The following is a 55,620-nucleotide window of genomic DNA, read 5'->3' as shown; positions in this document are numbered from 1 at the left end:
GACTTGCGCCGCGGTCCAACGCACGATCTGGCCGACGGTCGCGGTCAGCGCCTCGTCCAGCGCCTGCGTCGCCGCCGCGCCGGTGGAATGGGGCGCCGGCGCGCGGCTCGAGAAGACGCGTCCCTGCCCCACCGGCGCGCCACGCGAATCGAGCATTCTGGCGGCGATCTCGACCACCGCCTCGGAGGTCGTCACATCGATCTCGAAGCGGCGAATCTCGGTCGAGAGCACATGGTCCGCGATCATTCCGGCGCGCACGACGGAGCCGGCGCGGCGGCCGATGTCGAAGCCGGCGATGAGCCGCGCCTGCACGAGCCGCGGCAGCCGGTCCACCCATTGCGCCTCGGCGAGATTGGCGACCTCGTTCGGCCCGGTGCGCACGACGATGCGGTCGGAGTCGATGGGTTGCACGGCCTGCGGCTCGGCGACGGCGAGCGTGCCGCGCAAGGGCCGCGCCAGCGCGCGCCCTGCCTCGCCGGGGCCGCCGAGATCGAAGCTCTCGCGCTGCGGCGCGCCGCCGCAAGCCGCGAGCGCCAGAGCGGCGAGCAGAATGAGGGAGAGCGACGCTCTCGACGGCGTCATGGACCGATCCTTCCCGCTGATCGCGCGCGACGCCGCGGCGCTTTCCCTGGTATCTTTTTCGACGCGTTCCAACGCCGAACCGGCGTCCACTTCAGCTGGAACGCTGTAGTGATTCCAAGCTTACTCGAACGTCGCCGGCCATCAAAGCCGCGCGAGAACGGCTGAACGAAGCTTTCCTCATCCTGAGGAGCCGGCGAGGCCGGCGTCTCGAACGACGAGGAAAGCGTCACGCGCCGCCTTCTGGAGCTCGCCCTCGTGCTTCGAGACGGCTCCTGCGGAGCCTCCTCGGCATGAGGGCGAGGATCGCGGCGTCTCACCCGAGCGGCCCGGTCACTTGCCGCGATATTCGGGCAGAGACGGGCTCGCGCCGAAGATCACCTGTTGCGGATTCTTCTCCAGCGAGCGCACGGCGCGCTCCACCGTCTCCAGCGTCTTGCGGGCGTCGACGGCGAGCTGCTCATATTGCTTCAAGCCGCCCCCGGAAAAGCTCCGCAGATTGGCCGAGGCGCCGGCGATGTCGGTCGCGATGCTGTTCAGCTTCTTGGGATCGATCGCCGCGAGAAGCTTGTCGATGCGCGCCGGCAGCGGCTTCATCGAAGCGCTGATCTGCGACATGTCGTGAATGAAAGAATCGATCCCGCCCGAATTATCGGCCAGCGCCTTGGTGAATCTCTCGGTGTTCCGCAGCGTGTCCGAAATGGTCTGCGAATTATCGTCGAGCAATTTGCCCACTTTCTCCAGAACCTCGGTGGCGGTCGACGACAGCTTCTGCACATTCTCGAGAATATTCTGAAACTCGGAGCGCTCGCCCTCTATGACCGGATAGGTCTCGCCCTGCTTGGCGCGCAGCTCCTCAGCGCCCGGCGTGCCGCCGGTGAGCGAGACATAGCCGACGCCGGTGAAGCCGGTCTGCTCGAGGCGCGCGCGCGTGTTGGTTTTGACCGGCGTCTTGCGATCGATGCTGATGAGCACATCGACGCGGCTCGGGTCCTGATCGGAGATGGCGAGCTGCGTCACCTCGCCGACTTTCAGGCCGTTGAAGCGCACGTCATTGCCGCGCAGCAGCCCGCTGACCGAGCCGGAGAAATGCACCTCGAATGTCTTGTATTGCGCTGTCTGGCTCGCCCCGGAGAACCAGAAGACGAAGCCGAAGGCCGCGAACACCACGGCGAGGGCGAAAGCGCCGATGAGGGCGAAATTGGCGCGGGTTTCCATGGGCTCTACTCTCGTCCTCGCATATCGTTCGGTTTGCGCGCGCCGGCGAGGCGCGCGCCCCGCACGCCATGGAAATAGGCCTGCAGCCAGGGATGCTCGCAAGCGAGCATTTCCTCCATCGTCCCCGTGGCGATCACCTTGCCCTCGGCGAGGGCGGCGATGCGGTCGCAGATGGAATAGAGGCTGTCGAGATCATGCGTGACCATGAAGACGGTCAATCCGAGCGTGTGTTGCAGCGTCGTGATCAGCTCGTCGAATTCCGCCGCGCCGATAGGATCGAGGCCGGAGGTCGGCTCGTCGAGGAAGACGAGCTCCGGATCGAGAGCGAGCGCGCGGGCGAGCGCCGCGCGCTTGATCATGCCGCCCGATAATTCGGCCGGAAATTTGTCCGCCGCGCTCGCGGGCAGGCCGACCAGCTCGAGCTTCAGCATCGCCAGCTCGTCCATCAGCCGCGCCGAAATATGCCGGGCCTCGCGCATCGGCATTTGAATATTCTGCCGCACGGTGAGGCTGGAAAACAGCGCGCCATTCTGAAACAGCACGCCCCAGCGCCGCTCGACGCGCCGACGCTCGGCCGAAGAGAGCCTGTCGCGATCCTGCCCGAACAGCTCTATGAGGCCGGAGCGCTTCTCGACGAGGCCGAGAATCGTGCGCATCAACACCGATTTGCCTTGCCCGGAGCCGCCGACGAAGCCCAGGACCTCGCCGCGATAGACGTCGAGATCGAGGCCGCGCATCACCAGCGTCTGCCCGAAGGCGACGACGAGATCGCGCACGCGAATGACCGTCTCGCGCGTCGCGCTCGGCTGTGGCTTTTCGATCGTCTGCGAGGCGAGATCTGTCATTGCGCTAATATTTGATCGCGGCGAAGAAGATGGCGAAGAAGCCGTCGACGACGATGACCATGAAGATCGCCTTCACCACGGAAGCCGTGACATGCCGACCGAGCGATTCGGCCGAGCCCCGGGTCGCCATTCCCTCCATGGCGGCGACGAGGCCGATGATGAGCGCCATGAAAGGGGCCTTGATGAGGCCGACGAAGAATGTGTTGCGGCCGATCGCCGCCTGCAGCAGCGAGAGATAGCCAGCCGGGCTGATGCCCTCATAGACCCAGCAGACGAGAAGCCCGCCGAACAGCGCCGACATATCGGCGACGAAGGTGAGCAGCGGCAGCGACAGAACCAGCGCCAATATGCGCGGCGTCACCAGCACCTCGATCGGCGAGAGGCCCATGACGCGCAGCGCGTCGACCTCCTCGCGCATCTTCATCGAGCCGAGCTCCGCGGTGATGGCCGAGCCCGAGCGGCCGGCGATCATGATGGAGGTGAGCAGCACGCCGAGCTCGCGCAGCACGAGAATTCCGATGAGATCGACGGCATAAGAGCCGGCGCCGAAGCGGCGTAGCTGGAAAATGCCCTGCTGCGCCACGATCGCGCCGACGAGAAGATTGATCAGCGCGATGATCGGCAGGCTGCGAAAGCCGAAGCTCTCCATATGATAGACGAGCGAGGTGAGGCGGAAGCGTCCCGCCGCCAGGAGAGCCGCGCCCGCGGCGGCGACGAACTCGCCGAGAAAGCCGATTCCATTATAGGCGTCCCGCGCCGCTGAGACGACGGAGCCGCCGAGATCGGCGAGGATATCGATGACGAGCAAGCGACGGCAGCGCGACGGCGCCTCGAAGGGACGAAACTTCGCCTCCTGCAATAAAATCGCGTGTTCCGGCCGCGCGCCCTCCATGGAGACGGCGACGCCGGCGCGCGCGAGCTCGTCCATGGCCCGGCCGATGATCCAGGCGCCGGCGGTGTCCAGCCGGACGATTTGCGCGAGATCGACAATGGCGCGAGCGGAGCCGCGGGCGGCGGCGGCCATGCCGGCGGCGTCCTTCTCCAGGGCGGCCGAATCGGCGAGCACCCATTCGCCGCCGAGCGCGAAACGCGCGGTCTCGCCCTCTCGTCGCGACGAGAGGCGGGCCGTATGGTCGAGGTCAGTGGCCATGCCTATTTTCGGCCCTATGGGCCGGCGGCTCCCTTTCTCCGCGCCCCGCAGCGTCTTAACTTCCGCCGCAGCCAGAGTCGAGCGCGAGCCTGGCCGCGGCGCCCGCAGGCATACTGTTTCAACTGGAAAAATCGCTATGGGCGTCCAACTGACCATTTCCGTCGAGCGCTTTCCCATCGCGGGGCGATTCGTCATCTCGCGCGGCGCCAAGACCGAGGCCGTAGTGGTCGCAGCGCGGCTCGCCGACGGCGACGCCATCGGCCGCGGCGAATGCGTGCCCTACGCCCGCTACGGCGAGAGCGTGGAGAGCGTCGTCGATCAGCTGGAGAGCGTGCGCGATCTGCTGGAGGCCGGCGCCGATCGCAACGCGCTCGCCGCTCTGCTGCCGCCGGGCGCCGCCCGCAACGCCGCCGATTGCGCGCTCTGGGATCTGGAGGCCAAGCGCACCGGCGTTTCCGCCTATCGGCTCGCCGGCCTCGATCGCATGGAGCCGCTCGTCACCGCCTATACGATCTCGGTCGGAACGCCGGAGGAAATGCGCGCAGCAGCGGCCAAGGCCGCGCATAGGCCGCTGCTGAAGGTGAAGCTCGCCGGCGATGGCGACGCCGAGCGCATTGCGGCCGTGCGGGCCGGCGCCCCCGATTCGGCGCTGATCGTGGACGCCAACGAGGCCTGGCGCGAAGAAAATTTCGGCGCCAATAGTGAAGCTTGCGCCAAGGCGGGGGTAAAGCTGATCGAGCAGCCGCTGCCGGCGGACGCCGATGAGGCGCTCGCGCGCCTCCCCCGCCCCGTGCCGATCTGCGCCGATGAGAGCGTCCACGACCGCATCGGCCTCGCCGCTCTCGTCGGGCGCTATGACGCCGTGAACATAAAGCTGGACAAGACCGGCGGCCTCACCGAGGCGCTGGCGCTCGGCGCCGAGGCGAGGCGGCTCGGCTTCTCGATCATGGCCGGCTGCATGGTCGGCACCTCGCTGGCCATGGCCCCGGCGCTGATCGTCGCGCAAGGGGCGGAGTTCGTCGATCTCGACGGGCCGCTGCTGCTGGCGAAGGATCGCGAGCCGGGGCTACGGTACGAGGGCTCTCTGGTGTATCCTCCCGCATCCGAACTTTGGGGATGAATCGATGGACTTTTATATTTTCAGAGGCCCTGGGCGCGTTTTCGGCGTCACAAGCGACGCCGACGGTTCCAATCTGCCCGAGCGCTTCGCTCCTTGGAGCGCTTTTAAAACGATCCCGCTGACCCGTGGCGCGCCGACCCCCGGGCTGAACGTCGATGAATGTCTCGACGACATAGAGCGATACGGATTTCACATCACCGATGCGCATGTCCGCATCACCGAGACGGCGATCTAGCTCACGCCACCTTCGGCGCGAGTCGAGCAATGGAAACGCTCGCCCGCGCCCGCGCCCGCGCGAGATCATAGGCGATCTGCATCCGCATCCAGGCGTCGGCCGATCCGCCGAAAGCCTGCTCGAGCCGCAGCGCCATTTCCGGCGTGAGTCCGTGATGACCGTTGATCAGTCGATAGAGCTGCTGCCGCGTCACGCCGAGCCCCTTCGCCGCCTCGGCGACGCTCAGGCCCAGCGCCTCGATATTGTCTCGGATGAGCCCACCGGGATGGGCAGGATTTTTCATCATCGCCCGCGCCTTCATCAGTGATAGTCGATGAAATCGACATCTTCGGCTGCGCCGTCCCGGAAACGGAAGACGATCCGCCAGTTCGCCCGCACCGTCCCCGCCCAAAAACCTTTCAGCTCTCCTTTGAGAGTGTGGAGACGGAAGGTCGGCTGATCCATGTCCTCCGCCCGATCCGCGGCATCCAGAAAGGACAGAATGCGACGAATGCGCTCGATCAAATCGGGTGGCAATCTGCTCCCGTCGTCACTTTCGAACAACCGCCGCAATCCCTTGTGCCGAAAGCTCGCGATCATGACGATTTGTAACTTGTAACGCGACAGGTGTCAAACTCGAGCAGGCCGCACCTTCGACCCGATCCTCGAAACATGCTATTGGAAACCGCCTCCGCCCGAGGCGAGCCCCCCAATCCCCTTCAAAAAAAACCCAAGGCCCACCATGCCCACCAAGGCCTATGCGGTCCAATCGGCGACCGCGCCTTTCGCGCCTTTTTCCATCGAGCGCCGCGCGCCGGGACCGAAGGATGTCGCGATCGACATTCTCTTTTGCGGCGTCTGCCATTCCGATCTGCACACCGCGCGCAGCGAATGGCCGGGCACGCGCTACCCTTGCGTGCCGGGCCATGAGATCGTCGGCCGCGTGACCGCCGTCGGCGCGGAGGCAACACGGTTCAAAGTGGGAGACATCGCCGCCGTCGGCTGCATGGTCGACAGCTGCCGCCGCTGCTTCTCCTGCGACGACGGGCTCGAGCAATATTGCGAGCATGGCTTTGTCGCCACCTACAATGGCGCGCTCGACGGCTCCGGCGAGAACACTTACGGCGGCTATTCGTCGGCCATCGTCGTCGATGAGCATTTCGTGCTCGCCATTCGCCATGACGAGGCGCAGCTCGCCGCTGTGGCGCCGCTACTTTGCGCCGGAATCACCACCTGGTCGCCGCTGAAACATTGGGGCGCCGGGCCGGGCAAGAAAGTGGGCGTCGTCGGCATTGGCGGGCTCGGCCATATGGGCGTCAAGCTCGCCCATGCGCTGGGCGCGCATGTCGTCGCCTTCACCACCTCGCCGTCAAAGCGCGAGGCCGCTCTCGCGCTCGGCGCCGATGAGGTCGTCGTCTCCAAGGATGCGGAGGCCATGGCGGCGCGCGCGGGCAGCCTCGATTTCATCCTCGACACGGTCGCCGTCTCTCACGATCTCGACGCCTATGTGAATCTGCTGAAGCGCGACGGCGTGCTGACTCTGGTGGGCGTGCCGGAGACGCCGCATCCCTCGCCATCGGCGGGCGGGCTGATCTTCAAGCGGCGGCAGATCGCCGGCTCGCTGATCGGTGGCATAAAGGAAACGCAGGAAATGCTCGATTTCTGCGCCGAGAAGGGCATTGTCGCCGATATTGAGACGATCGCCATGCAGGAGATCGAGACCGCCTATGCGCGCATGGTGAAGAGCGATGTGAAATATCGCTTCGTCATCGACATGGCGTCGCTGAAAGCCGCGTGAGCGCAGGCTCGCATCGGCACGAGGGCTCGCCTGCTCAACGAAAATCGAGCAGCGAGCCCTTGTCGATCTTGAACAGATTGGCGTCCGGCGCGCTGCTGCGGTCGATATTGAACAGCGACACCAAGGTCTCATAGCCCTGCGGGTCGGAGACCTGCCACTGCTTCAAGTCGAAGGTCTTGGAATCGAAGATCAGCTTGATTTTCGACGTGCCGCCGAAGGTCGCCTTGTCCTCGATGGAGATGGAGGCGCCCGCGTCGTCGATCACGACATCGACGAGCTTCACGTCCTTTTGCAGATCGACTTTTTCGTTGAGCAGGAATTTGAGCGGCGTCTGATTGATGAAATAGAGATCCTGCGTGTTGAGCTTGCGATCGCGCACGGCGACCTGCACGCCGTCGGAGACGACCTCCATCGTGGCCGGCTGCGCATATTCGAAGCGCATGCGCCCGACCTTATGCACATAGAGCTTGCCCTCGGCCCTGCGGCCGTCGCCGCCGATCTGCACGAAATCGGCGATCATGACGGGAGAGGAATTGAGCGAAGCCTCGGCGCGCTTGATCGCCTCGTCACGGGTGAGCGGGACCGGCGGCTGGGTCGCGACCGCGACGGCCGCCGCCGCTCCGCCCACGGCGGCCGCTCCCACAGCCGCTTTGGCGGGGTCCGGAACCGCAGGCGCGGGGGCTGGCGGCTTGGCCGCGGGGGGAGCGGCTTTGGGGTCGGCCGGCTTGGCCTGCGCAGTTTTGGGGTCGGCGGGCTTCGGCTTCGCTTTGGCGTCGGCGGCGGCCGGCTTGCCCTTGGCCGCCGGCTTTCCCGCCTGAGCCTTGGCGGCCGGCGCCGGATGCGGCTTTTTCTTCGGCTCCACGGCCTGAGCGCCGGAAGCGGCGAGAAGGGCGAGAACCAGCGCGGCGGCGAGAGGCGATTTCACAGGAATTGGTGCTCCGGACGATTCGGCGCGGCCGAACGGGGCCGTCCACCGTCCTCACTAGGACGGCGATATGGCTAATGTTGGATCATATTCGACGAGAACGATTGCCTCGCCCTGACGTCTGGCGACATCCCGGCCGAGGGCGGTTCATGACCGAATTAGACGGTCAGTCGGCGAGATCGGAAGGAAGGATGGTTCTCTCGTCGACGATCGCCCGAGCGATCTGCGCCTTGGTGAGATTGCGTGCGCCCGTGAGATCCGCTCCCTTCAGAACGGTTCCGTCCAAAATCGCGTCCTTCATATTCGCGCCACGGAAAATTGCATTGGCGCAATCGGCCCGGCTCAGATCGGCGCCCTCCAAATTGGCGTTGCTGAGGTCCGTTCGGCGAATGAACGCGCCGGCGAGGTCGATTTTAAATTGGCCCTTTCCGTATCTGGCCGCCTGCGTCATGTCTCGCGTCCTCCCCGATCCCGCACCAGTCGGATGATCTCGCGGACATCCGCCGGGGGCTCGGCGTCTCCATAATCTACCCGGTTCTCCTTCAAATATATAGTCAGCAACTGAAGGACGGGGCCGGAGAGGTCGATGAAATCCCGGCAAATCTGCTCGAGAGTGAAAATCGCGCCGAGCCGAACCTCGAGCTTCTCGTCCTGCAATTGACCCACGGCTCTGTTGAAGAGTTCAGCGACATGATCGCGGCGCGTCAACTCGGTCTGACGCATTTGAGCTTCGGCCTGCCGGTTAGCGACCGTCACTCGGTTCCAGCCCAGATAGACGCCAATGGCTCCCCCGACGAGCAACCCCAGATTGCGGATGATCTCGGATAACGTCAGCCACCACTGCATCGAGATCTCCAGCCGGGGACGGCCGCTCACGCCGCGTCTATATCGAACGCCCCGCGGTCTATCCCGCCGCCCACCAGAATCTCGCGCTTGCCGGCGTGATTGGCCTGGCCCACCACGCCTTCGCGCTCCATCTGCTCCACCAGCGACGCGGCCTTATTGTAGCCGATCGACAGGCGACGCTGAATGTAGCTCGTCGAGCATTTGCGGTCGCGCAGCACGATCGCCACGGCGCGGTCGTAGAGATCGGCGCCCTCCTCCGCATCCATGGAGCCCGGCGCGGCGCTCTCCGCCGCCTCCTCAGAAGGCTCGTCCTCCGTGGTGATGGCGTCGAGATATTGCGGCTGGCCTTGCGTCTTCAGATGCGCGACGATCTTCTCGACCTCATTGTCCGAGACGAAAGGCCCGTGCACGCGCGAGATGCGGCCGCCGCCGGCCATATAGAGCATGTCGCCTTGTCCTAAGAGCTGCTCGGCCCCCTGCTCGCCCAAAATGGTGCGGCTGTCGATCTTCGACGTCACCTGGAAGGAGATGCGCGTCGGGAAATTGGCCTTGATCGTGCCGGTGATGACATCGACCGAAGGACGCTGCGTCGCCATGATGAGATGAATGCCGGCCGCGCGCGCCATTTGCGCGAGGCGTTGAATCGCGCCTTCGATATCCTTGCCGGCGACCAGCATCAGATCCGCCATCTCGTCGACGATGACGACGATGAAGGGCAGAGGATGCAGCTCCATCTCCTCGCGCTCGAAAATCGCTTCGCCGGTCTCGCGATCGAAGCCGGTCTGCACGGTGCGGGTGATGATCTCGCCCTTGGCCTGGGCCTCGACGACGCGCTGATTGAAGCCTTCGATATTGCGCACGCCGAGCTTGGACATTTTCTTGTAGCGGTCCTCCATCTCGCGCACCGCCCATTTCAGCGCCACCACCGCCTTTTTGGGGTCGGTGACGACGGGCGTCAGCAGATGGGGGATGTTGTCATAGACCGAAAGCTCGAGCATTTTCGGATCGACCATGATGAGGCGGCACTCTTCCGGCTTCATCCGGTAGAGCAGCGACAAAATCATGGTGTTGATGGCGACCGATTTGCCGGAGCCGGTGGTGCCGGCGACGAGCAGATGCGGCATTCGCGCGAGATCGACGATGACCGGCTCGCCGCCGATCGTCTTGCCGAGCGCTATGGCCAAGCGATGCTTGGTCTTCTCGAAATCCTCGCAGGCGAGCAGCTCGCGCAGGAAAACCGTCTCGCGGCGATGGTTGGGCAGCTCTATGCCGATGGCGTTGCGGCCGGAAACCACGGCGACGCGCGCCGAGACCGCCGACATGGAGCGCGCGATATCGTCGGCGAGGCCGATCACGCGAGACGATTTGATGCCGGGCGCCGGCTCCAGCTCATAGAGCGTGACCACCGGGCCGGGGCGCACATTGATGATCTCGCCCTTGACGCCGAAATCCTCGAGCACGCCCTCCAGCAAGCGCGCGTTCTGCTCCAGCGCGTCCTGCGAGATTTTGGCGGCCGCGGCCTGCTTCTTCGGCTCGCTCAGCAGCAGCAGCGGCGGCAGCTCGTAGCGCAGAGATTCGTTGCGGCTCTCGAAGAGAGAGGGTTGGCGCTCGCGCATCACGCGCTTGCCCTGCTTCAGCGGGCCGGCGGGCTCCATCACGCGGGCGGAGGCCGGCGGCGGCTCGTCATGGTCTTCTTCGCGCGGCGCGGCGGCCGGAGCGGCGGCGCGCGCGGGCGCCGGCGGCGGGACGAAAGAGAAAGCGTCGAAAACCGGCTCGCGCCGCGCCGAGAGCAGCGGCGGACCGGAATGCTCCTCGACCTCGGCCGGCTTGTTGCGGCGCGCGAGCAGAGCGGCGAAGCGAAGCGCGACCGCCGTCTTGATCGTCAGCCCCGCATGGATGAGCGCGCCGAGCGAGACGATGGCGACGCCGGGCTCGTCATCCTCTTCGTCATGGCCGCGGCGCTCGATGGGATCGTCATCCGAATGCGCGCCGGCGGACGCCTCGAAGCCGAAGCCGGCGGCGCCGGTGAGGGCGAGAATGGCGGTTCCGGCGCCGATGAGCGCGACCAGCGCCATGGCCGCCGCCGAATCGCCGAAAAAGCGGCGCGGCAGCGCCAGCACAGCGTCGCCGAGCACGCCGCCGAGCCCGGTGGGCAACGGCCAGCGGTCGGTGACGGGTAGAAGCGAGACGACGGCGGCGGCCGCGAGCGCGCCGATGATCCACAAGCCGAAGCGCAGCAGCGGCCGATGCAGCGCGCGCTGGGTGACGAGCCGCAGGCCCTGCGCGGCGATCGGCAATATCGCCGCGATCGCCGCGAGGCCGAGCAGCTGCATCAATATATCTGCGGCGACAGCGCCGCCGGGGCCGAGCAGATTGCGCACCCGCCCGGTGGTCGCATGATTGAAGGAGGGATCGCGCGCCGACCAGGAGACGAGCGCCAGAGCCGCCGCGAAAGACGCCGCTATCAGCGCCGCGCCGGCGAGCTCCGCCGCTCGCCGCGCCGTGAACTCGCGCACCGGCTCGGAGACGTGGCGGAATGCGTTGCTGCGCATCATGACGAATGAGCCCACTCGCGACGATCGAAAAAACAGCGAAGCGCCCTCAGGGGCTCATCGGCTGACATGACGGCCGAGGGTAGGCAGGCGGGGTTAAGGGGCGATTAACCCTGACGCCTCCCGCGCTGCGGCGCGCCATTCGCGCGACAGGCTCGCACAAGGCGCGAGGCTAGACTGCGTGAGTGGCGCGCCCCGATTCGCCGAGGAGCGCCCTCGCATTCTCGAGGAGACCGCGCGTGAAGGCCGTAATATTCGCAGGCGGTCTCGGCACGCGCCTCAGCGAGGAGACCGACAATCGCCCCAAGCCCATGATCGAGATCGGCGGCAAGCCGATCCTGTGGCACATAATGAAGATCTACTCGCAGCATGGGGTCAACGAGTTCATCGTCTGCCTCGGCTATAGAGGCTATTTCATCAAGGACTATTTTACGAACTACTTCCTGCATATGAGCGACGTCACCTTCGACCTCGCCGAGAACAAGACCATCGTCCACAATAAGATGGCCGAGCCCTGGCGGATCACGCTGGTTGACACCGGCATAGAGACGATGACTGGCGGGCGCCTGAAGCGCATCGCCGATTATCTGCCGGACAACGAGCCCTTCTGCCTCACCTATGGCGATGGCGTCGCCGATATCGATATAGCGGGCGAGATCGACTATCACCTCGCCCATGGCCGGCTCGCGACCATGACGGTGGTGCGTCCGCCCGGCCGCTTCGGCGCCGTCACAATGGATGGCGACGACATTCGCTCTTTCGATGAAAAGCCGCGCGGCGACGGCGGCTGGATCAACGGCGGCTTCTTCGTGATGTGGAAGAAGGCGCTCGATTATATCGACGGCGATTCGACCGCGCTCGAGCAGCAGCCGTTGACCCGCATCGCCGCCGACGGGCAGCTGCGCGCCTATCGCCACGACGGCTTCTGGCAATGCATGGACACGCTGCGCGACAAGCGTTTCCTCGAGCAATTGTGGAGCGGCGGCGAGGCGCCCTGGAAGGTCTGGGCGTGAACGCGTCCTTCTGGGCCGGCAAGCGCGTCCTCGTCACCGGACACACCGGCTTCAAGGGCGGCTGGCTCTCCTTATGGCTCACGCGCCTCGGCGCGAATGTGGCGGGCTATGCGCTGGCGCCGCCGACCGAGCCCAGCCTTTTCGCGCTCACGCGCCTCGACCAGAAGATGGAAAGCGTCATCGGCGATATTCGCGACGCCGAACGGCTGACGCGCGCAGTGCGAGAATTCGAGCCGCAGATCGTCTTCCATCTCGCTGCGCAGCCGCTCGTGCGCTACTCCTACGCCGATCCGATCGAGACCTTCGAGGTCAACGCGCTCGGCACGGCGCATCTGCTCGAGGCGCTGCGCTGGGCGCCCTCGGCGCGCGCCATCGTCATCGTCACCAGCGACAAATGCTATGAGAATCGCGAATGGACCTGGGCCTATCGCGAGAATGAGGCGATGGGCGGCTTCGACCCCTATAGCGCCAGCAAAGGCTGCGCGGAGCTCGTCGCCGCCTCCTTCCGCAATTCCTATTTCGCAACGGCCGATCACCCCACACGCGGCGCCGCATTGGCCACGGCCCGCGCCGGAAATGTCATCGGCGGCGGCGATTGGGCCGCGGATCGGCTCGTGCCCGATATTTTGCGCGCGTTGGAGCGCGGCGAGACGGCGCAAATACGTTTTCCGCGCGCAGTGCGTCCCTGGCAGCATGTGCTGGAGCCGCTCGCCGGCTATCTGACGCTGGCCGAGCGTCTGTGGAGCGATGGCGCGCCCTTCGCGGAAGCCTGGAATTTCGGCCCTGATCCCTCCGGCGAGCGCACGGTGGCGGAGATCGCCGACACGCTCTGCCGCGCCTATGGCGAGGGCGCCGGCTGGATGAAGAGCGGCGGCGACGAGCCGCATGAGGCGCATTTGCTGAAGCTCGATTCCGCCAAGGCGCGCAGCCGGCTCGGCTGGCGCCCGCAATGGTCGATCTTCGAGGCGCTGGAGGCGATCGTCGATTGGGAATCGCGCCGCCGCCGCGGCGAGGATGTGGCGACCACATCGCTCGCCCAGATCGACGCCTATGAGAGACGCATGGACGCCGCCGAGCGCGGCGCGAGCACGCCCGGAGCAACGCCATGACCCTGCCCGCAGCCGCCGCCTCGCACGCCGCCGCCGACATAGCGGATGAGAAAGAAGCGCTGCGCGAGCAGATTTTGGCGCTCGTCGGCCGCTATGCCGAGATCGCCCATGCGACGCCGGAGTTTCGTCCCGGCGCCTCCGCCGTTCCCGTCTCCGGCAAGGTCTATGGCGCAAGCGAGATGCAGACGCTCGTCGATTCGGCGCTGGATTTCTGGCTCACCACCGGGCGCTTCAATGCGGCTTTCGAGAAGGCGCTGGAAGAGTTCATCGGCGTCCGCCATGCGCTGAGCGTCAATTCCGGCTCCTCGGCCAATCTTCTGGCGCTCACCGCGCTGACCTCGCCGCTGCTCAAAGAGCGCGCGCTTCAGCCCGGCGACGAGGTCATCACCGTCGCCGCCGGCTTTCCGACGACGCTCAATCCCATTTTGCAGAATGGGATGACACCGGTCTTCGTCGATGTCGACATACCGACCTACAATATCCGCGCCGATCTCATAGAGGCGGCGATCTCGCCGCGCACGCGCGCCATAATGATCGCCCATACGCTCGGCAATCCGTTCGATCTCGCCGAGGTGACGCGCATCGCCGAAAAATATGGCCTGTGGCTGGTCGAGGATTGCTGCGACGCGCTCGGCTCGCTCTATGACGGGCGCCAGGTCGGCACATTCGGCGACATAGGCACGCTCAGCTTCTATCCCGCGCATCACATAACGATGGGCGAAGGCGGCGCGGTGTTCACCTCGCGCTCCGTGCTGCGACGCAGCGTCGAATCCTTTCGCGACTGGGGCCGCGACTGCTGGTGCGCACCGGGCAAGGACGACACTTGCAAGAAGCGCTACGAATGGCAATCGGGCGATCTGCCCTTCGGCTATGATCACAAATATGTCTATCAGCATCTCGGCTATAATCTGAAGATCACCGATATGCAGGCCGCCGTGGCGCTGGCGCAGATGGAGCGCCTGCCGGGCTTCATCGAAGCGCGCAAGCGCAATTTCGCGCTGCTGAAGGAAGCGCTTCGCCCCTATGAGGATGTTTTCCTGCTGCCCGAGGCGACGCCGCGCAGCGATCCCTCCTGGTTCGGCTTCGCGCTGACCTTGCGCGAGGATGCGCCTTTTGGGCGCGAGTCGCTGCTGCGTCATCTCGCCGAGCGCCGCATCGGATCGCGGCTGCTGTTCGGCGGCAATCTCTTGCGCCAGCCTTATATGAAGGACCGCCCGCATCGCGTCGCCGGCGCGCTTTCCGCCACCGATGTCATCATGCGCCGCACTTTCTGGGTCGGCGTCTATCCGGGCCTCAGCGAGGCGCATATCGCCTATATCGCCGAGTCGATCGACGAATTCGTCGCCGATTCCGGACGCTGGCGCGCCGCCTGACGCACGTCGCGTTGCGCATTTTCATCGAGCCGGCGCCAGCTTCGGCGGAATTGTCGCAGCGGCGACGCAATTCGATTGTAGTTTATAAATATCATAACACGCGTATTGATTGCGTACGGGTGGCGCCGATGTTATATCCTCGTTTCATGCAGTGGATGTTCGGCCGATCATTCGTGACTCGCCGCATTTCGGGAAGCCTCGCGCTCCTGCTCTGCGTCATCATCCTTCAATCCCTGCCCTATCTCGGCGCTTCGGCCTTCGCCGAACCCACTCTCTCCGTCGCTTCGCTCTGCCAATCGAGCGAGACGGGCGGCGGCTCGCCTCACGATCGACATTGCCGAACACTCCAATGTTGCGCGCTCGGCTGCTCGGCTCATAGCTCCGCATATCTCGAGGCAGCCTCCTCACACATCCTTTCCTACCCGCATTCGAGGCGCTCCTCCTCGCGCCGGCCCGGCGAAACGAGGATACGCCCGCGCGTAACGGGCCTCGGCTTTGTCGCGCGCGGTCCGCCGGCCGCGCTCTGATCTTCCCGCAAGACATTCTCGTCTCCCCTCGCGAGCCGCAGCCTGCCGAGACGTGACGCCGTCCGCGTCGCGTCCAGCGGACGCCGACGCGCGTTCCGAGATTTTTTCGCGCGCGAGATCTTTCGCGCGCAGCGCCGAACTTCGCCTTTTTTCAAGAAACGACGGGAGCTCCGAGGAGCTCGAAAAAGGGGTTGCAAATGCCGAAACCGGAGCCTCGCGCGGGCGTCGCCGCCCTGCTTTCTCGCATCGAGACGAAGGAGGGCGCAAAATGACCTCCTCGACGAAAGAGCTGGACGCGCTCTATCAGGATTACGCCCCCGCTCTGCGCCGCTTCGCGCGCCGGCGCGTCGGCGCGCAAGAGTCGGAAGACATTGTGCAGGACATTTATCTCCACGCGCTGGAGCGCGTCGATATCGCCAATCTCGAAAGTCCGCGCGCCTATCTCTTCCGCATCGCCGCCAATCTCTCGGTCGACGCCATACGCCGGGACCGCATTCGTTCGCGCTTTGTGGAAGAGACCGCGCACGCCGCGCCTCCTCCCGAGCAATCCCCATCCAGCGACGCCATCGCCACGCTGATGGAACATCAGAAGCTGCGCGCCGCGCTCGCGCGCCTGCAGCCGCTGCATCGAGAGATTTTTCTGCTGAAGCGCCTCGAGCATTTGACCAGCGCCGAGATTTCGGCGCGCGTCGGCGTATCGGTGCGAACGGTGGAGCGTCATCTCGCAAGGGCGATCGACGAGATGAGGCGCGATTTCGATCTTTGAACGAAAAAGCCGCCGCCGATCGTGATCCGATCAGCGGCGGCGAATTGTCATGATCGATCAGACGGCCACCATGCCGCCATCGACATAGAGATCGACGCCGGCGACATAGCTGCTCGCGCTGGAGGCCAGGAATAGAACGACCTCGGCCACCTCCTCCGATTTGCCGAAGCGGCCGAGCGGAACGCTGGTCTCCAATTGCCCTGCCAATTCATCGTGCTGCTGCTCGGAGAGGCCCATCGTGTCGAAGATCGGCGTCTCGATCGGGCCGGGGCTCACGACATTGACGCGAATCTTGCGGTCTTTCAGCTCGGCCGTCCAAGTGCGGGCGAAGGAGCGCACGGCCGCCTTCGTCGCCGAATAGACGCCGAAGCCGGGCGTGCCCACCGTATTGGCGATCGACGAGTTGAGCACGATCGTACCGCCCTCAGAAAACAACGGCAGCGCCTTCTGCACGGTGAACAGCAGGCCTTTGACGTTGATGTCGAACATGTGGTCGAAGAAGGCCTCGTTCACCGCTTCGATCGGCGCGAGACGGATGACTCCGGCATTGGCGAAGAGAATGTCGATGCGGCCGAAGCGCTCCTTCACCTCGGCGTAGAGCCGATCGAGATCTTCGAGCGACGAAACATCCCCCGGCACGCCGACGGCGCTCGCGCCGATGCGAGCGACCGCCGCATCGAGTTCCGCCTTCCGCCGGCCGGTGACGACCACCTGCGCGCCCTCCTTTGCGAAAAGCTCCGCCGTGGCGAAGCCTATGCCGCTATTGCCGCCGGTGACGACCGCGATTTTTCCTGAAAGACGACCCATGACTGCGCTCCTTTCGCGCTAAATTCATTAGTTCTGAAATACGGAACTACTGAATGAATGTCAATCGTGCTAGCGTGGCGCATGAGGAAGCTCCACCATCCGCGGCTGGACGAGATCACTGTCGAAGGGATTCTCTACGCCCTGGCCGACCCTGTGCGCGTGCAGATATTCACCCGGCTGGCAGCGTCGGAATGCGCGCAAAACTGCTCGCAATTCCTGAATGTTCTCGACCAGGCGCCGCTGGCCAAATCGACGCTCTCGCAGCATTTCCGCATATTGCGGGAGGCCGGGCTCATCCGCAGCGAGCGCCGCGGCGTGGAGCTGATCAATTCGACTCGCTGCGCAGAGCTGGCCGAGCGCTTCGGCCCCATGGTGCAGTCGATCATCTCCGCCTATGAGCGGCAGAAGATCGAGGCCGCGGCCGAATCGGCGCCCCGAACGGCGATTGACAAAGACGCCGCGCCCGTCTAGGGCTTTCCCGCTTCGTCGCGGCGGTTTCGCCGCGATTTTCTTTTTGCGTCGATGCTTCGGCGCGAAGAGCGGAGCAAAAACCGGTCAACTGCCAAAAAGCCGGCCGGCGCATCGTCGCCAGAGCCGGGACGAACACAGGAAAAAGAGATGTTCGCAGTCATCAAGACCGGCGGGAAGCAATATAGCGTCACCGCCGGAGACACGATAACCGTCATGGCCCTCGAGGGCGCGGCGGGCGACAAGATCACCTTCGACGAAGTTCTGTTCGTCGGCGCCGAGGGCTCCGCCAAGATCGGCGCGCCGCTGGTCGCGGGCGCGAGCGTCACCGGCGAGATCGCCGAGCAGGCCCGCAGCCCCAAGACGCTGGCCTTCAAGAAGCGCCGCCGCCAGAACTCCAAGCGCAAGCGCGGCCATCGCCAGGATCTGACGATCGTGCGCATCACCGGCATCGAGGCCGGCGCCTGAGAGTTTGGCGTAAGCCGCCCGGCGGCGTATAGAAGAACCCATGCGCGCCGCGCGTTCGGCGCGCGCACCAATTCAGCGGCCGCCCGGCGCGGCCCCCCGAGCGGCGGGCGCCGGCTCGGCGTGAAAATCGAGGAGCGAGAACAATGGCTCACAAGAAAGCGGGCGGCTCGTCGCGCAACGGTCGCGACTCCGACGGTCGCCGTCTCGGCGTGAAGAAGTTCGGCGGCGAGGCCGTGATCAGCGGCAACATCATCGTGCGCCAACGCGGCACCAAATGGCACCCCGGCCGCAATGTCGGCATGGGCAAGGATCACACGCTGTTCGCGCTCGTCGACGGCGTGGTCCTGTTCAAATCCAGCGGCGGCCGCGCTTCGGTAGCGGTCGTCGAGCCGGCGGCTGCGGCCGCCGAATAGGCGGAGGCTCTACGAGGACCTTCCGCCGGCGTTTCGATCCCCGGCGGATTTGGTCCTCGAGCTTTCGCGATTTAAAGGCGAAGCTCCAGGCGCAAAGTCCGGAAAAAGGCCTCAAAGGGTCGATAGGGGAAGCGGAACGCCGCTTCCCCTTCGTCATTTTTCGGCCTCTTTTCGCACTCGGCCGCCATGGAGCCTCGGATGTTTCCGGAAATTGCCCGCGACGATATTTTCAGATTGGAGACCCCGAGACTGTGGCTGCGCTGGCCGCGCGCCGCCGATCAGGGCTCGATCTGCCGTCTGGCCGGCGATCCCGAGGTCGCCTTGAAGACGGCGCGCATTCCGCACCCATATGAGTCCTATCACGCGGAAAGCTTCATTCTCTCTGCGCGCGCGGAGAACGCCAGCGGCGCCGGCCTCACCCTCGCCTTGACGCAGAAGCGCCAGGCGGACGAGGCGATCGGCGTGATCGGCGTGCATGGGGCGAATGGGCGCGGGACGGGCATGATCGGCTTCTGGCTGGGACGGCCCTATTGGGGACGAGGATTGATGAGCGAAGCGGCGGGCGCCTTCATCGATATGGTGTTCGGCATGACCGGGCTGGAGCGAATCGTCTCCAGCGCGCTGCCGAGCAACGCCGCCTCGCTGCGGGTGCATGAGAAGCTGGGCTTCACCCGCGCGGGACAGGGCAAATTCCCGGCGCCGGCGCGCGGCGGCGAGGTCGATGTGGAGCTATTCGACCTGCGGCGCGGCGCCGTTCCGACGAGCTTCGGCGCGCGGCGCCCGAAGCTGCAAGCGACATGAGTTCGAAACAGCCATGAAATTCCTGGATCAGGCGAAAATCTATGTGCGCTCGGGCGATGGCGGAGCCGGCTGCGTCTCCTTCCGTCGCGAGAAATTCATCGAGTTCGGCGGGCCGGACGGCGGCGACGGCGGCCGCGGCGGCGATGTGGTGGCGATCTGCGTCGATGGGCTCAACACGCTCATCGACTATCGCTATCAGCAGCATTTCAAGGCCAAGACCGGCGTCCACGGCATGGGCAAGAACCGCCATGGCGCCAAGGGCGCCGACGCCGTGCTGAAAGTGCCCGCCGGCACACAGATTCTCGAGGAGGACGGCGAGACGCTGATCGCCGATCTGACCGAAGTCGGACAGACCGCCATCATCGCGCGCGGCGGCAATGGCGGCTTCGGCAATCTGCATTTCACCACCTCGACGAACAGAGCCCCGCGCCGCGCCAATCCCGGCCTGGAGGGGATAGAGCGCACGCTCATCCTGCGGCTGAAGCTGATCGCCGACGCTGGGCTGATCGGCCTGCCCAATGCCGGCAAATCGACCTTTCTGGCCACGGTCAGCGCCGCCAAGCCCAAGATCGCCGATTATCCTTTCACCACTCTGCATCCGGGCCTCGGCGTGGTGCGGGTGGACGATCGCGAATTCGTGCTCGCCGACATTCCCGGACTCATCGAGGGCGCGCATGACGGCCATGGGCTCGGCGATCGTTTCCTCGGCCATGTGGAGCGCTGCCGCGCGCTGCTGCATCTCGTCGACGCAACCGGCGAGCACGCTGGCAAGGATTACAAGATCGTCCGCCGCGAGCTCGCCGCCTATGGCGCGGAGCTCGACGAGAAGCGCGAGATCGTCGCGCTGTCGAAGATCGACGCCGCCGAGCCCGAACATTTGAAGAAGCAGAAAGAGCGCCTCAAACGCGCAATGGCCTCCGCCGGCCCTGCGGGGGCCACAGAACGCCCTACCCTGCTGCTGCTGTCCTCCGCCACCAGCGAAGGCGTGACGGCGGCCCTGCGCGCACTGGCGGCCGCCAAGGAGACAGCCGCGCATGAGGAAGCGACGGCGGCCGAGCCCGCGCCGGAATGGCGGCCGTGAGGCGAAGAGAGATCGAAACAGAAATGTGACGATTTTTTCTTTTCAGCGCTGGACATGAGCGACGTCATTGGGTATTTGCCACCTCGTTCCGCTCATTCGGCGCCAGCCGAAGCGACGGACGGGCGCATAGCTCAGTTGGTAGAGCAGCTGACTCTTAATCAGCGGGTCCAAGGTTCGAGCCCTTGTGCGCCCACCAATAAATCAAAGCCGATATCGGCCTGGCGAAAGACTCGTAAGAGCGAGATCTTCGCATTATCAGCGCACAGCCGCCTCGGCCGCGCTTCACCCTGTCGACCAAGCCAGAACTCGCGCGCGCGACAATCTCAGGATTGCCGCGCTCTTGTCATTGTCTGGTCATGGCGCGGCGCTAGCTATGTCGAAGAGCAAACGATGGCTACATGCCGTCGCGGGCTCTAACGCCGGGCCGGAGGTACGTCCGGCGTTTTTCTTTTCTGGGACCCGTTACGGCTTGACCGCGGTCAGCAGCGTGTCCACGCCTTCGCGATATTCGACACGAACATCGACGAAGCCTGCCGCCGTCATGCGCTCCAGCGCCGGCGCCAGATACATCACATGCTCGGGCGATTCGTCGCTGAAGAGATGCGCGATCCAATCCTCGAGCAGATCATAGCGGCCGAGCGTCCCGAGCTTTTGGAACCAGCTGCGCACCTCCGCTTGAGTCGCGGAGAGATGCGCGGCGCGGTCGTCCATCGCATAGCGGTCGCCATTGACGAAAATGCCGCCCGGCTTCAGCACGCGGAAAATCTCGGCGAGAAATTCCCGACGATAATCGTCGAGGAAATTATGCACCGCGTAATTCGAGGAGACGACGTCGACGCTCGCCTCGGGCAGGCCGCGGAGAAAGCCGAGCGCGTCGGCTTCCACGAATTGCAGGCGGCCGGCGGCGACGAAATCGGCGAGATGAGAGCGCGCCTGGTCCAGCATTTTGGCGGCGCTGTCGATCGCGGTGACATGGAGATCGTCGCGTCCCGCGAGCAAGGGAAGCGTGCTCACGCCCGTGCCGCAGCCGATCTCCAATACCTCGAGCGCGATGCCCTCGCGCCAATGCGCGACGCGCTCCGCCACGCGGCGGGCGAGCAGCGCGGCATTAGGGCAGATGAGCTCGAGCATTCGATATTCGGCGCCGATCGATCCGGTGAAGAGATTTTCATCGATGCGCTGAGACATGGCGATTACCCGAAATTCGCGAGACCCGGAAAGGTCTGCAGCAGCCAGAAGGAGAAGCTCTGCATCCCGCCGGTGAGGAAGGCGAGGCCCGTCAGCACCAGCAGCGCGCCGACGACCTTCTCCACCTTGCCGAAATGCTTCTTGAACTTTTGCATGAAGCCCATGAACGGCCCCATCGCCGCCGCGGCGCCGAGGAAAGGAAGGCCGAGCCCGGCGGAATAGACGCCGAGCAGAGCGGCGCCTTTGCCGACCGTCTCCTGCGAGCCGGCGACGGCGAGAATGGCGGCGAGAATCGGACCGATGCAGGGCGTCCAGCCGAAGGCGAAGGCGAGGCCCATGACATAGGCGCCGAGACGCCCGACCGGACGGCCGACCTCGAGGCGCTTCTCGCGATAGAGCAGGCCGATCTTGAACACGCCGAGGAAGTGCAGGCCCATGAGTATGATGGCGACGCCGGCGGCGATCGACAAAATTTCCAGATTGGCGCGCAGCACCTTGCCGAAGACGCTCGCCGTCGCGCCCAGCGCGACGAAGACCGTCGAGAAGCCGGCGACGAACAAAAGCGAGGCGATGAGCACGTCGCGCCGGGCGCGCGATTTGCCGGCGTGTGTCAGCTCCTCGAGGCTCGCACCCGCGATGAAGGTGAGATAGGGCGGCACCAATGGCAGCACGCAAGGGCTGAGGAAAGAGAGCACGCCCGCCGCAGCAGCGGCTGGATAAGTGACGTCGGCCGCCATGAGGTCTCCTCTTGTCGCACCGACGCTTTTGCCACAGCCGGCGAGGTTACGCAAAGCGGCGTCCTCGCCGCGCCCTATCTTCGCACGATGAAGGAGGCGGAAACATGCGCACCATCATCGAGCCGTTCCGCATCAAAATGACCGAAGCGCTGCCGATCACTACGCGGGAAAACCGCGAGGAGCGATTGAAGGCCGCGCATTACAATGTTTTTCTGCTCGATGCGGAAGACATAACCATCGATCTTCTGACCGACAGCGGCACAGGCGCCATGTCGGATCGGCAATGGGCCGCGCTGATGATGGGCGACGAGAGCTATGCCGGAAGTAGGTCTTGGCGGCGTTTCGAGAAGACCATTCGCGGCATCACCAATTTCAAGCATATTTTTCCCACGCATCAGGGCCGCGCGGCGGAGCGCATTCTCGCCGCGACGCGGCTGAAGGCGGGCGATATCGTCCCCAACAACAGCCATTTCGACACGACGCGCGCCAATATCGAATATGTCGGCGCGACGGCGCTCGATCTGCCGAGCCCGAAAGCCGGCGATATTCATGCGGAGACGCGTTTCAAAGGCGACATAGACCTCGCGGCGCTGGAGCGCGTCATCGCGCGCGAGAGGAAGGCAATTCCCTTCTGCATGATCACCGCGACCAACAACACCGGCGGCGGACAGCCCGTCTCGCTCGGCAATATTCGAGCCGCAAAGGCCCTGCTCGCAAAGCGAGGAATACCGCTCGTGCTCGACGCCTGCCGCTTCGCCGAGAACGCCTATTTCATCAAGCTATGGGAAGAAGGTTACGCCGATCATTCGCTCATCGACATAGCGCGCGAAATGTTCTCGCTCTGCGACGGCGCGACGATGAGCGCCAAGAAGGACGGGCTCGCCAATATCGGCGGATTCTTCGCCTGCAATGACGATCGCTGGGCGGAGGATTTTCGTAATCTGCTGATATTGACGGAAGGATTTCCTACTTACGGCGGACTCGCGGGCCGCGATCTCGAGGCGATCGCCGTCGGGCTCGAGGAGGCGCTGGAGGAGGAATACCAGCGCTATCGCCATGCGACGGTGGACTATCTCGCCTCCCGCCTCATCGCGCGCGGCGTTCCGATCGTGCGGCCGGCCGGCGGACATGCGGTGTTCATCGACGCCGCGGGCTTTTGCCCGCATCTTTCGGCGAAGGATTTTCCGGGCGTCGGCCTCACCGCCGCGCTCTATCTCGAGGGCGGCGTGCGCGGCGTCGAATTGGGCAGCGTGATGTTCGGCCGCCGAGCCGCAGATGGAACGGAAACGCCCGCGCCGCGCGAATTGGTGCGCCTCGCCTTTCCGCGCCGCGTCTACACGCAGAGCCATTTCGATTATGTGATCGAGGCGATCGAGAACGTATTCCGCGAGCGCGCCGCGATCCCGCCCTTCCGAATCGTGCGGCAGGCGCCCTTCCTGCGCCATTTCACCGCGCATTTCGCGCCGGGGTGAGCGGCTTTGCGGGCGGCCGGCGCGCGCCTATCTATTTCGAGAACCCGGCTTTCGCTGAAGGAGGGCCGCATGGAGAAGGGCAAGAACCGCTACACCGACGCGCCCCGCCGCGACGATTGGACGATCGAGCAGAATTGGCCCTCCTATAGCGCGGCCGAGCATGATCGCTGGAGCCGGCTCTACGCCCGTCAGGCCGCGCTTCTGCCCGGCCGCGCCTGCGACGAATATCTCGCCGCCATGGACGCGCTCGCGCTCGCGCCCGCCGGCGTTCCCGATTTCGACGTGCTGAGCGCGCGCCTTTCCGCGCTGACCGGCTGGCGCGTCGTTCCCGTCGCCGGCCTCGTTCCCGACGACGTCTTTTTCGAGCATCTCGCCAATCGGCGCTTTCCAGCCGGCGCCTTCATTCGCCCGGAGGAGGAGCTCGATTATCTCGAAGAGCCGGACGTCTTTCACGACATCTTCGGCCATGTGCCGCTGCTGGCGAATCCCGTCTATGCGCGCTTTCTGCAGGCCTATGGCGAAGGCGGACGGCGGGCGCTGGCGCGCGGCCAGCTCGCCAATCTGGCGCGGCTCTATTGGTATACGGTGGAGTTCGGGCTGCTGGCGACGCCTGCGGGGCTGCGCGTCTTCGGCGCCGGCATTCTCTCCTCGCCGGCGGAGACGGTTTTCTCGCTCGAGGATTCCTTGCCCAATCGCATCGGCTTCGATCTCGAGCGGGTGATGCGTACCAATTACATCATCGACGATTTCCAGCAGTGCTATTTCGTCGTCGATGGATTCGAGCGCTTGCTCGAGGCCTGCTATCGCGATTTTGGCCCCATCTACGACCGGCTGCGGTCGGAGGCCGATCTCGCGCCGCATGAGATCGCGCCCGGCGATGCGCTGATCACGCGCGGCGATTTCCATTATTTCGGCGGCGAGGCGCACGCCGCCTGACGGTCAGGCGCCCCTCGCCTCCTGCAGCGCGGCGATGCGGATCGGCGCCGGCGGATGCGAGTAATAGAATAGCGCATAGAGCCGATCCGGCGTCAGCGTCGCGAGATTGTCGCGCGAGAGCTTGGTGAGCGCGCTCACCATCGGCTCCTTGCCATAAATGGATTTGGCGAAGCCGTCGGCCTCGAACTCCGCCCGGCGCGACAGGAAATTGGTGAGCGGCGACAGAAGATGCAGAATGGGCGCGGCCGCCGTCAGCGCGATGACGAGAATGATCCCCGGATCATTCGGCAGGCCGAAGGCGCCGCCGAGCCCGCGCTCGAAGGCGAGATGCAGCGCCGCGAAGCCGATGAAGAGAAAGCCCGCCGCTTGGAAAATCCGCTGCCGCACATGGCCGAATTTATAATGGCCGAGCTCATGGGCGAGAATGGCGAGTATCTCGTCCGCGCTGTGCTTGCGCAGCAGAGTGTCGAAAAAGACGATGCGCTTGGCCTTGCCGAAGCCGGAGAAATAGGCGTTGCCATGGGTGGAGCGCGTCGAGGCGTCCATCACAAAGAGCCCGCCCGATTGAAATCCGCAGCGCGCCAGCAGCTCCTCCATGCGCGCTTTCAGCGCCGCATCCTCGAGCGGCGTGAACTGGTTGAACATCGGCGCAATGACGGAAGGATAGATCACCGTCATGGCGAGCAGCAGCGCCACCGCTGCGACGAAGCCGGCCGGCCACCAATAATCGGGCGAGAAGCGCGCCGCGAAGAACAGCCCATAGAGCAAGGGAATGAAGAACAGCAGCCACAGCGCCGCCCCCTTCGCCTCGTCGAGCAGGAACATGGAAGGCGTCGTGCGATTGAAGCCGAAGCGCGCCTCGAGGCCGAAAGTCTCGACCAGCGACAGCGGCAGGCGCAGCAGATGATCGACGATCGCCACCGCGACGACGACGGCGACGCTGAGCGTCAGCCCCGGCGCGATGAATTGCGCGAGCAGCGCATAGAGCGGGCCGAGCAGAAGGGCGAGCCAGGCGACCGAGATCGCCGCGTCGATCAAAGTCTCGCCGACGGAGAGCCGCATCCGCGCGACCGTGTAATCGGCGGCGCGGCGATGCTCCTCCATGGTGACGGCGGCGGCGAATTCAGCGGGTGGCGTCTCGCGATCGGCGCTGGCGGCGCGGCTCTGGCGCGCTTTCAGATAGACGCCGAGACCCGCCGAAGCGAGAAGGGCGAAATAGACGACCGCAGCGACGAAGCTCATGCACATCTCCCGACGCGCCGGCCGAGAGGTCCGCGCGCGCCGTCAATATAAGCGCCCGCGCGGCGGATTGCGACGTCGAACCGCCATCTCGATTCAGACGGAAGCGGGATCGGCCACGGCGGCGCTCACGGCGCTGCGCGCCACGAAAAGGCTCGCCGCGAGCAGCAGCGCCGCGACGAAATAGCCCGCCCCCGGAAAGCCGCCGGCGCCGATCGAGAGGGAGAGAATCTGCGTGAAGAACAACGGCCCGACCATGCCGGAGACGCCGCGCAGGCTCGACAGCGCGCCTTGCAGCCGCCCTTGCTCCGAAGCCGAGGCGAAGCGCGTGGCGAGGCCCTGAAAGGCCGGATTGGCCATGGCCCAGAGGGCGATGAGCGGCGGCGCCGCCATGAAGATCCCGCCCGTGGGCGCGAAGGCGTAGGCCGCGAAGCCGAGCGCGCCCGCCGCCAGAGCGACGACCAGCGTCGCGCGCTCGCCGAAGCGCTTGACCGCCGGCCGCACCAGCCCGCCGGACACCACCGTCTGCGACACGCCGACGATGGCCAGCGCCCAGCCGGTCGTCTCGGCGTCCCAATGGTAGCGATATTCGGTGTAGAGCACGAAGAGGCTCGGCAGCGATTCATGCGCGAGATAGGAGAGGAAAATCGCGACGGCGAGCAGCGCCAGCGAGCGGTCGCGACGCAGAAAATCGAGCGAGCCCAGCACATTGGCGCTGCGCCAGAGGACGGCGCCGGCGCGCTTCTCCGGCGCGAGCGATTCCGGCAGGATGAAATAGCCATAGGCCGCATTGAGCAGGCTCAGCGCCGCCGCCGCCCAGAACGGATAGCGCAAATCATGATTGCCGAGCACGCCGCCGAGCGCCGGGCCGAGGATGAAGCCGACGCCGAAAGCCGCGCCGATCATGCCGAATCGGCCGGCGCGCTTCTCCGGCTCGGTGATGTCCGCGATATAGGCCGTCGCCGTCGAGACGCTCGCCGCCGTCACGCCCGATATCAGCCGGCCGACGAAGAGGAAGGACAAGGATGGCGCCAGCGCCATGAACACGTAATCGAGTCCCATGCCGAGGTTGGACAAGAGCACCACCGGCCGACGGCCGAAACGATCGGACAGCGCGCCGAGCACGGGCTGAAACAGGAATTGCATCAAGGCCCAGGCGAAACCGAACACCCCCGTCGCCACGGCGGCGCTTTTGAGATCGCCGCCCTCGAACTCCACGATGAGCTTGGGAAGCACCGGAATCATCACGCCGAGCGCCAGCATGTCGAGCGCGACGGTGACGAGAATGAAGGCGAAGGCCGCCTTGCCGGGACGCTGAAACATCGATTACTCTTCTGCACGGCCGACGATCCGTCGCGGCCCGATTAATCGCGGGATAGCGCGAAACCGCCGTCCGGCGCAAGGAGTCTGGAACAACTCCAAACTCGACGGCCACAACCACCGGGCGTCCGGGAAAGGGCGCCGTCCGAACGAGAAAAGCCGCATAAAAGACATAATTCGCCGACTCTTCCCGGAACGCCGCGACGAGCCGGAGTTGACAGCGGCGTCGCGATCTTTCAATAGGCGCGGATTGAAAAGAAAGAACCTTGCAGGGTCGACGGCCGGGCGACGGATCCTCGAGACCAGGAACAGAGTGCTTGTTGCAAATGCCTCTTCCCTCTCGCTTTCTCCCTCCCTCTCGCTTTCTCTCCCTGGCGACGAACGCCGCCGACCATGAACGGATCGGGCGATAGGATGCGCATCCTCGTCACCGGCGGCGCCGGCTTCATCGGCTCTGCGCTCTCGCGCCGCATCATCGAGACGACGCCGCATGAGCTGCTCGTCTTCGACAAGCTCACTTACGCCGGCAATCTCGATTCGCTCGCGCCGATCGCCGGCGATCCGCGCTATTCCTTCCGTCGCGCCGATATATGCGACCGCGCCGCCGTCGCCGCCGCCTTCGACGCCTTCCAGCCCGACGCAGTGATGCATCTGGCCGCCGAGAGCCATGTCGATCGCTCCATCGACGGGCCGGCCGCCTTCATCGAGACCAATGTCGTCGGCACTTTCACCCTGCTTTCCGCCGCGCTCGACTATTGGCGCCGCCTCGATGCGGCGAAGGCCGCGAATTTTCGCTTCCTGCATGTCTCGACCGATGAAGTGTTCGGCGCGCTCGGGGCCGAAGGACTGTTTCGCGAGGACACGCCTTATTCGCCCAACTCGCCCTATTCGGCCTCCAAGGCGGGCTCCGACCATCTCGCCCGCGCCTGGCGCGAGACCTATGGCCTGCCGACCATAATCACCAATTGCTCTAATAATTACGGCCCCTATCATTTCCCGGAGAAGCTCATTCCGCTCGTCATTCTCAATGCGCTGGAGGAGAAGCCCCTGCCCGTCTATGGGCGCGGCGAGAATGTGCGCGACTGGCTCTATGTCGAGGATCACGCCGAGGCGCTGCTCACCGTCATGCGCGCCGGCGCCGTCGGCCAGACCTATAATGTCGGCGGCCGCTCCGAGATGCGCAATATAGAAGTGGTGCAGGCGATCTGCGATAGTCTCGATGAGCTCAGGCCCCGCGTGCGCTCCCATCGCGAGCTGATCGCCTTTGTGCAGGATCGTCCGGGCCATGATCTGCGCTATGCGATCGATTGCTCGAAAATCGAGCGCGAGCTCGGCTGGCGCGCCAAGGAGAGCTTCGCCAGCGGGCTGCGCAAAACCGTGCGCTGGTATCTCGACAATGAGGAGTGGTGGTCGGCGATCCGCTCCGGCAAATATCGCGGCGAGCGTCTCGGCTCCGCCCTGTGACGCCCAGCGCCGCCCCTAAGAGGATAGTATGAAGGTCGAAGACACGGCGCTCGAAGGCGTCAAGATCGTCACGCCGGATCGGTTCGGCGACGCCCGCGGCTTTTTCTCCGAGACCTATAATCAAAGGCGATGGGAGGAGCACGGACTGCCGTCCTTCTGCTTCGTCCAGGACAATCATTCGTTCTCACGCGACATCGGCGTCATTCGCGGGCTGCATTTCCAGACCGAGCCTTTCGCGCAGGACAAGCTGGTGCGAGTGGCGCGCGGCCGAATTCTGGATGTGGCGGTCGATATTCGCCGCTCGTCGCCGAGCTACGGACGCCATGTCGCCGTCACGCTTTCCGCCGAAAACGGGCGCCAGCTCATCGTGCCGAAGGGCTTTGCGCATGGCTTCTGCACGCTCGAACCCGATACGGAGGTCCTCTACAAGGTGACGAATTTCCATTCGGCGCCGCATGATCGCGGACTCGCCTTCGACGATCCCGATCTCGACATCGCCTGGCCGATCGCTCCCGAGCGCGCCATTCTTTCGGAGAAGGATCGCCGCTGGCCGCGCCTGCGCGATCTCGTCGAAACATTCGCGTGAGCGCGCCGATGCGCATCATCGTCACCGGAACGCAGGGCCAGCTCGTCACCGCTCTGCGTGAGCGCGCGACGGATGCGGCGGAAATTGTCGCGCTCGGCCGGCCGCGTCTCGATCTATTGAACCGCGACGGCCTGCGCGCGGCGTTGTTCGACGCGCGCGGCGATGTGATCGTCAACGCCGCCGCCTATACCGCCGTCGACAAGGCCGAGCAGGAGGAAGAGCTCGCGTTTCGCGTCAATGGCGAGGGCGCCGGCCATGTCGCCGAGGCGGCGGCCGAGCTCGGCGTTCCGCTCATCCATTTTTCCACCGATTATGTGTTCGACGGCTCCGCGCCGCGTCCCTATCGCGAGGACGACGCAACCGCGCCGCTCGGCGCCTATGGCCGCTCCAAGCTCGAAGGCGAAAGGCGCGTCGCCGCGCTCTGTCCGAACTCGGTCATTCTCCGTACGGCCTGGGTCTACAGCCCCTTCGGCGTGAATTTCGTGCGCACTATGTTGCGCCTCGGCGAGACGCGCGAGGAGGTCGGCGTCGTCGCCGATCAGCTCGGCAATCCGACGAGCGCGCTCGACCTCGCCGACGCCGCGCTCGCCGTCGCGGCCCGCCTGCGGCAGGACGGCGCGCCGCAGCTGCGCGGCGTGTTTCACATGACCGGCGCCGGCGAAGCCTGCTGGGCCGATGTCGCAGAGGCGATCTTCGCGCGCGCGACAGAACATGGCCGTCGAGCCGTGCGCGTGCGTCGCATCGCGACCGCCGATTTTCCGACGCCGGCGCGGCGCCCGGCCAATTCGCGCCTCGACAACGCCGAGCTTTCACATGTCTATTGCGTCGCTCTGCCAGACTGGCGCCGATCGCTCGCAGCCTGCGTCGACAGGCTGCTCGCCGGCCCCACAGACCGAGGAGCCTGAAAATGCGTGGAATCATTCTCGCCGGCGGCAGCGGAACGCGACTTCATCCCGCGACGCTCGCCGTCTCCAAGCAATTGCTGCCGGTCTATGACAAGCCGATGATCTATTATCCGCTGAGCGCGCTGATGCTCGCCGGCGTGCGCGAAATTCTCGTGATCACGACGCCGGAAGATGAAGCGGCCTTTCGGCGCCTGCTCGGCTCCGGCGCGCAATGGGGCGTCTCTTTCACCTACGCCGTGCAGCCGCGCCCGGATGGGCTGGCGCAGGCCTATGTCATCGGCGCGAGCTTCGTCGAAGGGCGAAGCTCGGTGCTCGTGCTCGGCGACAATATTTTCTACGGCCATGGCCTCACCGAATCGCTGACCAAGGCGAAGGCGCCGCGCCGCGGCGCCACCGTCTTCGCCTATCACGTCGCCGATCCCGAGCGTTACGGCGTCGTCGATTTCGACGCCGATGGCCGCGCGCTGTCGCTCGAGGAGAAGCCGAAGGCGCCCAAATCCAATTGGGCGGTCACGGGCCTCTATTTCTATGACGAGCGCGCGCCGCATTTCGCGGCGGAGCTGCGACCATCGCCGCGCGGCGAATTGGAGATCACCGATCTCAACAACATCTATCTCCAGCGCGGCGAATTGACGGTCGAGCGATTGGGACGCGGCTTCGCCTGGCTCGACACCGGAACGCCGGCCTCGCTGCTGGAGGCGGCGGAATATGTGCGCGCGATAGAGCTGCGGCAGGGGCAGCGCATCGCCTGCCTCGAGGAGATCGCCTTCCGCCAAGGCTGGATCGACGCCGACACGCTGCGCGCCGCCGCGCAGAAATTGGTCAAGAGCCAATATGGCGCCTATCTGACGCAAGTGGCGCGAGAACGTTGAGACCGCTCAGGCCGAGTGACTCTCTTCAGGCCAAATGACCGCTCAGGCCATGTGATTGCGCACGAAGGCGATGAGGCCGACGATGACTCCATAGAGCGCCAGCGAAATCGCGAACAGCACGCCGAAATAGAGCCAGCGCCGCGGATAGCGGGCCTCCTCCGGCAGCGCCGGAGCCTCGATCTGATGCAGATAGAGCAGCTTGCGCTCGCTGAGCAGACGGGCGCCATCGAGCGAGGCGGTGGCGATCTCATAGCTCGACTCGGCGATCTTATGTTCGAGATCGAGATTGGCGAATGTCGTCATCTTGCCGGAGAGCGTTTTGCGCGCGAGCGCGTCGATCCCCTGCGCCTCGCGCTTGGTGATCTCCGCTTTGCGCTCGACGATCTGCTTCTCGAGCGCCTCGATGCGTCGCTTCATCACCCGCATCTGCGGCGCGCTCTCGTCGACGTAACGCGACTGCGTGAGATATTCCTGCTGATATTTCAGCAGATCGTGCTCGATCGACGAGATCAGCTCGCTCTGCGATTTGCTCGTCTGGCGGACGTCGATCAGCCCTTCCGCATTGCGCGCGCGCTCCAAATTCACGCGCGCGACCTCGAGCCGCTTGGCGGCGCGCGCGAGATCCTGCTCCGACGCCCGGACCGTGTCCTGCCGCATCCGCTCATTGAGCTCGTTGACCAGAGCCTCGCAATCGGCGATCACCCTGTCGCCGATGGCCTTGGCGTCGGCCGGCGAGAAGGCGCGAATCGTCAGCGTGACGATTCCCGATGGAAAGCCGATCGTCGCGGCGGTCATCTTCTTCCAGTAATCGGTGAATTTCTCGATCGATTTCGACTTGTCGAAGCGCGCCCACCAATCGATCCGCTCGGCTCCGTAGCGCTCGCGCAGATCGACCTGCCGCTCGAGCTGCTCCACCATCGCCCGGCTCTGAATATAATCGGCGATGATCATCGTATCCTGAAAAATCATCATCTGCGGCAGGCCGGTCACGGAGCCGAGGCCGTCGAGCTTGGGAATGGCCGCGCTGCTCACGGTGAATTTCGCCTCGGCGACATATTGGTCGGAGGCGAGCGCGCCATAGTAGAGCGCCCCCGCGACATTGGGGATCGCCACAATGACGATGGCGAGAATCAGGAAGGCGATGCGCATCGCTCTGGCGCCGCGGCGCTCCGCGAAGCTGGATTTCTGATAGGCGCCGCGCGCGCGCGCCGAAAAGCGCGCCCGCCGCGCCGCCTCCGACAAGAAGCGCTGGACGGCCTCGGCGCGCTCCAGCGCATTGACGGTGCGAAGTTCGGGAGACTTTTGAGGCTCGTCCATCCTCGCCCTATCTGTTCACGCGGTTGTACATTTCGATCGCCTTGCCGACCGTGTCGAACATGAAGAGCCGCCCCTCGACCAGCACGCCGCCGCGATCGCAATAATCGGCGATCGTCTGCATGGAATGCGAGACCAGGATCACGCTGGCGTTCTTGCGCCGCTGATCGAAAGCCTCCTGGCATCGCTTCTGAAAGCTCATATCCCCGACGCCGGTGATCTCGTCGATGAGATAGACGTCGAACTCGATCGCCATGGACATGCCGAAGGCGAGACGCGCGCCCATGCCCGACGAATAGGTCTTGACCGGCGCGTCGAAATAATCGCCGAGCTCGGAGAATTCCTCCACGAACATCGCCGCTTTGCGCGGATCGGCGCCATAGATGCGCGCGACGAAATGCACATTCTCGCGGCCCGTCATCCCCGAATGGAAGCCGCCGCTGAAGCCGAGCGGCCAGGAGACGCGCACGGTGCGGCGCACCTTGCCGGAATTCGGCAATTCGGTGCCGGCGATGATCTTGAGCGTCGTCGATTTGCCGGCCCCGTTGACGCCGAGCAGGCCATACGAATAGCTCGAGTCGAAGACCATCGACACATGGTCCAGGATGATCTTCGAGTGGCGCTCGGTCTTATAGAATTTGAAGACGTCTGAAAGTTGGATCATCTTCTCTTCGAGCCGGTTTCGTCCAGAACCGCCGACGACGCGAACCGCGGCTCTTATAGCGCAGCGCGCCGGCCGCGTCCACGCACGCGGATCGGCCTATTTTCCGCCACTTTTGCCCTCGCTCCGCCGCGCGTCCCTTCGGCCTCGCCTGCCGGACCTATGGTCAAGGCGGCGCGGCTCCACTATAGGACGCGGGCTCGAAGCCCCGAGCCGACTCGCATCCGCGGAAAGCAGAGCCTTGTTGCCGAGAATTCCTTCTTTGCGTCGATCCGGCCTGCGACGGCTCGGCTGGGAGAGCTGGCAGGCCATCGATCCCGACCCGCTCTTCGTCTTCGCCCCACGATTTTTTCGCGCGGCCTATATCATTCTCGAGGTCGCCGACGCCGATCAGACGCTCGACCCGCGCATCTATATCGATTTCGGCAAGGGCTTCGTCCCGGATGAGGAGATCGAGCTCAAGCACACGCGCGACGGCATTTATGTCGTGTCGCTGCGGAGCTTCGGCCGCGTGCACCATGTGCGCTTCGACCCTTCCTCATACCCTTCGAAGTTTCGCTTTCGCGCCTATATCGCCTATGACGAGAAATCGGTGCGCGCCTTCGTCGGCAAACGCCTGCGCGCTGCGGCGAGGGGCGAGCGCGCGGCGCCGCTCTGCGAGATCATCGCGCGGCCGGGCGCGGCGGAGCTTTCCGGCGTCGGCGCGCGCGTCGCCAAGGTGCGCGGCGCGACGCCGCATTTCGAGCAGGTGATCGCCATGGCGAATCATCGCTTCGCCGGCGCTCCGGCCTGGCCCGGCGAGCGCCCCGCCGTCTCCTTCGTCACGCCGGTTTATGACGCGCCCGCGCTCTATCTCGATCAATTGCTCGACTCCTTTCGAATTCAAAGAGCCGGGGCCTATGAGCTGATCCTCTCCGACGACGGCTCGACCTCGCGCGAGACGATCGACTGGCTCGCGCGCCATGACGCGACGCCCGATGTGACGATTTTGCGCGCCGAGCGGAATGGCGGCATCGCCGCCGCCACCAATCGCGGGCTCGCCGCAGCGCGCGGCGATTGGGTCGGCTTCATCGATCACGACGACGCGCTCGCGCCCTTCGCCGTCGACGCGCTGCTGGAGACGATCGAGCGCGCGCCGCAGACGCAATTCGTCTTCACCGACGAGATCGTGGCCGACGCGCAGCTGCAGCCCAAGCATTATTCGCTCAAGCCGGCCTTCGACCCGGTGCTGCTCTCCGGCGTCAATTACGTCAATCATCTCTCGCTCTATCGCCGCGAGCGGCTGCTTTCGCTCGGCGGCCTGCGGCAGGGTTTCGACGGCTCGCAAGATTACGATCTGCTGCTGCGCTACACGCGCGGCCTCGCGACGGAGGAGATCGTCCATCTTCCCTATCCGGCCTATTTGTGGCGCCGCGACGGGAAGAGCTATTCCGTGAGCTTTCTCGATCGCGCCACGGCGGGCGCGCGCCGCGCTCTTTCGGAGCATTATTCCGTCGCCGGCGCGCCGGCGCACATCGAGCCGGCGCGCAACGCCGATCTTCATCGCGTGCGATTCGCGCCGAAAGAGGACGCCTGGCCGCTCGTCTCCATCATCGTGCCGAGCCGCGATTCCTTCGAGCTCGTCTCGCGCCTGCTCGACGATCTGACGCGCCGGACCGACTATCCGAACATGGAGATCATCGTCGTCGACAATGGCACGAAGGACAAGAACGTTCTCGATCTCTATGAGCGGACGAGAGCCGCTCATTCCTTCTTTTCCGTCGATATCGTCGAGGAGAAGTTCAATTTCGCGCGGCAGGTCAATCGCGGATTGAGAGCGGCGCGCGGCGACTGCCTATTGCTGCTCAACAACGACATTCAAGTCATCGACGCCGGCTGGCTGAAGGAGATGGTCTCCTGCCTCGCCTATCCATCGACAGGAATCGTCGGCGCGCGGCTGCTCTATCCCAATGGCACAGTGCAACATGCGGGCGTCATCATGGGTCTCGGCTCGGTGGCGGGACATTGGTTCTGCGGAATGCCCGGCGATTTTCCCGGCCCCATGGGCCGGCTCGGCCTGCGCCAATCCATGGCGGCGGTGACGGGCGCCTGCATGTTGGTCACGCGCGCATGTCGCGACGCGATCGGCGAGCTCGACGAAGAGAATTTCGCGATCGCCTATAACGACACGGATTATTGTATGCGCGCCGGCCGCGCCGGCTTTCGCGTCATATGGTCGCCTTTCGCGACGCTCTATCATCATGAATCGGCGAGCCGTGGCAGCGACGAGACCGACGCCAATATCGCGCGCTTCCGCCGCGAACAGGATGCGCTGCGCAAAAAATATGATTTGGCGGCCTATGTGGATCCTGCATTCAACCCTTGGTACAGCCGCGACAATGCGGCGCCTCGCCTGCAATTGCTGAGCAGCCTTCCACAGGGAAGGCATTTCCGCGTGTGAGCGCCGCACAATTGCCAAACGCGGCCCGACGGCGTAATCCGTCGCGCCGCGTCACGGCGGGGCGCTGCGCCGCCCGAGCGCAACGCGCTCGAAAAACGAGAGCTCGGATTTGTTTTCGACGCGATGAAAAACGCGTCTGAATCATTGGGGAGGGACGATCGGATCGATGTTGAGGACGCTGCGAGACAGGCTGCTGAAACGCCAGGCGTCGCTACGGTCGGCGGAGATTTTCGACTCCTATGTGGCTCGCCTTCCGCGCCTGCAGAACGCCGTCGACGCGATCGGCGGATGGAGCTGCGCCTTTCCGCCCGAATGCGGCGTCAGCGCCGGCGCGATCGAAGCCTTCGACGATTCGCGCATTCGCTGGGCGATCGATTGTTTCGGCTCGCTCGCGGGCCGCTCTGTGCTCGAGCTCGCGCCCGGCGAAGCGGGCCATAGCTTTCTTCTCGAATCCGCCGGCGCGCATGTCGAGGCGATCGAGCCGAGCCGCGCCGGCTTCATCCGCTGCCTCGTCGCCAAGGAAGTGATGCGCCTCCAGCGAACGCGCTTTTGGCTCGGCGATATGGAGGCGTTCCTGCGCGAGACGGACAAGCGCTACGATCTCGTCGTCGCCTGCGACGCATTGCGCCGCTTCGCCGATCCGCTCGCGGCGACGGCGCTTCTCGCGCGCCGCGCCGACGCGCTGTTCATCCATACGCCGATCGCGGCGGACGGCGCGCCCGCCGCGGGCGACGCGCTCCCACGCCGCGACGATCTGATCGAGACATTGCGCGACGCCGGATTTTCGAAGATTCGCGAGGCGGAGAACGGCTCCGCCGCCGCGCTGTCGATTTTTGCGCGCAAATGACGACGCGGCGCCCGCGCGCCATAGGAGCATGGCGAATGTTCTTCACGCGCAGGCGACGGCGGGAGCTCTTCGGCTATATCGATCAGAGGAGCGGGGGCCGCGTTTCCGGCTGGGTCTACGACCGCCTGCGGCCGAGCGATCGATTCGAGGTCGAGATATGCTCCGCCGGCGCGGTCATCGGGCGCGCCCGCGCCGAGCGGCCGCGCGACGATCTGGCGCGGGCCGGATTCGGCGACGGCCGCTACGGCTTTCATTTCGATTTGCCGGACGGGGATTTTCCCGACGAGACGCTCGCCGCGCGCGTGCGCGGAGAGGATTTCTGGCTGCTCGAAGGCGCGAGCCGGCCGAGCTTCGCCGAGGAGTTGATCAACTCAACGCGGCGCGGCCTGCCGCGACTCGAGCCGACGCTGTCGCTGCGTCAGGCCGATGCGCGCGACAGCGAAATCGCCGCGGAATTGCAGAGCGCCTGGAGGCTGCATGTCCATGGCCGCGGCGCGCGGCGATTGGGCGGCGGCGGCGCCATGTGGACCGATATCGTCTCGCGGCGTCATCGGCCGCTGCTCGGCCTTTTGGACGGCGGCGATCCGCGAGCGCTCGCGCAATGCCTCGTCGGCGTGCAGAAATCCGCGGCCGCCACCGGGATCGAGCAGGGCGAGAAGGCCTATCGGGATTTTCTCGCCGCCTCGCCACAGGGCCGCCGCGCCGCCGTCGCGCCCTTTCACGACATGCTGGCCTCGCTCGCGCAATATTTGGGCGTCGCGCGGGTGGAATGCGCCGAGCAGGATTATGAGGGCGAGACGCTGGTCGCCACATCGCAGCGGCTGGTCGCCGAGATCGAGGCGGCGCTCGGCTTCTCCATCGCGCCGCCGGCGGTCTTCGACGGGCTCTATGGCCTCGAGATCGGCGAGAGCGTTCTGCACGGCCGCGATATTCAGGCGCTCTATCTGGCGCTGCGCGCGATGGAGGCGAGCGGCGTCGCGCGGCCGAAGATTTGCGAGATCGGCGGCGGCTTCGGCAAGGCGGCGCGCTACGCGCTGCTCGCCGGCGCGCGCCATTACACGATCGTCGATCTGCCGACCGTGGCCGCCGTGCAATTCTTCGCGCTGCGCCGCGCCGCGCCCGAGATTCCCGTGCAATTCCGCGATCCGTCGGAGCCCTCGCGCGGCGCCGGCGTCGATCTCGTCCTGGCGCCGGAGATCGACGACGCCGCCGTCGTCGACAGCGATATCATCGTCAATTGCGACTCCTTTCCCGAAATGGGCGACGCCGTCTGCCGCGGCTATTTCGCGCGCATCGGCCGCTGGGCGCCATTGCTGCTCAGCGTCAATCAGGAGGCCCATCGCCAGGTCGGCTCCTCCGGCCGGCAGTCGGTGGTCGGAGCGCTACTGCCCGATTACGGCTTCACGCGCGGCTACCGCTTCCGCAGCTGGATAAGGCGCGGCTATGCGGAAGAGCTGTGGCGCGCGCCGGAGCGCCGCGCACAGGCCCGCGCGAAAGCAGAAAGCATAGAGATTTCAGAAACCTTTTGATGCTTAGGCTAGACTTTGTCTCGGCGGATGGCGCGACCCTCCGCTCGAACCGTCGCCCCGGCGCGCAATCGATCCCCGCTCACAAGGACGTTTTTTCTATGCGTTTCGACGATATGAAGCTCGGCGCCAAGAGCCTCCTCCCGCTCGTCCTGACCTGCATCCTCTTTTTCGGAGCGACGGCGCTGGGCGTCTATCGCATGAACGATCTCGGCCTGCGTTATCAGGAGCTGACCGAACATTCCTACGCCGCCGTGGTGAAGCTGCTGCGATCCAATCGCGCCATCACCGAGTTCGGTCTCTCGATCCATCAGATGATCGCCTATGACACGGATTCGGCGATTTTTAAGACCGCTCAGCAGGAGGCCGCCTCCATCGGCCCACGCGTCGACCAGATGCTCGGCGAGGCGATGCAACTCGATCCCGCCCATGCGGCGACGATCAAAACATATCGCGACCGCTTCGCCAAAGTCTTCGAGCAGGCCAAGCCCGTGATCGTGATCGCCCAGGAGTTGCCGGCGCTCGAGCTCGGCGCGCGGATGAAGCCGCAGGATCTGGAGCAGCTCGCCCGAGGCATGGCGCTGCTGCGCGGCGTCGATGAAGAAATCCGCGCCATCGCCAATGAGATGCGGGCGATCTATGTGGCGGCGGAGGCGGAAGACAAGCGCGTCGGCGAAGCGCTGCGCCGCGAGTCCGAGCAGACGATCTGGACGATGATCGCCGTCGGCGTGATCGCCATTTTGCTCGGCGTCGCGGCGTCTCTCTATATTTCCGGCCGCAAGATCTGCGCTCCGATCGCGCGCCTCGCCGAGCAGATGGGCGATATTGCCAAGGGCGATCTCGGCGTCGCGGTGGAGGGCGTCGAGCGCGGCGACGAGGTCGGGGCCATGGCCCGCGCGCTCGACACTTTCAAGCGCAACGCCCAGGAGCTGCGCGCCGCGGAAACCCGCGCCGCCGAGGAGCGGCGCCGCAACGACGAGTCCGAGGCGCGACGCAAGGCCGAGCAGACGGCGGTGGAAAGAGAGCGCGAGGCGGCTCTGCGCGCGATCGGCGACGGCCTCGAGAAGCTCGCGTCGAAAAACCTCGCCTATCGTCTCGCCAATGAGATGCCGGACGCCTATCGCCGGCTGCAGAGCGATTTCAACGCGGCGATGGACCAGCTGGAAGCCGCGCTCCGCCTCGTGGCCGGCGGAGCGGACGCCATCGAATCGGGCTCGAGCCAGATCGCCATGGCCGCGGACGATCTCGCGCGCCGCACGGAGCAGCAGGCCGCCGGCCTCGAGCAGACCGCCGCGGCGCTCGAGGAGATCACCACCACGGTGAAGAAGAGCGCGGAAGGCGCCGGTCACGCGAGCGACATCGTCGGCGCCACCAAGTCGGAAGCCGAGAAGAGCGGCGCGATCGTCCGCCGCGCCGTCGACGCCATGGGCCGGATCGAGCGCTCCTCGCAGCAGATCGGCCAGATCATCGGCGTCATCGACGAGATCGCCTTCCAGACCAATCTGCTGGCGCTCAACGCCGGCGTCGAGGCGGCGCGCGCCGGCGAGGCCGGCAAGGGCTTCGCCGTGGTCGCGTCGGAGGTGCGGGCGCTGGCGCAGCGCTCCGCCGAGGCCGCCAAGGAAATCAAAGGCCTCATCTCCACTTCGACGATCGAGGTGGATCAAGGCGTCGAGCTCGTCGGCGCGACCGGCAAGGCGCTCGACACCATCGTCGCCCAAGTGGCGGAGATCGACAAGGTCGTCGCCGACATCGCCGCCGGCGCGCGCGAGCAAGCGACCGGCCTCGCCGAGATCAACACCGCGGTCAATCTGATGGATCAGAACACCCAGAAGAACGCCGCAATGGTCGAAGAGACCACCGCCGCGAGCCATGGCCTGCGCAGGGAGACGGAAGCGCTGACGCGCTCGGTGGCGAGCTTTACGCTCGGCGACAGGCCCGCTCCTGCGCCGCGAGCGGCGCTGAAGACGGTCTCGGCCGGACGCGGCGGCGCCGCCCGCAAGCCGAAGGCGGCTCAGGACGATTGGGAGGAATTCTGATCGTCCGCCGAAAACGGCCCGACCTCGTCGAGACAGGCGGCGAGCAGCCGCTGCATCATCGGACCGCTGTCCTCGTCGTCGAGCAGCGGCTCGACCCGCAGCACCTCGCGCAAGAGCGAGAAACCGATGAGACAGGAGACGAACAGCGCCGCCCGCTGCTGCGCCCCCGGCCCTTCGAGCTTGGCGGCCAGCGGCCCGATGAAATCGCGATTGCAGCAGGCGCGAACGAGATCGCGCGCCTGCGGGCTCGTCAGCGAGCGGACGAAAATCTGCAGCCCGTCTCCCTGCTGCGGGTCGAGCGCGAAATTCGCGAAGACCGCGCTCAAGCGGCCGCGCTCGGCCGATAAGAGGTCCGCCGGACAGGCGTCGAGGACGGCGGCGGCGAAGAGCTGCTCCTTGGAGCCGAAGGACCGGTGCACCAGCGCCACGTCGACGCCGACATCCGCGGCAATATCGCGCAGCTTCACCTCCTCATAGGAGGCGCGCGCGAAACGCGTCACCGCGGCGGCGAGAATGCGTCGCCGCGTCGCTTCCCCCGAACGTTTCTCGCATTTCTTCGGCCGCACCAGAGTCCTTTCCCCGGAAGCAGAATTGTTCGCGCGCTGCGCGGCGTCAATCGGCATTCAGCGGCAAAAGGAGTCCGGCGCCGAAATTTTTGCACATTCGCCCATTAGGGGAATGTGAACCTTTCCTAGCCAAGGTCACGTTCGCTATCCGTATGGTGAACTCGGCGGAGGGGCTCGACCTCCGGCGTCGCTCGGCGACCGGTTCACCGGCGATATCAACAATGGTTGACAAATCAGGCCGATTCGATGATTTTCGGCCCCATAGTTTCGCTCTAGTCGAGGGCGGCGACTAAAGCGCTACTTTCATGTTCCTCGGAGGGTCTCATGCATATCAAGAACAGCCTTTCCGCTCTCGCGGTCGCCGCCGTGCTCACGGCCGGCGCCGCTCAGGCGGCGGATCTGCCCTATCGCAAGGATGCGCCGGTGTTCGCGCCGCCGCCGCCGGTCTTCTCCTGGACGGGAGCCTATGTCGGCCTCAATGTGGGCGGCGGCTTCAAGGCGGACAACAGCTTCGGCGGCGACGTCAGCGGCGTCGTGGGCGGCGGCCAGATCGGCTATAACTACCAGATCTCGCCGCTCTTCGTCGTCGGCCTCGAGACCGATTTCCAGGGCACGAGCCTGCGCTCCAACAATGGCTTCGGCAACTCCAGCCTGCCCTGGTTCGGCACGGTGCGCGGCCGCGCCGGCTTCGCTCTGCTCGAGTCGAAGCTCTTCGTCTATGGCACGGGCGGCTTCGCCTATGGCGAGCTGAACACGCCCTTCGGCAGCGACACCCGCACGGGCTGGACCGCCGGCGGCGGTCTCGAATACGCCTTCCTGCCGAACTGGTCGGCCAAGGTCGAGTATCTCTACACCGACCTCACCAATAATGACGGCTTCGCCTTCGGCCCGCAGCGCGCCAAGTTCCACACGGTTCGCGCCGGCATCAACTATCACTTCAATCTGTTCTAGCCGGAACGCCGCATGGCGCCTCTCTCAGGGGCCATGCGGACGACAGGCGGCGGACGGCAGGCGCAAAAACAAAAAAGGCGAAGCGACCATTGGTCCGCTTCGCCTTTTTCTTTGGAAGATCAATTGCGCCGGAGACCGGCTCCCGGCCGCCGCGGCGGCCGGGGAATTCTCGAAAAGCGATCAGCCCTTGGCGGCCGCCGCCACTTCCGCGGCGAAATCGCTGGTCTCTTTCTCTATGCCCTCGCCGAGCGCATAGCGGACGAAGCCTTTGAGCGCGATCGGCGCGCCGGCCTTGCCCTCATGCTCCTTGAGCGTCTGGGTGATGGTCTTGCCGGCGTGATCGGGATGGTTGGAGACCTGATCGAGCAGCAAGACTTCCTTGTAATAGGTCTTGAGGCCCGAATCGATGATCTTCTCCAGCACATTGGCCGGCTTGCCGGCGTTCTTCTCGGCGAGCAGCGCCTTCTCGCGCTCCACCGTCGCCGGATCGAGGCCGGAAGCGTCGAGCGCCAGCGGATTGGCCGAGGCGACATGCATGGCGATCTGACGCGCGAGGGTCGACAGGACTTCCTTGTCGCCCTTCGACTCGAGCGCCACGATCACCGCGATCTTGCCGAGACCGTCGACGATCTGCGTATGGACGTAGCGATTGACCGCGCCCTCCACCTTCAGCGGCGCGACGCGGCGCAGCGTCAGATTCTCGCCGATGGTGGCGATGCCGCTGGTGATGGCGTCGGCGACCGTGCCGCCGCCCGGATAGGCCTTGCCGGCGAGCTCCTCGGCATTGGCGGCGCCGGTCTCCAGCGCGACCTTCGCGATATTGCCGACGAGCTTCTGGAAGTCGTCGTTGCGGGCGACGAAATCGGTCTCGGAATTGACCTCGACGACGACGCCGACGCCATCATCGACGATCGCGGCGACGAGACCCTCGGCGGCCACGCGGCCGGACTTTTTGGCGGCCTTGGATAGGCCCTTCTTGCGCAGCCAGTCGACGGCCGCTTCGATTTCGCCATTGGTCTCGTTGAGGGCGGCCTTGCAATCCATCATGCCGGCGCCCGTGCTCTCGCGCAGTTCCTTGACGAGAGCGGCGGTGATCTGGGCCATGGGGTTAGACACCTCTAGCTAGAGCTGACGCCGGCCCCTATCGGAGCCGGCGCGATAATCTGTCGGGAATGTGACGCTAGAGCGTCATCCGATCCAATCGGATCGGATGACGCTCTCATTTCTCTATTTGGGAGCGAATTCTGATCGATCGAACGATTCCGTTCGATCGGAAAGCGCTCTGGCGCGAAATCAGGCCGAGGCCAGCGAGCGCGCCTGATCGACCCAGCCGTCGCGGGCGATGCGCCCATTGAGCTTGAGATCCTGATCGAGCTTCTCGACATCGGCCGGCGCCATGGCCGCGATCTGCCAATAATGGAAGATGCCGCCATCGTTGAGCTTCTTGACCAGCTGCGGGCCAACGCCATGCAGCTTGGCGAGATCGTCCGGAGCGCCGCGCGGCGCGGCCAGCAGCTCGAAGGGCTCGAGCGCGATCTCGACCTCGGCGGAGGCCGCATCGGCGACGACCTCGTCGGCCGAGCGAAGATCCGTATGGACACGGCCGAGCGCCGGCTCCGCCGTCGGCTGCTCCATCGCGCCGATGTCGACGCCCGACAGGCCCTGGCTGCGCGAGATGCCGTCGATCGCCGCACGGGCGACGAGATCGCAATAGAGCGCGATGGCGCGGCCGGCGTCGTCGTTGCCGGGGATCGGGAAGGTGATGCCGTCCGGATCGCAATTGGTGTCGAGGATCGCCACCACCGGGATCTTGAGGCGGTTGGCCTCCTTGATCGCCAGCTGCTCCTTATTGGTGTCGATCACGAAGATGAGATCGGGCGTGCCGCCCATGTCCTTGATGCCGCCCAGCGCCTTCTCGAGCTTGTCGCGCTCGCGGGTGAGCAGCAGACGCTCTTTCTTGGTGACGCCCGCGGCGCCGGCGCCGAGCTGCTCGTCGAGCTTGCGCAGGCGCTGGATGGAGCCGGAGATGGTCTTCCAATTGGTGAGCGTGCCGCCCAGCCAACGGGAGTTGATGAAATATTGCGCGCTGCGCTTGGCGGCGTCGGCGATCTGATCCTGCGCCTGGCGCTTGGTGCCGACAAAGAGCACGCGGCCGCCCTTGGCCACAGTGTCGGATACGACCTTCAGCGCCTGATGCAGCAGCGGCACCGTCTGGGCGAGATCGATGATGTGGATGTTGTTGCGGGCGCCGAAGATATAGGGAGCCATCTTCGGGTTCCAGCGATGCGACTGGTGGCCGAAATGAGCGCCCGACTCGAGCAGGCCGCGCATCGTGAAATCAGGAATCGCCATTGTATTTTCTCCGGTTCTAGCCTCGGCGAAAGCATGGAGAAGCCGGAGAACCGGCCACCGGAACGGCCCCTTGTAGCAGGAACCGTAAGACTTTCGCCTGTGGGATGGCGCGGCTTATAGGCGAGAACGGCGGCAGGGGCAAGCGAACTTCATGAAACGGCCGGCGCCCTCGCCCTCATGCTGCAAGCGCCTGCAGGGCGCGTCCCGAAGCGTGAGGGCAAACTCCAGAGGGTCAGAGGCGTGAAAGGTTCCAGCCATTGCGGGCCTGTGATTCCAGCCAAACTCAGATCTTTCGAAAGCTTCGGAAGAGCGGTAATTTTAAAGGCACGAATTTCTTGAATTCAGGCGCATCAACTCATGAAGCCACCGATTTTCTCCCCGCCGGCAGCCGGCTCAAAACCACAACAGTATATGCATTTGGCGCGAATGTTTCGCGAAGCCGCATTAGGACTGCCTGCATACAGGAACAATGACGTAAATTGGCCAACGTATGCGCTCTTGCTTCATGCAACCGAACTCGTACTAAAAGCATTTTGCGATCACGCCGTTGCCAACGGAATGCCGAATGCGAGAGCGCCAAATCATGACTTGAAAGGATGGTATGCCATCGCCCTTCAGCATGGCCTTCCCGCCGATCAACACGTTGCAGAAGGCATCGATATCTTAGCGGAGCTTCACTCTAGTCATTATGCGAGGTATCCTGACAACCGACGAGCCTCTATTCCTGACATTTCCATTATTGCCAGCGACGTAGTTGATCGACTTATCTCCATTGTAACAGCTCGAATTAGCGAGTAGCAGCAGATTCTGCTGAATTTTCCAATCCGCGCATTGCCTCGCTACGCCCGACAACTCTCGCTCCCGGCTCGCCGGAGAACGAGTCGCGCGCTTGGAATCTATCGACCACGCTCCCATGATCTGCTAATCACCGCCCCGCCGTCGCTTCCCCCTTTTCACGAGGCCGCTTTGCCGCTCTACGCCGCCCTCTGCCTGGACAAGCCGAACCATGTCGAGCTTCGGCTCGCCACCCGCGAGGCGCATCTCGCCTTTCTCGCCGCCAATGCGGCGCAGGTGAAGCTCGGCGGGCCGTTTCTCGATTCGGCCGAGAAGCCCGTCGGCTCACTGCTGATCGTCGAGGCGGCGGATGTCGCCGCGGCGCAGGCTCTGCTCGCCGAGGACCCTTACGCGAAGGCGGGGCTGTTCGCGAGCGTCGAGGTCAAGCCATGGAAGCGCGTGGTGGGAGCGGAGCTCTGATGGCGCATTGGCTGTTCAAGAGCGAGCCCAAGACCTGGTCCTGGGACCAGCAGGTCGAAGCCGGCGCGAAGGGCACCTTCTGGAACGGCGTGCGCAACCATCTCGCCAAGAAGCAGCTAATGGCGATGCAGATCGGCGAGCGCGGCTTCTTCTACCATTCCAACGAGGACAAGGCCGTCGTCGGCGTGGTGGAGGTCATCAAGACTTATTATCCCGACCATACGGATGAGAGCGGCAAATTCGGCATGGTGGACATAAAGGCCGTGGCGCCGCTCGCGAGGCCGGTGACGCTGGCGCAGATCAAGGCCGACCCGCGCCTTTCCGAAATGGTGCTGGTCAATAATTCTCGTCTTTCGGTGCAACCCGTCTCCGAAGCGGAGTGGGAGTTCATCCTCGCGCTCGGCGGCCTCTCGCCCGCCGGCGTGGACGCGCTCTAGGACAGCCTATTTTCACAGCCGCGCAGCGCAGGCTCACGTTCTTGCTCAATTTTCGTGCGAAGCCACATTCGAGGCGAATCGCGACTTTTCAGACACGAAAAAGCGCGGTAGCAGTACATTTCCAGGCACGCCCACAGGAGAAAAGATGGCGCGCAAGAAAATCGCCCTGATCGGCGCCGGCCATATCGGCGGCACGCTCGCTCATCTCATCGGCCTCAAAGAGCTCGGCGACGTCGTGCTCTTCGACATCGCGAGCGGCGTGCCTCAGGGCAAGGCGCTCGATCTCTCGCAATCCTCGCCCGTCGAGGGATTCGACGCGCGCATCGAGGGCGCGAGCGATTATTCCGCCATCGCCGGCGCCGATGTCGTCATCGTGACGGCGGGCGTGCCGCGCCAGCCGGGCATGAGCCGCGACGATCTGCTCACCATCAATCTCGGCGTCGTCTCCAAGGTCGGCGCCGGCATCAAGGCCTATGCGCCGGACGCTTTCGTCATCTGCATCACCAATCCGCTCGACGTCATGGTCTGGGCGCTGCAGAAGGCGAGCGGCATGCCGACCAACAAGGTCGTCGGCATGGCGGGCGTGCTCGATTCGGCGCGCTTCCGATTCTTTTTGGCCGAGGAGCTGAACGTCTCGGTGGAGGATGTGAGCGCCTTCGTGCTCGGCGGCCATGGCGACGATATGGTTCCCTCCGTGCGCTACTCGACCGTCGCCGGAATTCCCTTGCCCGATCTCGTCGCCATGGGCTGGACCACTCAGGCGAAGATCGACGCCATCGTCGACCGCACGCGCAAGGGTGGCGGCGAGATCGTCGGCCTGCTGAAGACCGGCTCCGCCTATTACGCGCCGGCCTCCGCGGCCATCGCCATGGCGGAGAGCTATCTGAAGGACAAGCGCCGCGTGCTGCCCTGCGCCGCCTATCTCGACGGCCAATATGGGGTGAGCGATCTCTATGTCGGCGTGCCGGTGGTCATCGGGGCCAATGGCGTAGAGCGCGTCGTCGAAATTTCGCTCGACGCCGCCGAGCGGCAGATGTTCGACAAATCCGTCGCCTCGGTGAAGACGCTGATCGGCGCCAGCAAGGCGCTCGACCCGGCTTTCGCCTGAGCGCGCTGAGCCCCGTTTCCGCCCCCGGCGAGGGGCGCGTTGTCGCGACGTGAGGTCGCAATCAGGATCGGTGAGAAATGAACATCCACGAATATCAGGCCAAGGCCATCCTGCGTGAGTTCGGCGCCCCGGTCGCCGAAGGCGCTCCGGCGCTCGCCGCCGACGAGGCGCGCCAGGCCGCGAGCGGCCTGCCCGGCCCTGTCTATGTGGTGAAGGCGCAAATACACGCCGGCGGCCGAGGCAAGGGCAAGTTCAAGGAGGCTTCGGCCGGCGAGAAGGGCGGCGTGCGCCTCGCCCGCTCGCTCGACGAGGTCGAGACCTTCGCCAAAGAGATGCTGGGCTCGACGCTGGTCACGGTGCAGACCGGCGAGGCCGGCAAGCAGGTCAACCGCCTCTATATCGAGGACGGCGCCGATATCGACAAAGAATTCTACCTCTCGCTGCTGATCGATCGCGCCACCTCGCGCGTCTCCTTCGTCGTCTCCACCGAGGGCGGCACGGATATCGAGGCCGTCGCCCATGCGACGCCCGAGAAGATCGTGACCTTCTCTGTCGATCCGGCGACCGGCGTTCTGCCGCATCACGGCCGCCGCGTCGCCGATGCGCTCGGCCTCACGGGCCCGCTGGTGAAGGAGGCGGTCTCGCTCACCGAGCGCCTGTTCTCGGCCTTTGTCGCCAAGGATATGGAGCTGCTCGAGATCAATCCGCTGATCGTCACCAAGGACGGACGCCTGCGCTGCCTCGACGCGAAAATCTCCTTCGACGACAACGCGCTCTATCGTCATCCCGATGTGGTCGCGCTGCGCGACAAGACCGAGGAGGATGAGAAGGAGATCGAGGCCTCCAAATATGAGCTCGCCTATATCGCGCTCGACGGCACCATCGGCTGCATGGTGAACGGCGCCGGCCTCGCGATGGCGACGATGGACATCATCAAGCTCTATGGCGAGAACCCCGCCAACTTCCTCGACGTCGGCGGCGGCGCCACCAAGGAGAAGGTGACGGCCGCCTTCAAGATCATCACCGCCGATCCCAAGGTGAAGGGCATTCTCGTCAACATCTTCGGCGGCATCATGCGCTGCGACGTCATCGCCGAGGGCGTCATCGCCGCGGTGAGGGACGTCGGCCTCGCCGTGCCGCTGGTGGTGCGCCTCGAGGGCACCAATGTCGATCTCGGCAAAGAGATTATCTCGAGCTCGGGCCTCGATGTGATTCCCGCCGACGACCTCGACGACGCGGCGCAGAAGATCGTCGCCGCCGTGCGCGGACGGAGCTGACGCGACGCTTTCGCGGCAAAAGCGACCCGCCCCCGTTGGGATATTTCGCACTTGCGGGGGAGGCTCAAAACAGCCATCTTCCCACATGATGGTGGCGCTCGGCGGCCTCTTTCGGGGCGCGCCGGCGCCGCGCCGCTGCGGCCGAATGCGGGAAACAGCACGTGAACAGAATTTTCTCGTCCGATGCGCCGAGGCGGCGCCGCGTTCGCTCTTTCTCGACCCGCGCGGCCTATGCCGCCGCGGCCTTCTGCGCGCTTTCGCTCGGGGTCGATGATTTCGCCGGCACGAGCTTTTTCGTCGGCGAGGGCTCGGCTCACGCCCGCGAATCGAGCCTCTCCGTCGCCACGCCCTTCGAGGTCGGCGAGAGCGCGTCCGGCAATTATCTCGCCGCCATCGTCGCCGGCGCGGAGCGCGACACGCTCGCCGCCTCGACGTTTTTTCGCGAGGCGCTGCGCAGCGATCCGCGCAACCGCGAGCTGACCGAACGCGCCTTCGTCGCCGCTCTCGCCAATGGCAATATGCAGGAGGCCTTCGCCCTCGCCGCCCGCGTCGCGACCTTCGACAAGAACAACGGCCTCGCCAATCTGACGCTGGGCGTCGAAGCGATAAAGACCAAGAAATTCGCCAAGGCCCGCGCCGTGCTCGCCAAGGGCGGGCTCGATCGCAAGCATGACGTGACCTCCACCCTGCTCACCGCCTGGGCCTATGCCGGCGCCGGTGAGACCAAGCAGGCGCTGGCCACGGCCGACAAGCTCAAGGAAGACGCTTTCGCCGTCTTCCGCGACTATCATGCGGCGCTGATCGCCGACGCCGCCAAGAATGGCGACAAGGCCGAAGCGACCAAGCGCTTCAAATCCGCCTATGGGTCCGAGCGCAATACTTTGCGCCTCGTCGACGCCTATGGGCGTTTCCTCGTCTCCCGCGGCAGCCGCGAGGAGGCGCGCCGCGTCTATCGTTCCTTCGACGATCTCGCCCCGCGCCATCCGATCGTCACCGCGGCGATCGCCGACATAGACACGGGCAAGCCGCTCATCCCCTTCGTGCGCGACGCCGACGCCGGCGCGGCGGAGGTGCTCTATGGCCTCGGCGCGATCGGCGGACGCCAGGGCGACGAGCTCGCCTCGCTGATCTATCTGCGCCTCTCGCTCTTCCTCGCGCCGAATAATGCGCTGGCGACGATCACCCTCGCCGATATTTACGAGCGCATGAAGCAGGAAGAGATCGCTATCGATCTCTACGACAGCGTGCCCAAGGACAGCCCTCTGCGCGTCAACGCCGATGTGCAGGCGGCGCTGCTGCTGGAGACGCTCGGCAAGACCAAAGAGGCGACCGACCATCTCCAATCCGTCATCGCCGAAAATCCGAAGGATCAGGAAGCGCTGACCGCGCTCGGCAATATTCAGCGCTCGCGCAAGCTGTTCGCCGATTCGGTCACGACCTACACCAAGGTGCTGGACCTGCAGCCGCAGACCGACAAGAGCCAGTGGCTGCTCTATTATTATCGCGGCATCGCCAATGAGCGCCGCAAGAACTGGCCGACCGCCGAGTCCGATCTCAAAAAGGCGCTGGAGCTCTATCCCGATCAGCCGCTGGTGCTGAACTACCTCGGCTATTCCTGGGTGGATCAGGGCGTCAATCTCGACGAGGCGTTCAAAATGCTGCGCCGCGCCGTCGATCTGCGCGCCCGCGACGGCTATGTCGTCGACAGTCTCGGCTGGGCCTATTACCGGCTCGGCCGCTATGACGAGGCGGTGCGCGAGCTCGAGAAGGCGGTCGATCTCAAGCCCTCCGATCCGGTCATCAACGACCATCTCGGCGACGCCTATTGGCGCGTCAATCGCAAGCTCGAGGCGCGCTTCCAATGGAATCACGCGCGCGACATGAGCCCCGATCCCGATGATCTGCCGAAGATCCTCGAGAAGATCGACAAGGGCCTCTCCGACCCGTCGCCCATCGCCAGCGATCAGACCAAGAAGAAGAACGGCGGCTGATCGAAGCCTCCGTCGCTTCGCCGCGACATCGCCTTTCTTCTCCCCGCGAGAGGGGAGAAGAAGGAAACCGCTCTACACCCCTCTCTTACAGCGAATTGGGCGCGGGCTGCGCCCGCCCGCTCATTCGGCCGCCCTCTCCGCGAGCGCGCCGAAGCCCTGCGACGACACGGGCGGCGTCTCGACCAGCACGTCGCCCAGCTTGCGGCGGAACCACATCGCATAGAGCGCCGGCAGGAACAGCACCGTCAAAAAGGTCGCGACGAAGAGGCCGCCCATTATGGTGAGCGCCATCGGTCCCCAGAACAGCGAGCGCGTCAGCGGAATCATGCCGAGAATGGCGGCCATCGCGGTGAGCGCCACCGGCCGCACGCGGCGCACCGTGGCGCCGATGATGGCCTCGCGATAATTGGCGCCCTTGTCGAGATCCTGACGCACCTGATCGACCAGGATGATCGAGTTGCGCATGTCCATGCCGGAGAGCGCGATGAGGCCGAGCAGAGCGACGAAGCCGAAAGGCGCGCTCGCGAGATTGAGCGCCAGCGAGGAGCCGATGAGGCCGAGCGGCGCGCTCATCATCACGAGGCCGAGCCGCGTGAAATCCTGCAGCTGGAACATCACGATCACCAGCATGACGAGAATCATGACCGGCGCCACGGCGGCGATGGAGGAATTGGCCTTGGCGGACTCCTCGATGGCGCCGCCGATCTCGAGCCGATAGCCCGCCGGCAGATGCTCGCGAATCTCGGCGAGGCGCGGCCAAATGCGATTGGTGACGTCCGGCGCCTGCACGCCGTCCTTCACATCGGCGCGCACGGTGACGAGCATGTTGCGATTGCGCCGCCAGATGATCGGCTCCTCATGCTCATAGACGATCTTGGCGATCTGCGAGACCGGCACAGGCGCGCCGGCGCGCGTCAAGATCACAATGTCGTCGAGCCGCCCGAGATCGCCGCGCTCGCCGGGCGTGGCGCGGGCGATCACATCGACGCGGTCTATGCCGTCGCGCAGGCTGGTGATCGTCACGCCGGAGACCATCATCTGCAGGCGGTTCGCCACCTCCTGCGGCGTGAGGCCCATGACGCGCGCGCGGTCTTGATCGATGACGAGCCGCACCGCCGGCGTCTGCTCGTTCCATTGCAGATGCGGCTCGACGACGGCCTTGTCCTCGCGCATCACGTCGCGCACGCGATAGGCGACGGCGCGCACCTCCGCCGGATCGCGGCCGATGACGCGAAACTGCACCGGAAAGCCGACCGGCGGGCCGAAGTTGAAGCGATCGACGCGGGCGCGCGCCTGCGAGACGGCGCCATCCTCCAGCGCCTTGGACAGGCGGGCCTTCAGCCGCTCGCGCGCCTCGAGATCCTTGGCGACGATGACGATCTCCGCATAGGCCTCATTGGGCAGCGCCGGGCTGAGGCCGAGCCAGAAGCGTGGCGGACCACGGCCGATATAGCTCGTGTAATGGACCGCGTCCTCATCGCCCTTCAGCAGCTTCTCGGCCTCGTCCACCGCCGCGGCCGTCGCGAATATGGACGAGCCCTCCGGCATGCGCAGCTGGAAGAACAGCTCCGGCCGCTCGGAAATGGGGAAAAATTGCTTCTGCACATGGCCGAAGCCGAGGACGGCGGCGATGAAAATCCCGCCCGTGGCGCAGACGACGAGCAGGCGATTGTCGACGGCCCAGGTGATGAGCCGGCGCAGGCCGAGATAGAAGGGCGTCGAATAGATCGCATCGGGATCGTGATGCGCATGGCTGGAGAAATCCGGCAGCAGCTTCACGCCGAGATAGGGCGTGAACAGCACGGCGACGAACCAGGAGGCGACGAGCGCCACCGCCAGCACGAAGAACAGCGAGCCCGTATATTCGCCGGTCGAGGAGGCGGCGAAGCCGACCGGCATGAAGCCCGCGACCGTCACCAGAGTGCCGGTGAGCATGGGAAAGGCCGTGGATGTCCAGGCGAAGGTCGCCGCGCTGATGCGATCGGCGCCCTGCTCCATCTTCACTGTCATCATCTCGACGGCGATGATGGCGTCGTCGACCAGCAGGCCGAGCGCGATGATGAGCGCGCCGAGCGAGATGCGCTGAAGATCGACGCCAAAGGCGTTCATGAAGACGAAGACGACGGCGAGCACCAGCGGCGCCGACAGAGCGACGATGATTCCGGTGCGAAAGCCGAGCGAGACGAAGCTCACGAACAGCACGATGACCAGCGCCTCGACGAAGGAGCGCGTGAACTCGCCAACCGCATGGGAGACGACGGTCGGCTGATCGGCGATCTGCGTGATTTCTATGCCGACCGGCGTCTCGGCGCGAATCTCGGCCATTGTGGCCTCGAGATTCTCGCCCAAAGTGAGGACATTGCCGCCGCGCGCCATCACCGCGCCGACGACGATGGTCGGCTCGCCCTTGTAGCGCGCGATGAAATTGGGCGGGTCCTCATAGCCGGGAACGACATCGGCGACGTCGCCGAGGCGAAACACATGGCCGCTCGCCTCCACCGGCGTCGCGGCGATGGCCTCGGCGCCCTTCAGCGCGCCGGTCACGCGCAAGGGCACGCGATTGGCCGGCGTCTCGAAGACGCCGGAGGCGTTCACCGCATTCTGCTTGGCGAGCGATTCGAACAGCGCCTGCGGCGTGACGCCGAGATTGGCGAGCTTGGCCTGGCTGAACTCGACGAAGATCTTGCGATCCTGCACGCCATAGACATTCACCTTCACAATGTCCGTCGTCTCCAGCAAGCGCTGGCGGAACATCTCCACCACGCGATCGAGCTGGTGATAATCGGCGCCGGAGCCATGCACGGCGTAGAGCACGGCGTCGACGTCGCCGAATTCGTCATTGACGTCCGGGCCGATCACGCCCTGCGGCAGCTCTGGCTGAATGTCATGGAGCTTCTTGCGCAATTGATAGAAGAGGCTCGGCACTTGCGCGGGCGGCGTCGTGTCCTTGAACGTCACCTGCATGGCGAGGAAGCTCGGCTTCACATAGGTCTCGATCTTCTCGAGATAGGGAAGCTCCTGCAGCTTCTTCTCCAGTCGGTCGGCGACCTGATCGCGCATCTCGAGCGCGGTGACGCCCGGCCAGATCGCGGTGAGATTGGCGACCTTGATGGTGAAGGACGGGTCCTCGGCGCGGCCGAGGCGGAAATAGGAGAAGACCCCGGCGATGGCCACGGCCAGAATCAGCGCCAGAGTGAGCGTCTGACGCTTGACCGCCCAGAGCGAGAGATTGAAGCCCATCCGGCGCCTCACAGACTATCGGCGTCGACCGGACGCACACGCTGGCCGGGATCGAGCTTATGGGCGCCGAGCACGACCACGCGGTCGCCCTCGGCTACGCCGGCGGCGATGAGCGCCGTCTTGGCCTCGTAGCGCAGCACGGAGACGGGCGCGAGGGTGAGCTTGCCGCCCTCCTCCACCTTCCAGACGCTGGGGCCGGAACCCTGATCGAACAGAGCGGCGAGCGGGAGCGCCGCGGCGACGCCCTGATCCTTGCCGGCGAGCGTCAGCGTCGCGCTCATGCCGAGCCCGACCTTCTCATCGGCGCCGACGATCGAATAGCGCGCGGAGAAGGTGCGGGTGGCGGCGTCGGCGGAGGCGCCGAGCTCGCGCAGGCTGGCGCGATAGATCTTGCCCGGATCGGACCAGAGAAAGAGGCTCGCCTCCCCCGCTCCGGCGACGGAGGCGAATGCCTCCGGCAGAGCGACGACGGCCTCGAGCGCGCCGGCGCGAGCGACGCGCACCGCCGCCTGCCCCGCCGCGACCACCTGCCCCGGCTCGATGAAGGTCGCCGTCACTACGCCGCCCGAATCGGCGCGCAGCGAGGCGTAATCCAGCGCATTCTTGGCGAGCTCGACGGCCCGCAGCGCGCGCTGCTGGCGGCCGCGCGCCTCCTCGGCCTGGGCTTTCTGGCGATCGAGCGCCGCCTGCGCGGTCCAGCCGTCCTTGCGCAAGGTCTGCGCCCGGCGCTCGTCGGCGGCGGCCTGCTCCAGCGCCATGCGCGCGGCGGAGAGCTCCGCCTCGGCCTGCTCCTTCTGCAATCGCAGATCGGCCTCGTCCAGCACGGCCAGAAGATCGCCGGCCTTTACGGACTGCCCATTCTCGACGAGGCGGCGCACCACCTTGCCGGCGACGCGGAAGGATTGGTCGGTCTCGACGCGGGGACGGATGGCGGCGACGAATTGGCGCGTCGGCGCGCGCGGCGCGTAATGAACCGGCGCGACCAGCACGACCCGCGCCGGCCCGTCGGCCTTGCGGCCGCCGGAATTGTCGCAAGCCGACAGGAAGAGGAGAACGCATAACGCCGACGCAGACCGCAACAACGATCGACTATTCTTCATTGCGGCGAGTCTCCGCCAAAAAACGCCTGTCCTTACGCGTCGAATCGCACGCTTCGTGTCGGAAATCAAATATTGCCGGGCGTCGCCCGCGCCCCTCGGCGGCCCCGCGTGAAAGCGCAAGCGAAACAGCCGGAGCCGCCGCCGAGGCGAGGCGACGCGACGCTAGAGCGCCAGCATCTGGACGAGCCGTGTCGCTATGCGCTCGAGCGGCCCCTCCACCTCTATCGTGAGCCCTATATGAGCGTGGATGGCGACGGCCGCGGCAAAGAAGACGATCAGAGCCGGAGCGCCGATCGAGATCCGCGCGGGGACGAGGCCGAAGAACAAGCCGAAAGACGCCAAGCCTATGAAAAATCCGGCGAAAGCCTCCGGTTCCGTATGCGCGCCCTGCGCCACCCGGCCGATGGCGACGAGCGCCGCCACGGCCACGCAGAGGAGAGCGGCGAAAATTCCGGCCCATTTTTCGCGAACGCGCATGAAAATTGCGGAGAGCGGCAGGAAGAAGGCCGCCGCCAGCGCGGCGTGGCCGCTCGGGCTGTGAAGCGCCGGCGGGCCAAAGGCCATGGAGAGGATTTTGGCGAAGGTCGCCATGACGCCGCAGACCATGATGGCCGCGAGGAACGCGACGGCCGCGCGGCGATCGCCGGCGGCCCATAGCGCCGCGGCGAGGCCGACGCTCGCCGGCAGGACGAAGCCGGCGTCTCCGAAGACGACGACGATCGGGACGATGGGTTCGATCGATTGGAGAAGCACGCCTCGGTCCGTTCGCAACCAAAGTTCGAAAATGGACGCGAGCTCGGCCGCGGCCGACCTTCGCTTCGCGAATCACTCGCCGCAGAATAAGCGAAAGCGGACGGGAGCGATAAAGCCGCTCGCAATGCGAGAGAAGCCGCGGCTGCGACGGAGCTTGCCGGCGCCGGAGGCTTCATTCTATATGCCCGCCGCACTCTATATGCAGAGCGCACTCTCTATTCAGAGGGCACTTGCGCCGATGCAGGCCGATTACAATCTGAAGGGACGGTGAACAGCCGATGCGCGGCGGGCTGAAAATGCGAGCCGCCGAGGGATCGGCGACATACGGGCCGCTTCGGGACCCGATTTCGAATGAACGAAAGGAACGGCGATATGGCTAAAATCATCGGCATCGACCTCGGCACGACCAATTCCTGCGTGGCCGTCATGGAAGGGTCGAGCCCCAAGGTCATCGAGAACGCGGAAGGCGCGCGCACCACGCCGTCCATCGTCGCTTTCACAGAGGACGGAGAGCGTCTCGTCGGCCAGCCCGCCAAGCGCCAGGCGGTGACCAATCCGGAGCGCACCTTCTTCGCGATCAAGCGCCTCATCGGCCGTTCCTTCGAGGACCCGATGACCAAGAAGGACATCGGCCTCGTCCCCTATAAGATCGTCAAGGCCCCCAATGGCGACGCCTGGGTGCAGTCGGACGGCAAGCAATATTCGCCCTCGCAGATTTCCGCCTTCATCCTGCAGAAGATGAAGGAGACGGCCGAGGCCTATCTCGGCCAGACCGTGACGCAAGCGGTCATCACCGTTCCCGCTTACTTCAACGACGCTCAGCGCCAGGCCACCAAGGACGCCGGCAAGATCGCCGGCCTCGAGGTGATGCGCATCATCAACTAGCCGACGGCGGCGGCGCTCGCCTATGGCCTCGACAAGAAGGGCTCCGGCACGATCGCGGTCTATGACCTCGGCGGCGGCACTTTCGACGTC

General features: G+C 65.3%; 52 protein-coding genes, 1 tRNA gene and 1 pseudogene (2 of these 54 running past the window's edge). 31 read left to right on the top strand and 23 right to left on the bottom strand.

The genetic code is table 11. The features are described 5' to 3' along the window. The 4 genes from KP010_RS16380 to KP010_RS16365 form a co-directional block, all read right to left on the bottom strand. Positions 1-582: the 5' portion of an ABC-type transport auxiliary lipoprotein family protein gene (locus tag KP010_RS16380; RefSeq protein WP_024879017.1), read on the bottom strand. The gene continues 3 nt to the left of window position 1, outside the view; 582 of the gene's 585 nt are visible here — the first part of the coding sequence; its start codon is at positions 580-582; the stop codon falls past the left edge of the window. 330 nt (positions 583-912) lie between these two features. Beyond that, positions 913-1,797 carry an MlaD family protein gene (locus KP010_RS16375; RefSeq protein ID WP_216281213.1) on the bottom strand — a complete coding sequence of 295 codons (885 nt, stop codon included), beginning with the start codon at positions 1,795-1,797 and terminating at the stop codon, positions 913-915. 5 nt (positions 1,798-1,802) lie between these two features. Next, positions 1,803-2,642, bottom strand: coding sequence for an ABC transporter ATP-binding protein (locus KP010_RS16370; RefSeq protein ID WP_216281212.1), 840 nt, complete (start codon positions 2,640-2,642; stop codon positions 1,803-1,805). Positions 2,643-2,646: 4 nt separating this feature from the next. After that, complete coding sequence (locus KP010_RS16365) at positions 2,647-3,792, bottom strand: ABC transporter permease (protein WP_216281211.1); 1,146 nt, start codon at positions 3,790-3,792, stop codon at positions 2,647-2,649. A gap of 136 nt (positions 3,793-3,928) precedes the next feature. Here KP010_RS16365 and dgcA point away from each other — a divergent pair, with 136 nt between their 5' ends. Both dgcA and KP010_RS16355 read left to right on the top strand, forming a co-directional pair. Then, positions 3,929-4,912 carry an N-acetyl-D-Glu racemase DgcA gene (gene dgcA, locus KP010_RS16360; RefSeq protein ID WP_216281210.1) on the top strand — a complete coding sequence of 328 codons (984 nt, stop codon included), beginning with the start codon at positions 3,929-3,931 and terminating at the stop codon, positions 4,910-4,912. Positions 4,913-4,916: 4 nt separating this feature from the next. Continuing rightward, entirely contained in the window at positions 4,917-5,147 is a 231-nt protein-coding gene (locus KP010_RS16355; RefSeq protein WP_216281209.1) for a hypothetical protein, read from the top strand. Position 5,148: 1 nt separating this feature from the next. Here KP010_RS16355 and KP010_RS16350 read toward each other — a convergent pair whose 3' ends face one another. Both KP010_RS16350 and KP010_RS16345 read right to left on the bottom strand, forming a co-directional pair. Then, the gene (locus KP010_RS16350; protein WP_142861740.1) at positions 5,149-5,433 is read right to left on the bottom strand and encodes a HigA family addiction module antitoxin; all 285 of its coding nucleotides are present in this window, start codon (positions 5,431-5,433) and stop codon (positions 5,149-5,151) included. Positions 5,434-5,447: 14 nt separating this feature from the next. Further along, complete coding sequence (locus KP010_RS16345; protein ID WP_216281208.1) at positions 5,448-5,726, bottom strand: type II toxin-antitoxin system RelE/ParE family toxin; 279 nt, start codon at positions 5,724-5,726, stop codon at positions 5,448-5,450. A 142-nt stretch (positions 5,727-5,868) separates the two neighbouring features. Here KP010_RS16345 and KP010_RS16340 point away from each other — a divergent pair, with 142 nt between their 5' ends. Then, positions 5,869-6,924 carry an NAD(P)-dependent alcohol dehydrogenase gene (locus KP010_RS16340; RefSeq protein WP_166141757.1) on the top strand — a complete coding sequence of 352 codons (1,056 nt, stop codon included), beginning with the start codon at positions 5,869-5,871 and terminating at the stop codon, positions 6,922-6,924. A gap of 34 nt (positions 6,925-6,958) precedes the next feature. Here KP010_RS16340 and KP010_RS16335 read toward each other — a convergent pair whose 3' ends face one another. The 4 genes from KP010_RS16335 to KP010_RS16320 form a co-directional block, all read right to left on the bottom strand. Continuing rightward, on the bottom strand, positions 6,959-7,849 hold the full coding sequence (locus tag KP010_RS16335) for an outer-membrane lipoprotein carrier protein LolA (protein WP_216281207.1): 891 nt from the start codon (positions 7,847-7,849) through the stop codon (positions 6,959-6,961). A gap of 166 nt (positions 7,850-8,015) precedes the next feature. Next, the gene (locus KP010_RS16330) at positions 8,016-8,300 is read right to left on the bottom strand and encodes a pentapeptide repeat-containing protein (RefSeq protein ID WP_142861736.1); all 285 of its coding nucleotides are present in this window, start codon (positions 8,298-8,300) and stop codon (positions 8,016-8,018) included. After that, positions 8,297-8,725 carry a hypothetical protein gene (locus KP010_RS22830; protein WP_253203654.1) on the bottom strand — a complete coding sequence of 143 codons (429 nt, stop codon included), beginning with the start codon at positions 8,723-8,725 and terminating at the stop codon, positions 8,297-8,299. Before KP010_RS22830 ends, KP010_RS16330 begins: the two co-directional genes overlap by 4 nt. Next, the gene (locus KP010_RS16320; protein WP_142861735.1) at positions 8,722-11,250 is read right to left on the bottom strand and encodes a DNA translocase FtsK 4TM domain-containing protein; all 2,529 of its coding nucleotides are present in this window, start codon (positions 11,248-11,250) and stop codon (positions 8,722-8,724) included. Before KP010_RS16320 ends, KP010_RS22830 begins: the two co-directional genes overlap by 4 nt. 236 nt (positions 11,251-11,486) lie before the next feature. Here KP010_RS16320 and rfbF point away from each other — a divergent pair, with 236 nt between their 5' ends. From rfbF to KP010_RS16300, 4 genes are all read left to right on the top strand, one after another. Next, positions 11,487-12,260: a glucose-1-phosphate cytidylyltransferase gene (gene rfbF, locus KP010_RS16315; RefSeq protein WP_108916644.1), complete on the top strand. Its 774-nt coding sequence runs from the start codon at positions 11,487-11,489 to the stop codon at positions 12,258-12,260. Beyond that, on the top strand, positions 12,257-13,369 hold the full coding sequence (gene rfbG, locus KP010_RS16310) for a CDP-glucose 4,6-dehydratase (RefSeq protein WP_216281206.1): 1,113 nt from the start codon (positions 12,257-12,259) through the stop codon (positions 13,367-13,369). Before rfbF ends, rfbG begins: the two co-directional genes overlap by 4 nt. Beyond that, positions 13,366-14,742 (top strand): lipopolysaccharide biosynthesis protein RfbH, encoded by a 1,377-nt coding sequence (rfbH, locus tag KP010_RS16305; RefSeq protein WP_142861733.1) that lies wholly within the window; start codon positions 13,366-13,368, stop codon positions 14,740-14,742. Before rfbG ends, rfbH begins: the two co-directional genes overlap by 4 nt. 795 nt (positions 14,743-15,537) lie before the next feature. Beyond that, positions 15,538-16,035: an RNA polymerase sigma factor gene (locus tag KP010_RS16300; protein ID WP_142861732.1), complete on the top strand. Its 498-nt coding sequence runs from the start codon at positions 15,538-15,540 to the stop codon at positions 16,033-16,035. 57 nt (positions 16,036-16,092) lie between these two features. Here the strand turns inward: KP010_RS16300 and KP010_RS16295 are convergent, their stop codons facing one another. Next, on the bottom strand, positions 16,093-16,842 hold the full coding sequence (locus KP010_RS16295; RefSeq protein ID WP_142861731.1) for a glucose 1-dehydrogenase: 750 nt from the start codon (positions 16,840-16,842) through the stop codon (positions 16,093-16,095). A gap of 81 nt (positions 16,843-16,923) precedes the next feature. On the opposite strand from KP010_RS16295, the gene KP010_RS16290 reads away from it, so the two are divergent. The 6 genes from KP010_RS16290 (at position 16,924) to KP010_RS16265 (ending at position 20,269) form a co-directional block, all read left to right on the top strand. Continuing rightward, positions 16,924-17,313 (top strand): helix-turn-helix transcriptional regulator, encoded by a 390-nt coding sequence (locus tag KP010_RS16290; protein WP_142861756.1) that lies wholly within the window; start codon positions 16,924-16,926, stop codon positions 17,311-17,313. Positions 17,314-17,460: 147 nt separating this feature from the next. Beyond that, positions 17,461-17,778, top strand: coding sequence for a 50S ribosomal protein L21 (gene rplU / locus KP010_RS16285; RefSeq protein WP_024878998.1), 318 nt, complete (start codon positions 17,461-17,463; stop codon positions 17,776-17,778). 143 nt (positions 17,779-17,921) lie between these two features. Then, positions 17,922-18,191: a 50S ribosomal protein L27 gene (rpmA, locus tag KP010_RS16280; RefSeq protein WP_108916636.1), complete on the top strand. Its 270-nt coding sequence runs from the start codon at positions 17,922-17,924 to the stop codon at positions 18,189-18,191. A gap of 198 nt (positions 18,192-18,389) precedes the next feature. Beyond that, complete coding sequence (locus KP010_RS16275; RefSeq protein WP_142861730.1) at positions 18,390-18,992, top strand: GNAT family N-acetyltransferase; 603 nt, start codon at positions 18,390-18,392, stop codon at positions 18,990-18,992. A 13-nt stretch (positions 18,993-19,005) separates the two neighbouring features. After that, positions 19,006-20,073: a GTPase ObgE gene (gene obgE / locus KP010_RS16270; protein WP_142861729.1), complete on the top strand. Its 1,068-nt coding sequence runs from the start codon at positions 19,006-19,008 to the stop codon at positions 20,071-20,073. 120 nt (positions 20,074-20,193) lie between these two features. Beyond that, positions 20,194-20,269, top strand: a tRNA-Lys gene (locus KP010_RS16265). 266 nt (positions 20,270-20,535) lie between these two features. Here KP010_RS16265 and KP010_RS16260 read toward each other — a convergent pair. Both KP010_RS16260 and KP010_RS16255 read right to left on the bottom strand, forming a co-directional pair. Next, entirely contained in the window at positions 20,536-21,261 is a 726-nt protein-coding gene (locus KP010_RS16260) for a class I SAM-dependent methyltransferase (protein WP_142861728.1), read from the bottom strand. A 5-nt stretch (positions 21,262-21,266) separates the two neighbouring features. Further along, positions 21,267-21,998, bottom strand: coding sequence for a cytochrome c biogenesis CcdA family protein (locus KP010_RS16255; RefSeq protein ID WP_142861727.1), 732 nt, complete (start codon positions 21,996-21,998; stop codon positions 21,267-21,269). A 104-nt stretch (positions 21,999-22,102) separates the two neighbouring features. On the opposite strand from KP010_RS16255, the gene KP010_RS16250 reads away from it, so the two are divergent. Both KP010_RS16250 and phhA read left to right on the top strand, forming a co-directional pair. Then, on the top strand, positions 22,103-23,470 hold the full coding sequence (locus KP010_RS16250) for a tryptophanase (protein ID WP_142861726.1): 1,368 nt from the start codon (positions 22,103-22,105) through the stop codon (positions 23,468-23,470). Positions 23,471-23,539: 69 nt separating this feature from the next. Continuing rightward, positions 23,540-24,406 carry a phenylalanine 4-monooxygenase gene (phhA, locus tag KP010_RS16245; RefSeq protein WP_216281204.1) on the top strand — a complete coding sequence of 289 codons (867 nt, stop codon included), beginning with the start codon at positions 23,540-23,542 and terminating at the stop codon, positions 24,404-24,406. Between the two features lie 3 nt (positions 24,407-24,409). Here phhA and KP010_RS16240 read toward each other — a convergent pair whose 3' ends face one another. Together KP010_RS16240 and KP010_RS16235 are read right to left on the bottom strand one after the other, a co-directional pair. Further along, positions 24,410-25,648: a M48 family metallopeptidase gene (locus KP010_RS16240; RefSeq protein ID WP_142861724.1), complete on the bottom strand. Its 1,239-nt coding sequence runs from the start codon at positions 25,646-25,648 to the stop codon at positions 24,410-24,412. A 93-nt stretch (positions 25,649-25,741) separates the two neighbouring features. Continuing rightward, positions 25,742-26,968 carry a TCR/Tet family MFS transporter gene (locus tag KP010_RS16235; protein WP_108916629.1) on the bottom strand — a complete coding sequence of 409 codons (1,227 nt, stop codon included), beginning with the start codon at positions 26,966-26,968 and terminating at the stop codon, positions 25,742-25,744. 411 nt (positions 26,969-27,379) lie between these two features. Between KP010_RS16235 and rfbB the strand changes: the two genes are divergently transcribed. From rfbB to rfbA, 4 genes are read left to right on the top strand one after another with little or no spacing between them, the layout of a single operon-like run. Next, a complete protein-coding gene (rfbB, locus tag KP010_RS16230) occupies positions 27,380-28,429 on the top strand; it encodes a dTDP-glucose 4,6-dehydratase (RefSeq protein WP_142861755.1) in 1,050 nt (349 codons plus the stop codon). Positions 28,430-28,457: 28 nt separating this feature from the next. After that, positions 28,458-29,015: a dTDP-4-dehydrorhamnose 3,5-epimerase gene (gene rfbC / locus KP010_RS16225; protein ID WP_142861723.1), complete on the top strand. Its 558-nt coding sequence runs from the start codon at positions 28,458-28,460 to the stop codon at positions 29,013-29,015. An 8-nt stretch (positions 29,016-29,023) separates the two neighbouring features. Continuing rightward, positions 29,024-29,920, top strand: a complete 897-nt coding sequence (gene rfbD, locus KP010_RS16220) for a dTDP-4-dehydrorhamnose reductase (protein ID WP_142861754.1) — start codon at positions 29,024-29,026, stop codon at positions 29,918-29,920. Positions 29,921-29,922: 2 nt separating this feature from the next. Beyond that, positions 29,923-30,792 carry a glucose-1-phosphate thymidylyltransferase RfbA gene (gene rfbA / locus KP010_RS16215; RefSeq protein WP_142861722.1) on the top strand — a complete coding sequence of 290 codons (870 nt, stop codon included), beginning with the start codon at positions 29,923-29,925 and terminating at the stop codon, positions 30,790-30,792. Between the two features lie 42 nt (positions 30,793-30,834). Here rfbA and KP010_RS16210 read toward each other — a convergent pair whose 3' ends face one another. Beyond that, on the bottom strand, positions 30,835-32,109 hold the full coding sequence (locus KP010_RS16210; RefSeq protein ID WP_216281202.1) for a lipopolysaccharide biosynthesis protein: 1,275 nt from the start codon (positions 32,107-32,109) through the stop codon (positions 30,835-30,837). Positions 32,110-32,116: 7 nt separating this feature from the next. Next, entirely contained in the window at positions 32,117-32,770 is a 654-nt protein-coding gene (locus KP010_RS16205) for an ABC transporter ATP-binding protein (protein ID WP_166143697.1), read from the bottom strand. 259 nt (positions 32,771-33,029) lie between these two features. On the opposite strand from KP010_RS16205, the gene KP010_RS16200 reads away from it, so the two are divergent. The 4 genes from KP010_RS16200 (at position 33,030) to KP010_RS16185 (ending at position 39,616) form a co-directional block, all read left to right on the top strand. Further along, positions 33,030-35,207, top strand: coding sequence for a glycosyltransferase (locus KP010_RS16200; RefSeq protein ID WP_253203653.1), 2,178 nt, complete (start codon positions 33,030-33,032; stop codon positions 35,205-35,207). A 166-nt stretch (positions 35,208-35,373) separates the two neighbouring features. Further along, a complete protein-coding gene (locus KP010_RS16195; RefSeq protein ID WP_216281197.1) occupies positions 35,374-36,054 on the top strand; it encodes a bifunctional 2-polyprenyl-6-hydroxyphenol methylase/3-demethylubiquinol 3-O-methyltransferase UbiG in 681 nt (226 codons plus the stop codon). Positions 36,055-36,089: 35 nt separating this feature from the next. After that, a complete protein-coding gene (locus KP010_RS16190) occupies positions 36,090-37,583 on the top strand; it encodes a hypothetical protein (RefSeq protein WP_216281195.1) in 1,494 nt (497 codons plus the stop codon). A 98-nt stretch (positions 37,584-37,681) separates the two neighbouring features. After that, complete coding sequence (locus KP010_RS16185; protein ID WP_216281193.1) at positions 37,682-39,616, top strand: methyl-accepting chemotaxis protein; 1,935 nt, start codon at positions 37,682-37,684, stop codon at positions 39,614-39,616. Here the strand turns inward: KP010_RS16185 and KP010_RS16180 are convergent. After that, positions 39,592-40,182, bottom strand: coding sequence for a TetR family transcriptional regulator (locus tag KP010_RS16180; protein ID WP_371824215.1), 591 nt, complete (start codon positions 40,180-40,182; stop codon positions 39,592-39,594). The genes KP010_RS16185 and KP010_RS16180 overlap by 25 nt on opposite strands. Before the next feature lie 324 nt (positions 40,183-40,506). Between KP010_RS16180 and KP010_RS16175 the strand changes: the two genes are divergently transcribed. Continuing rightward, positions 40,507-41,133, top strand: coding sequence for an outer membrane protein (locus tag KP010_RS16175; protein ID WP_166143684.1), 627 nt, complete (start codon positions 40,507-40,509; stop codon positions 41,131-41,133). 180 nt (positions 41,134-41,313) lie between these two features. Here the strand turns inward: KP010_RS16175 and tsf are convergent, their stop codons facing one another. Beyond that, entirely contained in the window at positions 41,314-42,237 is a 924-nt protein-coding gene (gene tsf / locus KP010_RS16170; protein WP_142861412.1) for a translation elongation factor Ts, read from the bottom strand. A gap of 189 nt (positions 42,238-42,426) precedes the next feature. Continuing rightward, positions 42,427-43,485: a 30S ribosomal protein S2 gene (locus tag KP010_RS16165; protein ID WP_108916616.1), complete on the bottom strand. Its 1,059-nt coding sequence runs from the start codon at positions 43,483-43,485 to the stop codon at positions 42,427-42,429. 357 nt (positions 43,486-43,842) lie between these two features. On the opposite strand from KP010_RS16165, the gene KP010_RS16160 reads away from it, so the two are divergent. The 6 genes from KP010_RS16160 (at position 43,843) to KP010_RS16135 (ending at position 49,552) form a co-directional block, all read left to right on the top strand. Beyond that, the gene (locus tag KP010_RS16160) at positions 43,843-44,283 is read left to right on the top strand and encodes a hypothetical protein (RefSeq protein ID WP_142861413.1); all 441 of its coding nucleotides are present in this window, start codon (positions 43,843-43,845) and stop codon (positions 44,281-44,283) included. A 168-nt stretch (positions 44,284-44,451) separates the two neighbouring features. After that, positions 44,452-44,739, top strand: coding sequence for a YciI family protein (locus KP010_RS16155; protein ID WP_108916615.1), 288 nt, complete (start codon positions 44,452-44,454; stop codon positions 44,737-44,739). Beyond that, positions 44,739-45,176 (top strand): EVE domain-containing protein, encoded by a 438-nt coding sequence (locus tag KP010_RS16150; protein WP_142861414.1) that lies wholly within the window; start codon positions 44,739-44,741, stop codon positions 45,174-45,176. Before KP010_RS16155 ends, KP010_RS16150 begins: the two co-directional genes overlap by 1 nt. A gap of 145 nt (positions 45,177-45,321) precedes the next feature. After that, entirely contained in the window at positions 45,322-46,284 is a 963-nt protein-coding gene (gene mdh, locus KP010_RS16145) for a malate dehydrogenase (RefSeq protein ID WP_142861415.1), read from the top strand. A gap of 77 nt (positions 46,285-46,361) precedes the next feature. Then, complete coding sequence (sucC, locus tag KP010_RS16140) at positions 46,362-47,561, top strand: ADP-forming succinate--CoA ligase subunit beta (protein ID WP_142861416.1); 1,200 nt, start codon at positions 46,362-46,364, stop codon at positions 47,559-47,561. Between the two features lie 161 nt (positions 47,562-47,722). Further along, positions 47,723-49,552, top strand: coding sequence for a tetratricopeptide repeat protein (locus KP010_RS16135; RefSeq protein WP_142861417.1), 1,830 nt, complete (start codon positions 47,723-47,725; stop codon positions 49,550-49,552). A 120-nt stretch (positions 49,553-49,672) separates the two neighbouring features. Here KP010_RS16135 and KP010_RS16130 read toward each other — a convergent pair whose 3' ends face one another. From KP010_RS16130 to KP010_RS16120, 3 genes are all read right to left on the bottom strand, one after another. Further along, entirely contained in the window at positions 49,673-52,792 is a 3,120-nt protein-coding gene (locus KP010_RS16130; protein ID WP_142861418.1) for an efflux RND transporter permease subunit, read from the bottom strand. 8 nt (positions 52,793-52,800) lie between these two features. Continuing rightward, positions 52,801-53,892 (bottom strand): efflux RND transporter periplasmic adaptor subunit, encoded by a 1,092-nt coding sequence (locus KP010_RS16125; protein ID WP_142861419.1) that lies wholly within the window; start codon positions 53,890-53,892, stop codon positions 52,801-52,803. A 162-nt stretch (positions 53,893-54,054) separates the two neighbouring features. After that, on the bottom strand, positions 54,055-54,645 hold the full coding sequence (locus tag KP010_RS16120) for a phosphatase PAP2 family protein (protein ID WP_142861420.1): 591 nt from the start codon (positions 54,643-54,645) through the stop codon (positions 54,055-54,057). 372 nt (positions 54,646-55,017) lie between these two features. On the opposite strand from KP010_RS16120, the pseudogene dnaK reads away from it, so the two are divergent. Continuing rightward, positions 55,018-55,620, top strand: a pseudogene (dnaK, locus tag KP010_RS16115) (molecular chaperone DnaK); it runs 1,299 nt beyond the window's last position.

Source organism: Methylosinus sp. KRF6, from assembly GCF_018887255.1.
Classification (GTDB): domain Bacteria; phylum Pseudomonadota; class Alphaproteobacteria; order Rhizobiales; family Beijerinckiaceae; genus Methylosinus; species Methylosinus sporium.
The sequence above is the reverse complement of the archived record's forward strand: the minus strand, read 5'-3'. Positions and strand labels throughout refer to the sequence as shown.

Excerpts from the sequence above, each read along its gene's own strand:
- KP010_RS16250 (WP_142861726.1), top strand. The coding sequence starts at position 22,103 with ATGCGCACCATCATCGAGCCGTTCCGCATCAAAATGACCGAAGCGCTG.
- rfbA (WP_142861722.1), top strand. The coding sequence starts at position 29,923 with ATGCGTGGAATCATTCTCGCCGGCGGCAGCGGAACGCGACTTCATCCC.
- KP010_RS16160 (WP_142861413.1), top strand. The coding sequence starts at position 43,843 with ATGAAGCCACCGATTTTCTCCCCGCCGGCAGCCGGCTCAAAACCACAA.
- KP010_RS16330 (WP_142861736.1), bottom strand. The coding sequence starts at position 8,300 with ATGACGCAGGCGGCCAGATACGGAAAGGGCCAATTTAAAATCGACCTC.
- rfbB (WP_142861755.1), top strand. The coding sequence starts at position 27,380 with ATGCGCATCCTCGTCACCGGCGGCGCCGGCTTCATCGGCTCTGCGCTC.
- KP010_RS16300 (WP_142861732.1), top strand. The coding sequence starts at position 15,538 with ATGACCTCCTCGACGAAAGAGCTGGACGCGCTCTATCAGGATTACGCC.
- KP010_RS16195 (WP_216281197.1), top strand. The coding sequence starts at position 35,374 with ATGTTGAGGACGCTGCGAGACAGGCTGCTGAAACGCCAGGCGTCGCTA.
- KP010_RS16260 (WP_142861728.1), bottom strand. The coding sequence starts at position 21,261 with ATGTCTCAGCGCATCGATGAAAATCTCTTCACCGGATCGATCGGCGCC.
- KP010_RS16375 (WP_216281213.1), bottom strand. The coding sequence starts at position 1,797 with ATGGAAACCCGCGCCAATTTCGCCCTCATCGGCGCTTTCGCCCTCGCC.
- KP010_RS16165 (WP_108916616.1), bottom strand. The coding sequence starts at position 43,485 with ATGGCGATTCCTGATTTCACGATGCGCGGCCTGCTCGAGTCGGGCGCT.
- KP010_RS16125 (WP_142861419.1), bottom strand. The coding sequence starts at position 53,892 with ATGAAGAATAGTCGATCGTTGTTGCGGTCTGCGTCGGCGTTATGCGTT.
- KP010_RS16365 (WP_216281211.1), bottom strand. The coding sequence starts at position 3,792 with ATGGCCACTGACCTCGACCATACGGCCCGCCTCTCGTCGCGACGAGAG.
- rfbD (WP_142861754.1), top strand. The coding sequence starts at position 29,024 with ATGCGCATCATCGTCACCGGAACGCAGGGCCAGCTCGTCACCGCTCTG.
- dgcA (WP_216281210.1), top strand. The coding sequence starts at position 3,929 with ATGGGCGTCCAACTGACCATTTCCGTCGAGCGCTTTCCCATCGCGGGG.
- sucC (WP_142861416.1), top strand. The coding sequence starts at position 46,362 with ATGAACATCCACGAATATCAGGCCAAGGCCATCCTGCGTGAGTTCGGC.
- KP010_RS16210 (WP_216281202.1), bottom strand. The coding sequence starts at position 32,109 with ATGGACGAGCCTCAAAAGTCTCCCGAACTTCGCACCGTCAATGCGCTG.
- KP010_RS16130 (WP_142861418.1), bottom strand. The coding sequence starts at position 52,792 with ATGGGCTTCAATCTCTCGCTCTGGGCGGTCAAGCGTCAGACGCTCACT.
- KP010_RS16175 (WP_166143684.1), top strand. The coding sequence starts at position 40,507 with ATGCATATCAAGAACAGCCTTTCCGCTCTCGCGGTCGCCGCCGTGCTC.
- KP010_RS16295 (WP_142861731.1), bottom strand. The coding sequence starts at position 16,842 with ATGGGTCGTCTTTCAGGAAAAATCGCGGTCGTCACCGGCGGCAATAGC.
- KP010_RS16235 (WP_108916629.1), bottom strand. The coding sequence starts at position 26,968 with ATGTTTCAGCGTCCCGGCAAGGCGGCCTTCGCCTTCATTCTCGTCACC.
- KP010_RS16320 (WP_142861735.1), bottom strand. The coding sequence starts at position 11,250 with ATGATGCGCAGCAACGCATTCCGCCACGTCTCCGAGCCGGTGCGCGAG.
- tsf (WP_142861412.1), bottom strand. The coding sequence starts at position 42,237 with ATGGCCCAGATCACCGCCGCTCTCGTCAAGGAACTGCGCGAGAGCACG.
- rfbH (WP_142861733.1), top strand. The coding sequence starts at position 13,366 with ATGACCCTGCCCGCAGCCGCCGCCTCGCACGCCGCCGCCGACATAGCG.
- phhA (WP_216281204.1), top strand. The coding sequence starts at position 23,540 with ATGGAGAAGGGCAAGAACCGCTACACCGACGCGCCCCGCCGCGACGAT.
- KP010_RS16370 (WP_216281212.1), bottom strand. The coding sequence starts at position 2,642 with ATGACAGATCTCGCCTCGCAGACGATCGAAAAGCCACAGCCGAGCGCG.
- KP010_RS16355 (WP_216281209.1), top strand. The coding sequence starts at position 4,917 with ATGGACTTTTATATTTTCAGAGGCCCTGGGCGCGTTTTCGGCGTCACA.
- KP010_RS16345 (WP_216281208.1), bottom strand. The coding sequence starts at position 5,726 with ATGATCGCGAGCTTTCGGCACAAGGGATTGCGGCGGTTGTTCGAAAGT.
- KP010_RS16205 (WP_166143697.1), bottom strand. The coding sequence starts at position 32,770 with ATGATCCAACTTTCAGACGTCTTCAAATTCTATAAGACCGAGCGCCAC.
- KP010_RS16185 (WP_216281193.1), top strand. The coding sequence starts at position 37,682 with ATGCGTTTCGACGATATGAAGCTCGGCGCCAAGAGCCTCCTCCCGCTC.
- KP010_RS16290 (WP_142861756.1), top strand. The coding sequence starts at position 16,924 with ATGAGGAAGCTCCACCATCCGCGGCTGGACGAGATCACTGTCGAAGGG.
- KP010_RS16255 (WP_142861727.1), bottom strand. The coding sequence starts at position 21,998 with ATGGCGGCCGACGTCACTTATCCAGCCGCTGCTGCGGCGGGCGTGCTC.
- KP010_RS16275 (WP_142861730.1), top strand. The coding sequence starts at position 18,390 with ATGTTTCCGGAAATTGCCCGCGACGATATTTTCAGATTGGAGACCCCG.
- rplU (WP_024878998.1), top strand. The coding sequence starts at position 17,461 with ATGTTCGCAGTCATCAAGACCGGCGGGAAGCAATATAGCGTCACCGCC.
- obgE (WP_142861729.1), top strand. The coding sequence starts at position 19,006 with ATGAAATTCCTGGATCAGGCGAAAATCTATGTGCGCTCGGGCGATGGC.
- rfbC (WP_142861723.1), top strand. The coding sequence starts at position 28,458 with ATGAAGGTCGAAGACACGGCGCTCGAAGGCGTCAAGATCGTCACGCCG.
- KP010_RS16340 (WP_166141757.1), top strand. The coding sequence starts at position 5,869 with ATGCCCACCAAGGCCTATGCGGTCCAATCGGCGACCGCGCCTTTCGCG.
- KP010_RS16190 (WP_216281195.1), top strand. The coding sequence starts at position 36,090 with ATGTTCTTCACGCGCAGGCGACGGCGGGAGCTCTTCGGCTATATCGAT.
- KP010_RS16150 (WP_142861414.1), top strand. The coding sequence starts at position 44,739 with ATGGCGCATTGGCTGTTCAAGAGCGAGCCCAAGACCTGGTCCTGGGAC.
- mdh (WP_142861415.1), top strand. The coding sequence starts at position 45,322 with ATGGCGCGCAAGAAAATCGCCCTGATCGGCGCCGGCCATATCGGCGGC.
- KP010_RS16350 (WP_142861740.1), bottom strand. The coding sequence starts at position 5,433 with ATGATGAAAAATCCTGCCCATCCCGGTGGGCTCATCCGAGACAATATC.
- KP010_RS16240 (WP_142861724.1), bottom strand. The coding sequence starts at position 25,648 with ATGAGCTTCGTCGCTGCGGTCGTCTATTTCGCCCTTCTCGCTTCGGCG.
- rpmA (WP_108916636.1), top strand. The coding sequence starts at position 17,922 with ATGGCTCACAAGAAAGCGGGCGGCTCGTCGCGCAACGGTCGCGACTCC.